Source organism: Neorhizobium tunisiense (genome assembly GCF_039631515.1).
GTDB lineage: Bacteria > Pseudomonadota > Alphaproteobacteria > Rhizobiales > Rhizobiaceae > Neorhizobium.
Window position 1 is genome coordinate 1 of sequence record NZ_JBDIUU010000006.1, and the last position, 56,328, is coordinate 56,328.

The window sequence follows — 56,328 nt, forward strand, 5'->3', positions numbered from 1 at the left end:
CCCGAGGATCCATGGTGCTGGCGGTGCGGATGCGGGATCCTCGGGTCAAGCCCGAGGATGATGACCTACAGGGCGCAGCAACGTCAGCCTACAGGGCGGGCCAGCGCCAATCCGGTCCAGCCCGGCGGAAAACCTCACCGGGCCGTTGCTTCGCAAATCAGATCATCTCCAGCGCCAACGCAATGCCCTGCCCGCCGCCGATGCAGAGTGTCACGACGCCGCGCTTCAGGCCGTCGCGCTGCATCGAATGGAGAAGCCGCGTTGTCAGGATCGCGCCGGTCGCGCCGATTGGATGGCCGTGTGCCACGGCCCCACCCTCGACATTGGCGATGTCTTCCGGCAGGTCGAGCCCCTTGAGGACAGCGAGCGGCACCGCCGCATAGGCCTCGTTGATCTCGATCCGCTCGATATCGCTGATCGTCCAGCCGGCCCGTTCCAGCGCCTGGTTGACGGCTGGAATTGGCCCGAGCGCGAACATGCCGGGTTCGACGGCCGCGACGCCATAGGACACCAGCCGTGCCATCGCCTGGAGACCCTTGGTTTCGGCAAAGGCCCGGTCGGCGACAATCATTGCCGCAGCGCCGCTGTTGAGGCCGGGCGCATTGCCGGCGGTGATCGTGCCGTCGTCGCGGAAGGCGGGCTTCAGCCTGGCAAGCGCATCGATCGTCGTATCCGGCCTCGGCGTCTCGTCGGCGGCAAAATTCTTTACGCCACCCCTAACCGGAATATCGATGCCGACGATCTCGGCCGCGAACCTGCCTTCCGCCTGCGCGGCGCTGAAGCGCTGCTGCGAACGTGCCGCCCAGCGATCCTGGTCCGCACGGCTGATCTCTCGCGAGGCGATCATATCCTCCGTGTGCCAGCCGGAATGCCTGTCGGAAAACGCATCGTGAAGGCCGTCGAGCAGCATGCTGTCGAAGATCTCCGCATGGCCCATGCGGTAACCCCAGCGGCCGCCGCTCATCAGATAGGGCGCGCGGTCCATGTTCTCCATGCCGCCGGCAATCGCGGCTTTGGCGTGGCCGAGCCAGATATCCTTGGCCGCGCTGGCGATCGCCTCGGCGCCCGAGCCGCAGACGCGGTTGACGGTGACGGCCGGCACCGAGACCGGTAGGCCGCCATGGATCGCCGCCTGCCGCGCCGGGTTCATCCTGTTGCCGGCCTGCACGACATTGCCCATGGTGACCGAAGCCACCTCGGCGGCGTCGAGGCCGGAGCGCGCGATCGTCTCGCGGATCACCGCGGCGCCGAGATCGACGGCCGTAATGCCGGCGAGCGAACCGTTATACTTGCCGATCGCGGTGCGGACCGGTTGGACGATGACGACTTCGGACATGGTGGCTCTCCCTAAATTGCGTTTTCGTCGAAGCGGCGCAGGATCACGCTGGCATTGACGCCGCCGAAACCGAAACCGTTGGACAGCGCGTATTCGACCTGGGCATGACGCGCCTGCGGACCGATGAGATCGAGGCCTTCGGCGAGCGGATCGGGATCTTCGAGATTGAGGGTCGGCGGCAATATGCCGTCGCGCAGCGCAAGCGCGGTGATGATCGCTTCCAGGCCGCCCGCCGCACCGAGCAGATGGCCGGTTGCCGATTTGGTGGACGAGATCGCCGGACCGCCTTCGGTGCCGAAAATCGCCTTGATGGCAGCCAGTTCACCCGCGTCTCCGACCGACGTCGATGTGGCATGCGCGTTGAGATAACCGATCGCTTCCGGCGCAAGGCCCGCCATCTGCAGCGCCCGCCGGATTGACCTTTGGGCTCCCGAACCGTCGGAGGGGCCGGCCGTCAGGTGATAGGCGTCGGCGCTGGTGCCGTAACCGACCACTTCGACCAGCGGTGTCGCGCCGCGAGCCAATGCGTGTTCGAGCGTTTCGATGACGACGATGCCGGCGCCCTCGCCCATCACGAAACCGTCGCGTGCCGCGTCGAACGGCCGGGACGCTTTTTCTGGCGTATCGTTGAATGCAGTGGAAAGCCCGCGCGCCGCAGCAAATCCGCCAAGCGCCACGCGGTTGATGCAGGCCTCGGTGCCGCCGCAGAGCGCCACGTCGACTTCGCCGCTTCTAATCATCCGCACACCGTCGCCGATCGCCTGCACGCTTGCAGCGCAAGCCGTCACCGGCGCGCCGATCGGGCCCTTGAAGCCGTAGCGGATGGAGACATGCCCGGCCGCAAGATTAACCAGGAAGGACGGCACGGTGAAGGGCGATAGCCGGCCGGCGCCGCGCGCGTCCACCGTGCGCACCGCCTCGGCGATCGAATGAAATCCGCCGATACCGGAGGCGATAATCGTCGCGGTGCGGTCCTGCCTGTCGTCCGTATCGGCGACCCAGCCGGACTGCTCCAGCGCCTGCCGCGAGGCTTCGAGCGCAAACGCGATGAAACGGTCCATCTTCTTGCGTTCCTTGTGCGGCACCGCAAGATTGATATCGAAACCGAACTCGTCCTCGTCGATGCCGGGCACGACGCCGCCGACCTTGGCGTCGATATCCGGCACCATCTCGTCGGCAAGCCGGCGCAGGCCGGAGCGCCCCTCGATCAGGCGTTTCCAGGTGGCTTCCACGCCGCTGGCAAGCGGCGAGACCATGCCCATGCCGGTAATCACTATTCTGTCGCTCGGTCTTGCCGGCATGTTTCACCTCGATTTAAATTTTGATCATCATTTATCCATTTTAAATGACGATCCAAATATAATAGTCAAGATGTTCGAAGGAGAAGACGATGAGGGTGAGCCGCCAGGAAGCCGAGGAGAACCGTGTCCGCGTGGTGTTGAAAGCGGGCGAACTGTTCCGCGAATACGGCTTTGACGGCATCGGCATCGCCGATCTGATGAAGGCGGCGGGCCTGACGCATGGCGGATTTTACGGCCAGTTCAAATCCAAGGTGGATCTGGCGGCAGAGGCCTCGCGGCAGGCGCTTGCGCTCAACGTAGCCCTCTGGCGGGAGACGATAAGCCGAGCCCACGGCAAGGCGATCAAGGCGATCGCGGGCATGTATCTGTCCCGGCCGAATCTCGTCGTCAGGGCCAGGGGCTGTACCTTCGCCTCGCTCTGCGCCGATGCGTCCCGGCAGGGCGAAGCGGTACAATCCGTGTTCGCCGAGGGTATCGAAAACCACTTGTTGCTGCTGCAGGAGATCGTCGACGGCCATGGCGACGAGGATCGGCGCCGCAAGTCGATCGTCATCCTGTCCCAGATGGTCGGAGGGTTGACGCTCGCCCGGGCAGTCGGCGATGCGCCGCTCGCAGCGGAGATCCTGGCTACCCTGCGCAACGAAGTGGAGACCCGCCACTAACCCTTTATGGCGCAACGGAAATGCACCCATCGGCCGGTTGCGACCGAGAATTTGTTCCCGAACGCCCCGTGACAAAATTTCCTGCCTGTGCGGCCGGCAATTTCGCTGTCAATATGCGCCAAAATCGCTGGCTGCAGGAGAGAGCAATGACGATCGCCACCCTATCCCGACGGACCCTTTTGCAAGCGGGCGGCGCACTGCTCGCCTCGACCGCGCTTCCGACTATAACCCTTGCCCAGGCCGGCAGCCGGCTGATCGTTGCAGCCGATTCCGAACCCAAAAACCTCAATCCCGCGATCGTCGCCTCAAACGGCGTCTTCTTCATCGCGAGCAAGGTGGTCGAGCCGCTCGCCGAAGCCTCCTTCGACGGCAAGGACGGCCTCGCACCGCGCCTCGCCACCTCCTGGGAAGGTTCGGCGGACGGCAAGTCGGTCACCTTCAAGCTGCGCGAAGGCGTGAAATGGCATGACGGCAAGCCGTTCACCTCGGCCGACGTCGCCTATTCGGCGCTCGCTATCTGGAAACCGCTGCAGAACCTCGGCCGCCTGGTCTTCGCCAATCTCGAAGCCGTCGATACGCCGGATGCGACGACAGCTGTCTTCCGCTTCTCGAAGCCGACACCGCTGCAGCTCATCCGCAATGCCCTGCCGGTGGTCAGCAGCGTCGTGCCGAAACATCTCTATGATGGCACCGACATCGCCACCAACCCTGCCAACGTGAAGCTGGTCGGAACCGGTCCGTTCAAGTTCACCGAATACAAGCCGGGCGAATATTATCGCCTGACGAAGAACGCCGACTATTGGGGCAAGGGCGAGCCGAAGCTTGACGAGATCATCTTCCGCGTCCTGCCGGATCGCGCCGGCGCAGGTGCTGCACTGGAAGCGGAAGAGATCCAGCTCGCCGCCTTTTCGGCCGTGCCCCTTACCGATCTCGCGCGCATCTCCAAGGTGCCGGGCATCAAGGTCATCTCCAAGGGCTATGAGGCGCTTACCTACCAGCTTGTGGTCGAGATCAACCACCGCCGCAAGGAGCTCGCCGACGTCAAGGTCCGACAGGCGATCGCGCATGCGATCGACAAGAAGTTCGTCGTCGACACGATCTTCCTCGGTTACGCCGCCGCCTCGACCGGCCCCGTGCCGAAGAACGCGCCGGAATTTTATGACGCCAGCGTGCCGACTTACGCTTTCGACACCGGCAAGGCGAACGCCCTGCTCGACGAGGCCGGTTACAAGAAGGGCGCGGGCGGCACCCGCTTCTCACTGAAACTGCGCCCGGCGCCCTATTTCAACGAGACAAAGCAGTTCGGCGATTACCTGCGCCAGGCGCTCGCAGCCGTCGGCATCGACGCACAACTCATCAACGCCGATTCCGCCGCCCACCAGAAGGCGGTCTACACGGATCACGATTTCGATCTCGCCATCGGCCCGCCGGTCTTCCGTGGCGACCCGGCGATCTCGACGACCATCCTCGTCCGGTCCGGAATCCCGGCCGGTGTGCCCTTCTCCAACCAGGGCGGCTACGAGAACAAGGAGCTCGACGGCATCATCGCCAAGGCTGCGGAAACGGTCGATACGGCGGCCCGCACCGAACTCTACAAGCAGTTCCAGAAAATCGTCGCCGCCGACCTGCCGCTGATCAACGTTGCCGAATGGGGTTTTATCACCGTGGCGCGCGATACGGTGATGAACGTCTCCAACAATCCGCGCTGGGCGGTATCGAACTGGTCGGATACCGCGTTGAAATCGTGATAGTCTCGGCAGACTATCCGATTCAGAGGCGCTTTCCGGCGTGAACCGAGCCATTCGATTGATCCGACGTCGCGCGATCAGCAGCATCCCCGTGCTGCTGATCGTCGTCGTCCTGACCTTTCTTCTGCTCGAATCCGCCTCCGGCGATGCGGTGGACGCCTATCTCCTGTCGATCGGCGGCGGCGATGCGGCGGTCGCCCAGTCGCTGCGGCAGGCTTACGGCCTCGACCAGTCGATGCTCGCCCGGCTATGGCTCTATTTTTCCTCGCTAGCAACATTCGATCTCGGTTGGTCGATCGCCTTCGGCAGGCCCGTCCTCGACCTCATCCTGGAGCGACTTCCGAACACGCTGCTGCTGATGGGCAGCGCCACCGCGCTTTCCTTCGGGCTCGGTTCGGCGCTCGGGATCGTCGCCGGTGCAAAGCCTGAAAGCGTAATGGACAGAGTGCTTTCCACCTGTTCCCTCATACTTTACGCGATCCCGAGCTTCTGGCTCGGCCTGGTGCTCAGCATCGTCTTTGCGGTCCAGCTCCGCTGGCTGCCGACCTCGGGCATCGAGACCATCGCCTCAGGCAAGGCGGGCCTTGCCCGCGCCGCAGATATCGCCAGGCATCTCATCCTGCCGGTCGGTGCGCTGGCGCTGATCTACATGGCGCTGTTCCTGCGGGTGATGCGCTCCGGCATGGCGGAGGCCTGGAGGCTGGATTTCGTGCTCTTCGCCCGCTCCAAGGGACTGTCGCGCAGCCGTATCGTGCTGCGCCATGTGGCACGTAATGCCCTTCTCCCGCTCGTCACCATGCTCGGCCTGCAATCGGCCGCCATGCTGGGCGGCAGCGTCGTCATCGAGAGCATCTTTGCCATTCCCGGTTTCGGACGGCTGGCGCAAGAGGCGGTCAGCGGCCGCGACGCTGCGCTGCTGATGGGCATCATCGTCGTCAGCGCCGTGCTGGTCGTCTGCGTCAATCTCGCCATCGACCTCGTTTATGCCGCACTCGACCCGCGTGTCGGCGCCTCGGAGCCCAACCGATGAGAGGGCGCGCATGAGGCTCCTTCGAGATCTGGTGCGCACGCAGGAAGGTGCGATCGGGCTTGGTGTCCTTGTGACCTTGGTGCTCATCGCGCTTCTTGCGCCGGTCTTGTCGCCCGGCGATCCGCTCCGCATCGCCGGGCGGGCGTTGCTATCGCCCTTCTCTGATCCAGCCTTCCCGCTTGGCACCGACCGGCTCGGCCGCGATGTGCTGGCCGGCGTCCTCCACGGCACCCGGACCTCTCTGGCGGTCGGTCTTGCGGCGGCCTTGGCGGCGATTGCCATCGGCCTCTGCGTCGGCTTGACGGCAGGCTTTGCCGGAGGACTGATAGACGAGGGGCTGATGCGCGTCGTCGATGCCTTCCAGATCGTCCCGAGCTTCCTTCTGGCGCTCGCCTTCGTCAGTGTCATCGGCGCCTCGGTGCCGGTCGTGGTTCTGGCCATCGCGCTCGGCGCCTGGGCCGATCCGGCGCGGCTGACGCGGGCGCAGGTGCTTTCCATCCGCGAGCGGGACTATGTCGCCTCCGCCCGGGTGATCGGCATGCATCCGGCCGAAATCGCCTTCCGGGAAATCCTGCCCAACGCACTGCCGCCAGTTCTGGCGCTCTCCGCCATCATCGTCGCGGCCGCGATCCTCACCGAGGCCGCACTCTCCTTCCTCGGCCTCGGCGATCCGAACGTCGTCACCTGGGGTTCGATGATTGCCGAAGGCCGCAACATCCTGCGCTCCTCACCGTCGCTGTCGATCTTTCCGGGCATTGCACTGGTGGTCACGGTGGTCGGCGTCTACCTCTTCAGCGAAGGCCTGACCAAGGCGCTTGGCGGCCGGAGGCTGGAGCCATGAGCACGCTTTGCGAGATCAGAGGCCTCTCGGTCACCTATCACGGCCAGACGGTACCGGCGTTGAACCAGATAGACCTCGATATCGTCGCCGGCGAACGGCTGGCGATCATCGGTGAAAGCGGATCCGGGAAAAGCACGCTGGCCCGCGCCATGGCGGGCCTTTTACCGGTCGGCGCCAAACTGGCCGGCGAGATGCGATGGTCCTCGGGCCAGCCGCCCCTGCCCGGCCGCGATCTCGGTTTCGTTTTCCAGGATCCGTCCTCCAGCCTCAACCCGGTATTGACGATCGGCGAACAGGTGGCCGAGGGCGCCCGCCGGCATCTCGGGCTCTCTTGGAAATCTGCCTATGGCAGCGCGCTGAAAATGCTGGAACGTGTCCGTATCCCGCAGCCGGACAAGGCGATGATGACCTTTCCGCACCAGCTTTCCGGCGGCCAGCGACAGCGTGTCGCGATTGCCGCTGCACTTGCCGCCAAGCCCGGCATCCTGATTGCCGACGAGGCGACCAGCGCGCTCGACATGGTCGTCCAGGCCGAGATCGTCTCGCTGCTCGACGAACTGGTCCGCGAGGCCGGCATGACACTGATCTTCATCACCCACGATATCGCGCTGGCCTCGGGCTTTGCCGATCGGGTGGCGATCTTCAAGGATGGCAGGCTGGTTGAAATCGGGCCGACGGGACATGTCCTCTCGTCACCCAAAGAGCCCTATACGAAAATGCTGATCGCCAGCCATCGCGATCTGACGACGCCGCCGCTCATCCGGGAGGCCGCACCGTGACCCTGCTGACGATCGAAAACCTCTCGAAGCGTTTCTCCTCCGGCGGCCGCGCCGTTGCGGCGGTCAGCGATGTTTCGCTGACGCTTGAACCCGGCGAGACACTCGGCCTCGTTGGCGCTTCGGGCAGCGGGAAATCCACCCTCGCCCGCATCCTGATGCGGTTGTTGCCGGCCGATACCGGATTGATCCAGTTCGAGGGCGAGGACTGGCTGACACTCTCGGGTGCCGAACTGCGCCGTCGTCGCGCCAGGATGCAGATGGTGTTCCAGGATGTGCTCGGCGCCTTCAATCCACGCGCCACCGTAGCCTCGGTGCTGGACGATCCCCTGCGCATCCACGCCATCGTGCCGAAAGCCGAGCGCCCACGGGAAATCGCAGTGCTTCTCGACCGGGTCGGCCTGCCGGCAAGCTATGCTGAACGCTCCATCCGCGAGGTTTCCGGCGGCCAGCGGCAGCGCATCGCCATTGCCCGCGCCATCGCCACGAAACCATCGCTGATCGTGCTCGACGAGGCGGTGTCGGCGCTGGACGTCTCGATCCGCGGCAAGATCCTCGAACTGCTGGTCGAGCTACAAGAAGAGCGCGGCATCAGCTATCTTTTCGTGTCGCACGATCTCGCCGTCCTGCGCGCTGTTTCGCACCGGATCGCCGTCATGGAAACCGGCCGGCTGGTCGAGACCGGGCCGATGCGGCAGGTGATCGAAAACCCGCAATCGTCTGCGGCCAAGGCCCTGGTCAGTGCCGTACCGCGCCTCGTGACAGAACCAACGGAAGGACCATCCCATGACGTTTGACCGCTGGAACCCGCTGAATGACACGCCGTCCTTCCCCGCCGCGCGGTATGCCACGATCGCCGACCGGATGGCCAGAATCCTGAAGACCCGCAACGACGTGCTGCTGATCCAGGCAGAGGCCGTCGTCGCGCTGGAAGCGGCGGCCCTCAGCCTCGCCCGGCCCGGCCTGAAGGCGATCAACATCGTCAGCAGCATGTATGGCGGCTGGTTCGGCACCTGGCTCAGGCGTGGCGGTGCCGAAGTCCTCGATCTTGCCGCAGAGCCTGCCCGTCCGATCACGCTGGAAGCGGTCGAGGCGGCGCTGAATGCGCATCCGGACATTAAGGTCCTGGCCCTCGTCCATGCGGAATCGGCAAGCGGCATCCGTAACCCGCTGGAGGAGATCGTCGCCTTCGCCCGCTCACGCGGCATCGTCACGGTGGTGGATGCAGTCGCTTCGATCGGCGGTCACGCGCTTAGCATCGACCAACTCGGCATCGATATCGCCGTCATCGGCCCGCAGAAGGCGCTCGCGGGACCAGCCGGGGTTTCGGCGCTGTCAGTCAGCCCGGCCGCCTGGAAACTGATTTCTGAACAAGGGGCGCCAAGGGATTCGATTCTCTCGCTTCTCGACCAGAAAGCCTGGCTCGAAACCGGCCGCGGCGCGTTATCCGGCACCACCGCCCCGCTGGAATTCTTTGCGCTCGAAGCTGCCCTCGATCGCGTCGAGGCGGAGGGCATCGATACGATCGTCGCCCGGCATGTGCGTGCCGCCCGCGCCACCCGTGCCGCGCTCGCCGCCATGGGCGGAGAACTCTGGGTGGACGCCCTGCACGGCTCGAACCTCGTAACGACAGCCAGACTTCCGGCCGGCGCCAATGCGGCCGCCCTGCTTTCCGTGGCGCCGCGCGGCATCGAGCTTTCGGCCGGCGTCGGTCCCGGCGCCGAACGGCTGATCCGGCTCAACCATACCGGCCAGCGGGCCCGTTTCGACATCGTGCTCGGCAACCTGACGGCCTATGGCATGGCACTTCGACGGCGGGGGTTCAAGGCGGACATATCCGCCGCAGTCGACGCCATCGCGCTGCATTACGGCGATTGATCAGAATCCTCTTTCGATCAGCCAGTCGCGGGCGATCACCTCGTCTTCGCTGCCGATGCCATGATTGGCGTCGAGCGTTCTGGCGGTTAGCTCTGCTCCCGCTGAGCGAAGACGCTCTTCCAGCTCCTGGGCCAGCGACCCGTAAAAATCGTCGGTCGCGCTAAGCGACAGGACGTGGGCACCGGAAAGATCGACGGCCGGCCGATCCTCCAGGCAGTTCATCGACCGCAGCAGGACGGCTTTGCGGATCAGGCCCGGATGCAGCTGCATTACCGCGCCGATCATGTTGCCGCCGTTGGACCAGCCGGCAAAGGCCGTCCGCGCCGGATCGACTCCATAGGCCGGACCCAGCTCCTCCACGAAGGCGACGAAGGCGTCTGCTTCGGAAGCAATCTCCTTCTGGTCGAACGTCGTCGGCGTAAAGCGGCGGAAGTATCGCGGATGTCCCTCGTCCGTCGATCGCCCGCGCACCCCGATCAGCATGGCGTTTGGAGCCGCCTTGCGTCCGAAAGGCAGCATCGTCGTTTCATTGCCGCCGGTGCCATGCAGCAGCACCAGCGTGGAACCGTCCCATGTCTCAGGCATATGGATCCGGTGCACGAAAGGCAGGTCGCGATAGATGATGCGCTCCTCGCCGGGCAGGCCGAACTGCGGAAGCATGACCCGCAGGACGTCGTGGTCTTCCTTGAAGTGGGCCGGGATGAACAGTTCGGACCCGAGCGTTTCCAGCGGCTCGTCAGCGGTGAAACCTGGCCCGTCCGTCGCAAGTTCGATCAGCGTCCCGGACGGCTCGCGGACATAGAGCGAGTAGAAATAGTGCCGGTCGTGCATATTCATCTCGCCCGCGTCCTCTGCCAGCAATCCCGCATGCACCGCCTCGACCTTAGGCCGGTCAACGGCGCGAAAGGCGATGTGGTCGATCGTGCCGGTGCCGGGTGCCGCGGTCCAGAAGCCGCCGGCATCACGGACATCGACGATATCCTGCGCATCCGACACCAGCCGCTGGATATTGCCCTCCTTCGGCCCGAGCCGAAGCCCCATGTGGCGCGTCAGGAATGCCGCCGTCTGCTCCGGTTTGTCGGAAAGGATCGTCGCGCCGCGGAGTTTTCGGATCGCATCCGCCTCGCTGATGCCGCCGCCGCTCCACCAGACCCAAGGTGCGGTCTCCTCGACGCCGACCAGCTTGACGATGATCCCGTCAGGATCGGTGAGCCGCAGCACCGGTTCGCCGAACTCCTGGGCCGGGCCGGAAAGCTTGACGTTGAACTGCAGCGCCCGCGTCAACCAGAAACCGATCGCGTCGGGCGCAATCGCAAAACTGATCTCGCTCGGCGCCCCATGCCCGACGCGCCCAAACGAGCCGTCTTCCCAGGCCAAAAAGGTGACGAGCGAACCAGGCGTCGCCGCTCCGTCTCCGTAAAACAGATGAAGCTGGCGGGCGTCCTCGAAGCCCGCCGTCCGCTTGACGAGCCGCAGGCCGAGGAAGCCCGTATAGAAATCGACATTCGCCTGGATCTTGCGGGTGATGGCGGTGATGTGATGCAGGCCGCTGGTCATAAGAAAGACAAACCTCGTTCATATAAGTTACGGCGCGACGATATCAGTCCGGATCTCACCTAGTGGTTGAAATCTAACGCTTGGTACTGGCGTCGAGACCTGCTCTGGGCCTGGCGTACGCCGTACCGGGCCGATCTCGCTGCGAGGATATTTGCTTGCGATGCCCCGTCAGAAGTCGATGACGGTCGTGTCCTTGACCAGCGGTATCGACTTGTCCGGGCGGGCGTAGATGTCGCCCTTGCCTTCCTTAGGATGCCAGTTGAGTCTAGCCGCCTCACGATCCCCCCCATTGTAGAAATAGCCGTAGGTTTCAATCTTCGCATTCTCGGGGTGGATGCTGAGATGGTCGATCAGAAACTTGATCCGCCGATAGATGCGCCATTTCTCCTCCTTCACTTGCGGCAGGGCGTTGAATGCCCAACAGCGTTCGCTCGCGGTGCGCAAAGACCGTAGGCGGTCGAGTTCTTCATCGGTAATCATGTCTGTGGAGACCTTTTCGGCTAACCGCTGGTACTTGAGCTTGCCTAACATACTAATGGCCCGCGGACCCACGCCTTTGTACCGTGCCACGGCGATCTGGCAAGTTCAAAGGCCCCTCGCAATATTTTCATCGTCATTCGATTTGGGAAACCTGAGCCTGCTGAAAATTCAGGCGCCACACAGGCCAAAAATTCACCACAGGGGCCTCGGTTTTCGGCCCAATTCGATTGACTGATCAGCTTCAGTATGCAGGCTATGTCCCGGTCCGAATCTCCATCTCATAATGGCCGTCTTTCCGGATATTTTCCGGCTCTGTAATTCATTTTTGGAATAAAACCGTGAGCAGCGATGCAACAGTTCGCGTCGCGAAGCCGTCGGCTTCGTTGGCGCTGGTGAATGCGGCAGGTTGGGGCAAGGGTTTCTCGATACTGACCCGCATCACCGTCATGGCCTTCCGTCATCCGTGGCAATCGAGCTTCGCGATCGGCGCGACCCTGGTCGCCTCCGCGTTCCAGCTGATGATCCCGCGGCTACTCGGCGAAGCGGTCGACCATACGCAGGTGGCGCTGACCGGCGGCGATGCCGGACAGGCAGCGCAGGATGCGCTCCTGACGACCGCGCTTCTGCTGCTCGGCGCCAGCGTGCTGCGCGGCGTCTTCACGCTGTTCCAGAACTACTACAGCGAGGCAGTCGGCCACCATATGGGCTACCGCCTCAGGCTCGCCTGTTACGAGAAGATCCAGCGGCTCTCCTTCAGCTTCCACGACAGCATGCATTCGGGCGACCTGATCACCGTCGGGCTCCTCGACCTCGAAGGCGTGCGCATGTATTTCTCGACCGCGCTGGTGCGCATGGTTCTCCTGACCGTGCTGATCGGTATCGGTGCCTATCTTCTGCTGTCGACCGACGTGGTGCTCGGCCTGCTGGCCCTGAGCTTCGTGCCGTTCGTCGGCTGGCGGTCGTCGGTGACGCAACTGCGGCTGCGCGCCACCTGGCTCGACCTCCAGGAACGGCTTTCGGTTCTGACCCGCGTGATGGAGGAAAACCTCGGCGGCATCCGCGTCGTGCGCGCCTTTGCCGCGCAGGATCACGAGCTCGACAAGTTCGAGGTGGCGTCGAAGAGCGCCGTATCCCTGGCACATCAGCGCGTCGGCATCCGCGTCGCCAATACCAGCGCCATGACGCTGTCCTTCTTCGCCTCCATGGGCCTGGTTCTCTGGGTCGGCGGCACCAAGGTGATGGCCGGCGAGATGACCGTCGGCACGCTCACCTCCTTCCTCACCTTCATGACCATCCTGCAGATGCCGGTTCGCCAACTCGGCCTGATGGTCAACGCCTTTGCCCGCGCCTCCACCTGCGGCGCGCGCCTGTTCGAACTGCTCGACCTCGATATTGCCATCAAGGACGAGAAGGGCGCCAAGGAGTTGAAAGTCACCGACGGCACGCTGCGGTTCGAAAATGTCGACTTCGCCTATCCCGGAGCCGAGAAACATCAGGTCCTGACCGGCGTTTCCTTCGAGGCCAAGCGCGGCGAGACGATCGGCATCGTCGGCCCACCCGGCAGCGGCAAATCGACCATGGCCCACCTGATACCGCGTTTCTATGATGCGACGGGCGGCAGGATCACAATCGACGGCCAGGATATCCACAGCGCCACGCTGCAATCGCTGCGCCGGTCGGTGGCCGTGGTCCAGCAGGACAGTTTCCTGTTCACGACGACGATCGAAAACAACATCGCCTATGGCGACCCGTGGGCCAAGGAAGGCCGCATCGAGCGCGCCAGCGAAAGCGCGCAGCTCCACAATTACGTGCTCGGCCTGCCGACCGGTTACGGCACGGTCGTCGGCGAACGCGGCGTTTCGCTGTCCGGCGGCCAACGCCAGCGCCTGTCGATCGCCCGCGCACTGATGCTGCGGCCGGCCGTAATGGTGTTCGACGATTCGACCGCGGCGATCGATGCCGGCACCGAACAGCGCATTCGTACTGCCATGCGCAGATATGCAGCCGACCGGGTGACGATCATCGTCGCCCATCGCCTGAGTTCGCTGATGCATGCCGACCGGATCCTGTTCATGGAAGAGGGCCGCATCGTCGAAAGCGGCACGCATGACGAACTGCTGGCGCTCGGCGGCCGCTACAAGGCGCTTTACGATCTGCAGGTACGTCCGGGCGACGACGCGCTCAGCGCCTGAGGGAGGATACATGGCCGAGGAACTGGAAACCGAACGCTCCGACGTTCGTGACGACGGCAGGCGCCCGCCCCGCGCGGTGGTGGGGTCACATCGCATCGAAGAGGAAATCTTCGGCAAGGTCTTCGACAGCGATATCGTCAGGCGCATCTGGGGCTTCGTGCGGCCTTATCGCACCAAGATCTATTGGGCCGTGCTTGCGGTGCTGACCTTCACCGCGATGCAGCTCCTCATCCCGCTGATCATCCGTTACGCGATCGACCATGGCATGCAGGCTGGCAGCGACAGCCAGTCGATCTTGATCTGGTCGATGGTTGCCTTTCTTGTGGCGATCCTCATCAATTTCGCGGCCAGCTATGCGCAGGAAACGCTGGTCGGCGGTGTCGCCGAAGACGTGCTCTTCGATATCCGTAAGGCGATGTTCACGCATCTGCAGCGCGTCTCGCTCTCCTGGATGGACAAGACGGAGGTTGGCCGCCTGATGTCGCGCCTGCAAGGCGACGTCAATTCCATGCAGGAATTCCTCGAAACCTCGGTCCTCTCGGTCGGCGATATCACCCTTTTGTTCGGCATCGTGTTCGTCATGCTGACGCTCGATTTCAAGCTCGGCCTGCTGACGCTCTGCGCCCTGCCCGTCCTCTTCGTCGTCCGCCTATTCTGGCTGCCACGGGCGCGAAAATCGTTCATGGCCGCGCATGAGACCAACTCGATCGCCAACGGGGCGCTTGCCGAAGCCATCCACGGCGTGCGCGCCGTCCAGAGCATGGACCGCCAGAGCGTCAACTTCACACTCTATGACGACAAGGCCCGCGCTAACCTCAATACCCATTTGAATGCGGCAAAATACGCTCAGGTCATGGTGCCGATCGTCGACTCGCTGACCGGCCTTGCGATGGCGCTGGTCGTCGTGGTCGGCGGCGCCCGCGTGCTCAACCAGGCGCTCGACGTCGGCGTCATGGTCGCCTTCCTGTTCTACATTCAGCGCTTCTTCGACCCGATCCGGTCGCTGACGCTGCAATATTCGGTGATGCAGCGCGCCATGGCATCCGGCCAGCGCCTGACCGAAGTGCTGGACGTGCCGGTCGATGTCCAGGATGCACCGAACGCCAAGGTCCTCACGTCGGACATGGATGGCTCGGTCGAATTCAAGGATGTGGTGTTCGGCTACAATCCTAAGCACCCGGTCCTGAAACATGTGAGCTTCAAGGTGAACCCAGGCGAAACGGTCGCGCTGGTCGGCCCGACGGGCTCGGGCAAGTCGAGCTGCATGTCGCTGATCCATCGTTTCTATGACGTGCAGCAGGGCCAAGTCCTGGTCGGCGGTCACGACGTGCGCGACCTGACGCAGGAATCGCTCGGTCGGCAGATCGCCATGGTGCTGCAGGAGCCGTTCCTCTTCACAGGAACGGTGTTCGAGAACATCCGCTACCACAAGAAGGACGCGACACGGGAACAGGTGATCGAGGCTGCCAAGGCAGTCGGCGCCCACGACTTCATCATGCGCATGCCGGACGGTTATGAGAGCATCCTTGGCCAGCGCGGCGGCAATCTCTCGCTCGGCCAGCGCCAGCTTCTGAGTTTTGCCCGCGCGCTCGTGGCGGACGCGAAAATCCTGGTGCTCGACGAGGCGACCGCCAATATCGACAGCTATACCGAAATGCTGATCCAGAAGGCGCTTGTAAAGCTGCTCGAAGGCCGCACCGGGCTCGTCATCGCCCATCGCCTTGCAACCATCCGCGAGGCCGACCGCATCATCGTGTTGCAGAACGGCGAGTTGATCGAGAGCGGCAACCACCGCGAGCTGATGAAGAACAAAAAGCTCTATTCGAAGCTCTACAACCTCAACTACTCGTCCTTCGACGATATCCCGGAGGATGTCATCGAAGAGGCCGTGACCGAGCAGGCGACCTGAAGCCAGTTTCGACGTTCCCCCTCGCCCAGAAACCGAGGGCCGGTAACAGGCCAAAGCAAAAAAGCCCGGATGCGTCTGACGCATCCGGGCTTTCGAGTTTCATCCGGCAATCTTTGAAAAGGCCGGCGTCAGCGGCGCTGGTTGTAGACGTCGACGCAGACGGCACCGAGCAGCACCAGGCCCTTGATCACCTGCTGGTAGTCGATGCCGATGCCGAGGATCGACATGCCGTTGTTCATCACGCCCATCAGGAAGGCGCCGATGACTGCGCCCGTCACCTTGCCGACGCCGCCATAGGCGGATGCGCCACCGATGAAGCAGGCCGCGATGACGTCCAGCTCGAAGCCGGTACCGGCCTTCGGCGTGGCGCTGTTCAGGCGCGCTGCGACGACGAGCCCGCCGAGAGCCGCAAGCACGCCCATGTTGACGAACGTGAGGAATACCAGCCGCGTCGTCTTGATACCGGAAAGCTCGGCCGCGCGGGCGTTGCCGCCGACCGCGTAGATCTGCCGGCCGATGACGGTGCGGGTGGTCAGGAAGCTATAGGCGGCGATCAGCACCGCCATGATGATCAGCACGTTCGGCATGCCGCGATGCGACGAGATCAGGAAGGCGATGTAACCGACGCCGGCGAGGATCAGCAGGTTCTTGGCCACGAAGAAGCCGAACGGCTCCGACTCGACGCCATGGGAAATACGCCGCTTGCGGCTCGCGAAATTCTGCACGATGAGGATGACCGCAAGCAACAGCCCGAGCAGGAACGAGGTGATGTAGAGGCCGCCCGCCGACGAAATCAGCTCGACGACATAACCGGACGAGAGCTTCTGGAAGATCGGCGGGAAAGGCCCGATTGCCTGGCTGCCGAGGATGGCGATCATCAGGCCGCGGAAGACCAGCATACCCGCCAGTGTCACGATGAAGGACGGTATCTTGAAATAGGCGACGAAATAGCCCTGGATCGCACCGATCAGCCCGCCGACGGCAAGGCTGATCACGATGACGAGGGCGAAATTGATACCCCACTGAACCATCAGCAGCCCGGCGAAACCGCCGATGAAGCCCGCGACCGAACCGACCGACAGGTCGATATGGCCGGTGACAATCACCATCAGCATGCCGAGCGCCATGATGACGATATAGGAATTCTGCAGAACGATATTGGTGACGTTGAGCGGCTTCAGGAGAACGCCGTCCGTGGCGATCTGGAAAAACACCACGATAACCACGAGCGAGATCAGCATGCCGAAGTCGCGGAGATTGTCCTTCAGAAAACTGGTCACCTTCGGCGGTGCCGTAACTGCTTCCTGGGGCGTACTCATTATTCTCTCCCTTTGCGCCGCATGATGGCGCGCATGATATTTTCTTGCGTGGCCCCTTCGCCGGACACTTCGCCGACAAACGCACCTTCGTGCATGACCATGATACGGTCGCAAATGCCGATCAGTTCGGGCATTTCCGACGAGATGACGATCACCGCCTTGCCGGCATCGGCAAGCTCGTTGATGATCGTATAGATTTCATATTTCGCGCCAACATCGATGCCGCGCGTCGGCTCATCGAGGATCAGCACCTCCGGACCAGTGAAAAGCCACTTGGACAGGACGACCTTCTGCTGGTTGCCGCCGGAGAGCTTGCCGGTTTCCTGATAGACGTTGTGGCTGCGGATGCGCATCCGGCCGCGGAATTCCTGCGCGATCTTCATCTCGGCAATGTCATCGATGACGCCGCGCGAGGACACGCCGCCCAGATGAGCGAGCGAGACGTTCTTGCGGATATCTTCCGGCAGGATGAGGCCGAGCTGCTTACGGTCTTCCGTCACATACGCAAGGCCGGCCTTGATCGCCTTGTGGACGTCGGAAAGGTCGAGTTCCTTGCCATGCAGCCTGGCGGTACCGGTGACGTGGCGCCCCCAGGACCGGCCGAACAGGCTCATGGCGAATTCGGTGCGCCCGGCGCCCATCAATCCGGAAATGCCGACGATCTCGCCGGCCCGCACCTTCAGCGAGACGTTCTTCACGACCTGCCGGTCCGAGTGCATCGGATGATAGGCCGACCAGTTCTCGACTTCGAAAATGACGTCCCCGATTTTGGGGTCGCGCTTCGGATAACGGCTTTCAAGGTCGCGGTCGACCATGCGCCGCACGATCTCGTCTTCGTCGACGGGACCCGCATGGCAATCCATGGTGCCGACCGTGCGGCCGTCGCGAAGCACCGTTATGCGGTCGGCAACTTCGGTGATCTCGTTGAGCTTGTGGGAGATCATGATCGAGGTAATGCCGTTGCGGCGGAATTCCTTGAGCAGTTCCAAAAGCGCCGCACTGTCAGTCTCGTTGAGCGACGCCGTCGGCTCGTCGAGGATCAGCAGCCGCACGTCCTTGGACAGCGCCTTGGCGATCTCGACCAGCTGCTGCTTGCCGACGCCGATATTGGTGATCAGCGTATCCGGCTGTTCGGTAAGCCCCACCTTCGCAAGCAATGCCTGGGTGCGCTTGTGCCGTTCGCTTCGGTCGATCACCCCGCGGCTCGCCGGGGGATTGGTCAGGAAGATGTTTTCCGCGATCGACATCAGCGGAATGAGCGCCAGTTCCTGATGGATGATGATGATGCCGAGCTTTTCGGAATCGTTGATGTCGCGGAAATGCCGCTCCTCACCACCGAAAAAGATGGAACCCTCGTAGGAACCGTGCGGATAGACGCCGGAAAGCACTTTCATGAGGGTCGATTTGCCAGCGCCGTTCTCGCCGACGAGGGCATGGATCTCCCCCTCCTGAACGGCGAAGCTGACATCGGAAAGCGCCTTCACGGCGCCAAAGCTCTTCGAAATCGCCCGCATCTCGAGGATGGGTGGCTTTTCGGCGAGCGGAACGGGATCGAGCATGATCACTCCGAAAAAAGGGTCCGCGCGGCAGAATACCACCGCGCGGATTAAAAGGCTTACTTAAGCTGCGATTCTTTGTAGTAACCGCCATCCACCAGAACCTGCTTCCAGTTGGTCTTGTCAACCACGACCGGCTTCAGGAGGTAGGACGGAACGACCTTCTTGCCGTTGTCATAGGTCTTGGTGTCGTTGACGGTCGGCTCCTTGCCGCTCATCGCAGCATCGACCATGTCGACGGTGACCTTGGCAAGATCGCGCGTGTCCTTGAAGATCGTCGAATACTGTTCGCCGGCAATGATCGACTTGACTGACGGAACTTCAGCATCCTGGCCGGTAACGATCGGCATCGCCTGACCGCCCGAACCGTAACCGACGCCCTTCAGCGACGACAGAATGCCGATCGAGATGCCGTCATAGGGAGACAGAACGCCGTCGAGCTTCTTGCCGGAATAGGTCGAGGAGAGGATTGCATCCATGCGGGCCTGGGCGGTTGCCGGGTCCCAGCGCAGCGTTGCGACCTTGTCCATGCCGACCTGGCCGGAGCCGACCTTCAGCACGCCCTTGTCGATCAGCGGCTGAAGCACGCTCATTGCGCCGTTATAGAAGAAGAAGGCGTTGTTGTCGTCCGGCGAGCCGCCGAAGAGTTCGATGTTGAACGGGCCCTTCTCGGTGTCGGCCTTGAGGCCCTTCACCAGCGAAGTGGCCTGCTGGACGCCGACCTGGAAGTTGTCGAAGGTGGCGTAGTAGCTGACATTCGGGGTATCGCGGATCAGGCGGTCATAGGCGATGACCTTGATCTTCTGGTCGGCGGCCTGCTGCAGTACGTCGGAAAGCGTCGTGCCGTCGATCGAGGCGATGACGAGAACCTTAGCGCCCTTGGTGATCATGTTTTCGATCTGGGCAAGCTGGTTCGGGATATCGTCTTCAGCGTACTGAAGGTCGGTCTTGTAACCGCGCTCTTTCAGAACCTTGACCATGTTGTCGCCGTCCGCAATCCAGCGGGCGGAAGACTTGGTCGGCATGGCGACGCCGACGAGGCCCTTTTCCTGAGCGCTGGCCGGAGCCGCGACGACCAGACCGGCCAACATGGCCGCTGTCGCGAGATATTTGAACATTCGCATGGATTACTCCTCCTTTGGAGCGACTCCCTTCGAGCCGCCAATCTTGTCTAAGGGCGGCCTCCGCCGCCCTGGGGATCGAAACAGTCAGTGATTGTCGCGCGGGATGCCGTTGGTCTGGGCAATCCGCTGGTATTTGACCGCCGGCTCCAGAACTGCGCCGGTTTCGAGCTGGCCGACATAGTTGCGCTGGATTTCCTGCCAGGGCGTCTGATGCTTCGGGTACTGGTAGCCCCCCGCCGCTTCGAGTGCATTGCGACGCTCCGCCATTTCCTCGTCGGAGATCAGGATGTCCGCCGTGCCGCGACCGACGTCGATGCGCACGCGGTCCCCGGTCCGCAGGATGGCAAGACCGCCGCCAGCGGCAGCTTCAGGTGAGGCATTGAGGATCGACGGGCTACCGGACGTTCCCGACTGGCGACCGTCGCCGATGCAGGCGAGCGACGAGATGCCCTGCTTCAGCAGGTAATCGGGCGCGCGCATGTTGACGACCTCGGCAGCGCCCGGATAGCCGATAGGGCCGGCGCCGCGCATGAACAGGACCGTATGCGCGTCGATTTCGAGCGACGGGTCGTCGATCCGGTGATGATAGTCCTCCGGTCCGTCGAACACGACCGCCCTGCCCTCGAAGGCTTCCGGATCGTTCGGGTTGGAGAGATAACGCTGGCGGAATTCCGGCGAGATGACGCTGGTCTTCATGATCGCCGACGAGAACAGGTTGCCGCGCAGCACCCGGAAGCCCGCATGGGCCTTCAAAGGCTCGTCATAGCGGCGGATGACCTTCTCGTCCTCGATGATGGCGCCACGGCAGTTCTCGCCGATCGTCTTGCCGTTGACGGTCATAGCGTCCTCATGGATGAGGCCCTGGGTCATCAGCTGGTTGACGACGGCAGGCACGCCGCCTGCATGATAATAGTCCTCGCCGAGATATTCGCCGGCCGGCTGCAGGTTGACGAGCAGCGGCACTTCCTCGCCGTAGGCCTGCCAGTCGTCGACCGTGAGCTCGACGCCGATATGACGGGCAAGCGCGTTCAGATGGATCGGCGCATTGGTCGAGCCGCCGATCGCCGAATTGACGCGGATGGCGTTGATGAAGGCTTCCTTGGTCAGGATGTCGGACGGCTTCAGGTCTTCCTTGACCATCTCGACGATGCGAAGGCCGGTCAGATAGGAGACCTCCTGCCGGTCGCGATAGGGCGCCGGGATCGCCGCCGAGCCGGGAAGCTGCATGCCGAGCGCTTCGGCGAGCGAGTTCATCGTCGTCGCCGTGCCCATCGTGTTGCAATAACCGGTGGACGGCGCCGAGGAGGCGACGAGCTTGACGAAGCCGGCATAGTCGATCTCGCCCTTGGCCAGCAGCTCGCGAGCCTTCCAGACGATGGTGCCGGAGCCGGTGCGCTCGCCGCGGAACCAGCCGTTCAGCATCGGACCGACCGACAGCGCGATCGCCGGGATGTTGACGGTGGCCGCCGCCATCAGACAGGCCGGCGTGGTCTTGTCGCAGCCGATCGTCAGCACGACGCCATCGAGCGGATAGCCGTAGAGGACTTCCACGAGGCCGAGATAGGCAAGGTTGCGGTCAAGGCCGGCGGTCGGCCGCTTGCCCGTCTCCTGGATAGGGTGGACCGGGAATTCGATGGCGATGCCGCCCGCCTCGCGGATACCCTCGCGCAGACGATGCGCCAGTTCCAGATGGTGACGGTTGCACGGCGAAAGATCCGAACCCGTCTGGGCGATGCCGATGATCGGCCGGTCGGACTGCAGTTCGGCCTGGCTGAGACCGAAATTCATGTAGCGCTCGAGATAGAGCGCCGTCATGTCGACATTCGACGGGTTGTCGAACCACGCGCGAGAACGGAGCTTGCGGACCTCCTGACGACGCTGGTCGGTTTCGGCGATCTCGTTCGAGGTTACGTTTTCGGAATTGGTCATCATCAGTCCTCAAATACATCTGTTTGAATGCGCCGGCCCAGCATAAAGGCATCGGCGACATGCACCAGCGGCGAGAAATCGGTGTCACTGCGGCTTTCGGCCACAAGCGCCACGAAATCACGATAGAGATTACGGTATTCCCTGTCTTCCTCGACGATCGCGCTTCTGCCATCGACGAAAAGGCGGCTGCCGCCATGGGTCAGAACGATCGGACCCTCGTCGGTCTCGACGCGGATATCCCAGGTCTGCGGCCCGGTCTGGCGCCAGTCGAATTCGGCCGAGACCGGAATGCCGCCATCCGTCTCGAAAGAGAGGCTTGCCGCGATCGGCGCCGCCCGGTTGGCCGGGAAGGTCAATTCGGAACGGATGAGGTGAAAGATTTCCGGCAGGATGCGGGTCACGATCGACAGCGCGTTGATGCCGGGGTCGAAGACGCCGAGGCCGCCCGGCTCCCAGATCCAGGCCTGGCCCGGATGCCAGTGGCGGACGTCTTCCTTCCATTCCACCGTAACGCTGCGGATCCTGCGCTCTGCGAGCAGCGCCCGCGCCGGCTCGACGGCAGCGGCAGCCCGCGAATGCCAGGTCGAGAACAGCGAAAGGCCCTTCGCCTTGGCGAGCTTTTCCAGCGCATAGACTTCCGAAAGCGTCGCACCAGGCGGCTTTTCGAGCATCACATGCTTGCCGGCATCGAGCGCGGCCTTCGCCTGCTCGAAACGCCCCACGGGCGGGGTACAGAGAGAGACTGCATCGAACTCGACGTCCGAGGCGAGCAGATCGCCGATCTCATGGAAACAGGCGATGTCGTCGAGCTTGGCGTGGCGGCTGGCGACGGCCACGAGCTCGATGCCGTCGGTCGCTTCGATCGCACCGAGATGCTGGTCCCTTGCGATCTTTCCAAGCCCGACGATGGCGACGCGGATAGGAGTCATGGCCGCCTCAGAGCTTCTTGATCGTCACGGGGGTATCCGCCGCGACGGCCAGCCGGTTGACGAGCGGCAGTTTGAACGGGGCGGCGGAAATCTCGAAAACGTCGCCCGTCTCCGTCTTGATGCCCTCGGAGAAGGAGAGCGTCGCGGTGCCGAAGAAATGCACGTGCAGATCACCCGGCTGGCGGAAGATATCGTATTTGAAATTGTGATGTTCGAGGTTGGCGATCGTATGCGACATGTTCGCCTCGCCGGACAGGAAAGGCTTTTCGAAGATCACCTCGTCGCCGCGCAGTACGCGGGACGTACCCTCCACATGGTCCGGCAGGTCACCGACCAGAAGTTCCGCGCCGAGTGCCGCCTGGCGCAGCTTGGAATGAGCGAGCCAGAGATAGTTGCCCTTCTCCGTCACGTGGTCCGAAAATTCGTTGGCGAGACAGAAGCCCAGCCGGAAGGGCGTGCCGTCCGGGCCGATCAGATAAATGCCCGCCAGTTCCGGCTCCTCGCCGCCATCGAGCGCGAAGGCCGGCGAGACCAGATCGCTGCCGGTGGCGCGAAGCTGCGAACCATTGCCCTTGTAGAACCATTCCGGCTGTACGCCGGCCTCGCCGGGTTTCGGCTTGCCGCCCTCGACACCCATCAGGAACATGCGCATCGAATCAGTCGGCTTTTCCGTCGCCTGCGCCGCCTTGTGCATCTTGTCGCGACCGTCGGCCGAGCCGAGATGCGTCAAACCGGTGCCGGCGACGATGAAATGTGCCGGGTCCGGATGGGTGATGGGCAGGCCAAGGCGCCCCTCGCCCGCGGCCTTTTCAAGATCGACGGCATCGCCGAGACCGGCCGCTTCGATCCGCTGGGCCAATGTCTGGCCGGCGGCAATCGCCTGGCGGGCGAGCTCATAGGTGGACGAAACGCCCTTAACCGCACGGGCAGCACCTTCGCCATCCCACGCGACAACAATAGACGCACCAGCGCCATCCAAGACCTGAAGAACCCGCAACATCGATTTCATCACCCAAATGCTTCCAATACCAACATGACGTCTCCTGCCGCCATGCCACTCCTCCCATCAGAACCATCAGGCCCGATGTAGTCATTAATACGACTATTGGATTGGTATCGGGCTTGTCAAGGAGGAGAAAAACCACTTCCGGCAATCCCGATCTTTTTAATAAAGCCATTTATCCCAAGGATTCAATCGATTGTTACCCTCGAAAGTGGCAGGATACGGCCTTTCTCGCAATTTCTTCAAAAATAGCGCTTGAAAAAGTAATATTATATGCCAATCCTTGAGCCGTCAGTTCGCTTTCTCATCTCTGGGAGGATTTAGGATGAAAAGAGCTCTCGCGGCAGCTGTAGCCGCTCTTACCCTATCGTTGGCATCCGGCGTTTCCGCCGCGTCCCTGACCGTCGGCTTCTCGCAGATCGGATCCGAATCCGGCTGGCGTGCGGCCGAAACCACGGTCACCAAGCAGGAAGCCGAAAAACGCGGCGTTACCCTGAAGTTTGCCGATGCTCAGCAGAAGCAGGAAAACCAGATCAAGGCGATCCGCGGCTTCATCGCCCAGGGCGTCGATGCGATCTTCATCGCTCCGGTCGTCGCGACCGGCTGGGATGCAGTCCTGAAGGAAGCCAAGGAAGAAAAGATCCCGGTCATTCTGCTCGACCGCGAAATCGAATCGCCGAAGGACCTCTACCTGACGGCCGTCACGTCCGACCAGGTGTTCGAAGGCAAGGTCGCCGGCGACTGGCTGGTCAAGGAAATCGGTTCCAAGACCTGCAAGGTCGTCGAACTTCAGGGCACCACCGGTTCTTCGCCGGCCATCAACCGCAAGAAGGGTTTCGAACAGGCGATCGCCGGCCATTCCAACATCAAGATCGCCCGCTCGCAGACCGGTGACTTCACCCGCACCAAGGGCAAGGAAGTCATGGAAAGCTTCATCAAGGCTGAAGGCGGCGGCAAGGACATCTGCGCAGTCTATGCCCATAACGACGACATGGCGGTCGGCGCCATCCAGGCGATCAAGGAAGCCGGCCTGAAGCCCGGCACCGACATCAAGATCGTCTCGATCGACGCCGTGCCGGATATCTTCCAGGCGATGGCCAAGGGCGAAGCCAATGCGACAGTCGAGCTGACACCGAACATGGCCGGCCCCGCCTTCGAAGCCCTCAATGCCTATCTCAAGGACAAGAAGGCTCCGCCGAAGTGGATCCAGACCGAATCGAAGCTCTATACCGCCAAGGATGACCCGATGAAGGTCTACGAAGCCAAGAAGGGCCTCGGTTACTGACCTCCCGCCGCCCGGCTCCACCTCCTACCCCTTGGTAGAGCCGGGCGACTGCAGCAACCGGAGCGGTGCACCGTCGCCGCTCCGGTTCTTCGATAGACGCGGGACTTTAGGCATGTCGGATACAAACTCACTTCTGGAAGCCCGGGGCATCGGCAAGGCCTTCCTCGGCATCACTGCGCTCGACAGCGTGGATTTCACGCTCGAACGCGGGGAGATTCATGCGCTGCTCGGCGAAAACGGCGCCGGCAAATCGACGCTGATTAAGATCCTCACCGGCGTTTACAGCCGCGACCACGGCACCATGCACCTCGACGGCGCGGAGGTGACACCATCCAGCGTCGCCGAAGCGCAGGACCTCGGCATCGGCACCGTCTACCAGGAGGTCAATCTCCTCGAAAACCTGACGGTCGCGGAGAACCTTTTCCTGGGCCGCCAGCCGCGCCGTTTCGGCCTGATCGACCGTCGCGAAATGCGCCGCCGCTCGAAGGCGCTTCTCGAACGCTACGGCCTCGACATCGACGTCGACGCCCTGCTCTCGTCCTATTCCGTTGCCGTCCGGCAGCTTGTCGCCATCGCCCGCGCCGTCGATCTGTCCGGCAAGGTTCTGGTGCTCGACGAACCGACTGCCAGCCTCGACGCCCACGAGGTGGAGATGCTGTTTACCGTCCTGCGCCGGCTGCGCGAGGAAGGTCTCGGCATCATCATCATCACCCATTTCCTCAACCAGGTTTATGCGGTCGCCGACCGCGTCACGGTCTTGCGCAACGGCCGGCTCGTCGGCACCCGCAAGCTCGCCGAACTGTCGCGGCTTGAGCTGATCTCGATGATGCTCGGCCGCGAGCTGCAGCACATTACCCGCGAACATCAGGCGCAGGAAGAAACCATCGCCTCGACGGCGGAAGCGCCTATCCGCTTCTCGGGTTACGGCAAGCGCGGCAGCGTCGCACCTTTCGACCTGGATATTCGCCCCGGCGAAGTGGTCGGCGTCGCGGGCCTGCTCGGCTCCGGCCGCACCGAGACCGCCTTCCTGCTCTTCGGCATCGACCGCGCCGACAGCGGCACTGCGACCGTCGACAATCAGCAGATCACCCTCTCATCCCCGGAAGCGGCGATTGCCAGCGGCTTCGGTTTCTGTCCGGAAGAGCGCAAGACGGACGGCATCATCGGCGACTTTTCCGTTGCGGATAATATCGCGCTTGCGATGCAGGCCCGTCAGGGCTGGGCAAAACCGATCTCCTCGCGGGAAAAGGCAGCCCTTGCCGAGAGCTTCATCAAATCGCTGGATATCCGACCGGCCGATCCCAACAGGCAGATGAAATTCCTCTCCGGCGGCAACCAGCAGAAGGCGATCCTCGCCCGCTGGCTGGCGACCGGTCCTCGTCTGCTGATCCTCGACGAACCGACTCGCGGCATCGATATCGGCGCGCATGCGGAAATTCTGAAAATGATCGAAAAACTCTGCGCCGACGGCATGTCGCTGGTCGTCATCTCCTCTGAACTGGAGGAACTGACCGCTATCGCCCACCGCGTCATCGTGCTATCCGACCGCAAGCATATCGCCGAACTCAAGGGCGATCGGGTGACTGCCGACAACATCATGCAGGCGATCGCAGCGCCGGCCCGCACGGAGGCCGCATGATGGACCGCTTCACCCGCCGGCTGAAACGTCTGGCACCCCAGATCGTCGCGCTTGCAGTCATCCTCGCCCTGATTACGGCAGTCGCGCCCGGATTCCTCAACGTCTCGTTCCAGAACGGCCGGCTCTACGGCAGCCTGATCGATATCCTGGTGCGCGCCGCACCCGTCGCGCTGCTGACCATCGGCATGACACTGGTCATCGCCACCCGCGGCATCGATCTCTCGATCGGCGCCGTGATCGCCATCTGCGGGGCGGTGGCCGCGACGCTGATTGCACACGATTATCCGCTGCCGGTCGTGATCCTGATCTCGCTCGGCGTCGGCCTCGTCTGCGGCCTATGGAACGGCGTCCTGGTCGCCCTCCTCGATATCCAGCCGATCATCGCCACCCTGATCCTGATGGTGGCGGGCCGCGGCATCGCGCAGCTCATCACCGAAGGCGTCATCCTCACCTTCAACAACGACAGCTTCGCGGCGCTCGGCTCCGGTTCGCTGTGCGGCATCCCGATCCCGATCCTCATCTGGGTCTGCGCGGCCCTGATCATCGGCCTGCTGGTGCGCCGCTCCGCGCTCGGTTTCCTGATCGAGGCGACCGGCATCAACCGCCGCGCAGCGACGCTTGCCGGCGTGCGTGCCCGTTTCCTCTTGTTTTTCGTCTATGCGATCTCCGGCATCTGCGCCGCCATCGCCGGCCTGATCGTCACCGCCGATATCCGCGGCGCCGATGCCAACAATGCCGGTCTCTGGCTGGAACTCGACGCCATCCTCGCGGTGGTGATCGGCGGCACGTCGCTGAACGGCGGACGGTTCTCCATCACCGCATCTCTGATCGGCGCCCTGATCATCCAGTCGATCAACACGGGCATCCTCGTCTCCGGCTTCCCGCCGGAATTCAACCTGATCATCAAGGCCGGCATCATCATCGTCGTCCTGACCCTGCAGTCGCCGGCCATCATGGCGCTGTTCGGCTTCCTCAAGGCCCCGCGGCGCAAGGCCGAGACGGTATCCCGCGACACATCCCATAAGGCGGAAGGAACGGTTCGATGATCCACACCCGCAACCTGCCCTTCGTCACCACGCTCGGCATCTTCGTCATCGCCTATGCCCTCTGCGTGCTGCAGTTTCCGAACATGATGTCGACGCGCGTCATCGGCAATCTTTTGACCGACAACGCCTTTCTGGGCATTGCTGCGGTCGGCATGACCTTCGTCATCCTGTCGGGCGGCATCGATCTCTCGATCGGTTCGGTGATTGCCTTCACCAGCGTTTTCGTGGCCGTCATGGTCGGCTCCCTCGGCGTCCATCCGCTGATCGCCTTTGCGGCCGTCCTGGTCATCTCGACCCTTTTCGGCAGCCTGATGGGAGCGATGATCCGCTATCTCGGCATACCGCCCTTCGTCGTCACGCTCGCCGGCATGTTTTTGGCCCGTGGTGCCGCCTATCTGATCTCGACGGAATCGGTGCCGATCTCGCACGAGATGATCGACGCGATCCAAGGCTTCTACTTCCGCTTCCCGGGCGGCGGTCGTCTGACGGCGCTCGCCATACTGATGCTGCTGGTGTTCATCGTCGGCGCCTTCGTCGCGGCGCGCACCCGCTTCGGCGCCAATGTCTATGCGATCGGCGGCAGCCAGCAGTCAGCCGAGCTGATGGGGGTTCCGGTCGGCTCCACGACGGTCGGCATCTATGCGCTGTCCGGCTTTCTCTCGGGCCTCGCCGGCATCGCCTACACGCTCTACACCTCGTCCGGTTATTCGCTGGCGACAGTCGGCGTCGAGCTCGATGCGATCGCGGCCGTCGTCATCGGCGGCACGCTGCTCACCGGCGGTGTCGGGCTGGTCGCGGGGACCTTTATCGGGATACTGATCCAAGGGTTGATCCAGACTTACATTGTCTTCGACGGCACATTGTCGTCCTGGTGGACGAAAATCGTCATCGGCATCCTGCTCTTCGTGTTCATTGTATTGCAGCGCGGAATCATCTGGTATTCAAACAGGCGACTGGCCGAGGGACGGCTGAAGGAGATCTGAGTGGGACTTCTGGAAACCACGATCAGTGGGCGAAAGCGCCGCAGCAACCACGCGCACGTGGTGGCGGAGCTCGGCCGGGGGATCGTTTCCGGCAAGATCCCCGAAGGCTCCCTGCTGCCCGGCGACACCGAGCTTTCCGCTCGTTTCGGCGTGTCCCGCACGGTGTTGCGCGAATCCATGAAGACGCTCGCCGCCAAAAGGCTGGTCGAAGCGAAGGCCAAGGTCGGCACGCGCGTGCTCGACAAGGCCAGCTGGAACTTCTTCGATTCTGACGTGCTCGGCTGGCGTTTCGAATCCGGGCTGGACTTCGAATTCATCGAGCATCTGGCGGAAATGCGCATGGCGTTGGAACCGGCAGCGGCGGCAGCAGCAGCGCTGCGCGCCTCCAGCGACGACATCGTCGCGCTCTACGCGATCGCCGCGAAATTCGACGACCTTTCCCATACGCCGGAAACCATCGCCAAGGTGGACCTCGAATTCCACCTCGCCATCGCCCGCATGTCGGGCAATCCGTTCATGCGCTCGGCGAGCGCGCTGATTGAGGCGGCTCTCGCCATCTCCTTCCAGCTCTCCTCGCCGGCTGCCTCGCCGGAAAAGATCGACGAGGTCGCCACCAACCACCTGAGAATCGCCCATGCGGTCGCCTCGCGCGATCCCGACAGGGCTATCACCGCCATGCGCCACGTCATCGAGGTCGGCAAAATCCGCATCGCCAACTCGTTCGAAGTGACCCTGCCGGCCTGAGACCGGTTATCTCGCTTTAAGCGAGATCATCAGGTTAGCGAGCAGGGCGGTGCGCGGCGCAACGCTGCTGACGAAGATATGTTCGTTGAACGTATGCGCGCCGGCACCGTCCGCACCGAGCCCGTCGAGCGTCGGCACGCCGAGCGCTGCCGTGAAATTGCCATCAGAGCCGCCGCCCGTCGCCACTCCTTCGAGCTTGATCCCAAGGCCGCTCGCGATCTCTGCCGCCACGTCGAACAGGCGCCTGCCTTCATCCGACTGAGCGAACGGCGGACGGTTCATCCGACCGTCGATTTCGAAGGTGATATCCGGATCGACCGGCTTCATCGCCTCGATCTTGGCCGTGATCTCCGTTGCGATCGCATCGTCGGGAACACGCACGTCCACCTGCAGACGGCATTCCGCCGGCACGGTGTTGCGGCCCGTCCCGCCCTCGATCGTCCCGACCGTAACGGTAACGCCGCGTTCGGTGTCGTTGAGCGCTTCGAGTTCCAGAACCAGCCGGGCAGCCGCGCGAATGGCACTACGGCCATCCTGCGGCCTCGTACCGGCGTGCGAGGCATGCCCCCGCACGGTGACATCGTACATGGCGACCCCTTTGCGGGCGACGACGATCTTGCCGCCGTCGCGGGCGGGTTCCACCACCAGCGCATAACCTGCATTCTTCGCCGCCTCTTCCATGAAGGCGCGCGACGACAGGCTTCCCATCTCTTCGTCGGGCACGAAAACCAGGTCGATCGGCATCCTGCTGCCGTGCCTGACTGCGAGTTTCATCGCCTCGAGCGCCATCAGCGCGCCGGACTTCATGTCGTAGATACCGGGGCCATAAAGTTTGTCCCCCTCCTGCCGCAGCGGCAGTTGGTTGTCGATCACGCCGACCGCATGCACGGTGTCGAGATGCGCCAGGATCAAGACGGTCTTTTCATTGCTGCCGGCCGGTCGCGGCGAACGGATCGCCAGGATATCACCGAAACCGAGCGTGCCCGTGAGCCGCTCCGTCACCAGACCAGCCGCCTTGCCGATCGCTTCGACCCGATCTGCCAAGAGATTGACAGCGGCGGCATCAGGCGTCGGCGTCTCGATCTCGACCCACTGCTTCAACTCGTCGATGAGAGCCTTGTCGTCGATGTCTTTGGCGGAAATGGCAAGCGTCATGGCAATAACCTGGGCGTTCTTCGGCGGGGATGATGCCGCAGAAGTGCGGCCCGGCCACTATAGTCGGCCAAGCCAGGATCGCCAGACCCACTGCCAAGATGACCGGCAAAAATCTCAGGCGCCCCAGATGGGGCACCTCCATCGCGCACCTGAGCCGGAGCGGCGCTGCCGCGCGCGACTATGTGAGGAGCAGGGCCGGAAGATTTTCCGTCAAACTGTCAGCGCCGCGAAATGCTGGAGCATGCGCGCCGCATCCGGCTCCCGACCGGTGAACAGCTGAAATGCGCCGACCGCCTGGAAGACGGCCATGCCGCCGCCGTTCAGCACCCGGCAGCCGCGCTGCCTGGCAACGCTCAGCAGTTCGGTTTCGAGCGGGAAATAGACGATCTCCGCCACCCAGTGATGCGGCTGGAGAAGTTCCGGCGGCAGTGGCAGGCCTGGATATTTTGCCATCCCGGTCGGCGTTGCATGGATGATGCCCGAGACGTCCTGCATCGCCGAAACGATATCGGAGGAGGCTCGTATCGACGCGTCCGGAAAGATTGCCGACATCGTTCGGGCAAGCTGCTCGGCCCTGTCAGGCTCGCGATCGAACACCGTCAGTGCCTTGAGACCGAGGGACAGGATCGCGTAGGCCGTCGCAACGCCTGCGCCACCGGCGCCGATCTGAACTGCCGCGCCCAGATCGGCGCCCGGCAGACCGCGCCGGAAACTTTCGGCGAAACCCCACCAGTCGGTATTGTGGCCAAACCGCTTTCCGTCCTTCAGCACCACCGTGTTGACGGCGCCGAGCGCTCTCGCCTCGTCGGAGAGTTCGTCGAGATAGGGAATGACCAGTTGCTTGCAGGGGTGTGTGATGTTGAGGCCGATCAGCCCGCGCGCTTCCGCATCGTCCAGGAGGTCGGGCAGGCTGCCGGGCGTCAGGCCGAGCAGATTGAGATCGATCAGCTCGTATTCGTAGCGAAAGCCTTGAGCTGCGCCTTCCTTCATATGCATGGCGGGCGTCAGCGAGGCCTGGATGCCGGCGCCGATCAGCCCGGCCTTCAAGGGTTTCAGCAATGTCTCGGCCATGGGTATCGCGCCTCGTTTCGATGGAAGGGCCGGCCCGCCCGTAAGACGGGCCGACGCGGATGTTACTTCTTGCGGACGGCGTCCAGTTCCTTGAAGAGCAGCGAAACGGTATCGGCACCCACATCGGCGCTGAACTTGTCGATCAGCGGCTTGACGGCATCGCGGATCTTCTGGGTTTCAGCGGCGTTGAGTTCGGTGACCTGCATGCCGGTCTTCTTGATCTCGTCGAGCGCCTTGGCGTCCGCTTCGCGCGAAACCTTGCGCTGGAAGTCGCGGGCTTCGGTCGCAGCCGACTGGAGAATGCCCTTCTCCTCGTCGTTGAGGCCGTCCCAGAACTTCTTGCTGACCAGCACGATCTGCGGATTGTACTGGTGACGGGTGACCGTCAGGTACTTCTGCACTTCGTAGAACTTGGCATTGAGGATGTTCGCGAACGGGTTTTCCTGGCCATCGACCGTTCCGGTTTCAAGCGCGGTGTAGAGTTCCGTATAAGGGAGCGGCACTGCATTGGCGCCGAGGCTGTTGAACAGCTCGATCGGGATCGGCGACTGCAGCGTGCGGATCTTCAGGCCCTTGATATCTTCGAGCTTGGTGACAGCGCGGCGGTTGTTGGTGAGGTTGCGGAAGCCGAGTTCCCAATAGGCGAGGCCGACGAGGCCGGTCGCCGGCAGCTTGTCGGAAAGGCTCTTGCCGAAGGCGCCGTCCATCACCTTGTCGGCTTCCTCGCCGCTGTTGAACAGGAACGGCAGATCGACCGCCCCGAACGCCTTGACGTTGCTGGAGAGGATGCCGGCATTCAGCACCAGCATCTCGACCACGCCGCCCTGCAGGGCAGAGACGGTCTGCACGTCGCCGCCGAGCACGCCGCCCGGGAACAGCTTGATCTCGATCTTGCCGCCGCTCTTCGCCTTGACGATCTCGGCGAACTTTTCCATGCCGGTGACCTGAGGATGGCCCTTGTTGTTGGCGGCCGCGAATTTCAGCGTATGCGCGCGGACCTCGGCGGATGCCGTGCCGGCAAACAGCATCACCGGCAAGGCGATCCCGAGCGCCAGTTTCATCATCGTGTTGAACATGCTTTCCTCCCATTGGTGGCCGGGATCCCCCACGGCCGGTTGATATGCACTAGGTTGGCGGACGCTTCCCGGCCTCAGCGCCCGAACCAGGCGACCGGCACGGTCACCAGCTGCGGGAAGAGGACGAGAAGGAAGAGAACGATCAGTTCGGCGATCATGAAGGGCATCACGCCCTTCATCAGGTCTTCCATCGACAGCTTGGAGACGCCGCAGATGACGTTGAGAACCGTGCCGACCGGCGGCGTGATCAGGCCGATCGAATTGTTGATGATAAAAAGCACGCCGAAATAGACCGGATCGATGCCCGCCTGCTTGATGATCGGCATCAGCACCGGCGTCATCACCAGGATGGTCGGCGTCATGTCCATCGCCGTGCCGACCACGACAATCAGCGCCATGATCGCGAGCAGCAGCAGCGTCTGGTTGTCCATCAGCGGCTCCAGCAGCGCGACGAGATCGCCGGGCACGTCGGCAACGGTGATCAGCCAGGCGGAAACCGCGGCACAAGCGACCAGGAACATCACGACCGCGGTAATCTTCGCTGCCGCCACGAAGACGTTGAAGAGTTCGGAGGGCGCCAGTTCGCGATAGACGACCATCGACACGAACAGCGAATAGACGGCAGCGACGACACCGGCTTCAGTCGGCGTGAACACGCCGAACTTCAGTCCGACGATGATGATGACAGGCAGCATCAGCGCCCAGATGCTGTCGACGAGCGCCTTGATGCGCACCTCGCGGCTCTGTCTCGGAGGCAGTTCGAACTGCTCCTTGCGGGCGACGATCAGCCAGGTGACGCAGAGTGCCAGCGCGATCAGCAGGCCGGGAACGATGCCGGCGAGGAAGAGCTTGGTGATCGAGACGCCACCGATGACGCCATAGAGGATGAAGCCGATCGACGGCGGGATGATCGGCCCGATGACCGAAGCCGATGCCAGCAGTCCGCCGGTCCGCGCCGGATCATGGCCCGATTTGATCATCATCGGATAAAGCAGTGCGCCGAGCGCGGCGGCATCCGCCACCGCCGAACCCGAAAGGCTCGACAACACGCAGGCGGCGAAGATCGCCACGAAACCGAGACCGCCGCGCACGTGGCCGACCAGGGCCATGGCGAGATTGACGATGCGTTTCGACAGGCCGCCGGTATTCATCACTTCGCCTGCAAGCAGGAAGAAGGGAACGGCCATCAGCGGAAAGCTGTCGGCGCCGTTCAGCACGTTCTGCGCGACGATCTGGGCGTCGAAAATGTCCATATACATCATCAGCGCGACGCCGCTGAGGATGAGCGCAAAGGCGATCGGCACGCCGAGTGCCATGGGACCGAGAAGGGCGCCGAGGAAAATAGTGAGCGTCATCGGTCTCTCCTCAGGCCTTGGTGGCGCCGGCGGCGACCGCGGCTTCCGGATGATGGTCGAGAGCCACTTCCTCCTCGCTGTCGCGCACCAGTTGGACAGTCGCGATATCGATGCGGCCAGTCGCCACCTGGAAGGCGTCCCAGAGGATGATGAGGAAGGTCGGAACCCCGAAGGCGAGGCCGGCGCCGTAGAACCAGCCCATGGAAATGCCGGTTGCCGGCATGGTGGCGGGCAGGTTGATCAGCGTCTGCGTCCAGCTTCCGCTGATCAGCAGCCACGTGGCGACGAGCATCAGCCCCTGCCCCATCAGCACTGCGATCCTGGCACTTGTCGGCGGCAGCCGCTTTAGAAGCGAATCGACTCCAAGGTGCCCATGTTCGCGCATCGCGACGACGCCGCCGAGAAAGGTCAGCCAGATGAAGAAGACGCGCGACAACTCTTCTGAAACGGTGATCCCCTGATTGAAGGCATAACGCAGCACGACATTGCCGAAGACAAGCACCACCATGCCTGCCAGAAGCAGGGCGATGACGATCTTCAGCGCCAAGAAATAGAAATCGATGATCCGTGTCACTTCCAGTCCTCCCAAGGCGCCCGTCATCGAATGTCGTCAGCGGCAACCGATAAGACGGCTACCCACTCGATCCTTTGACAAGATAACCTCCGCCGGGACCGCCTCCTCAGGGATCGACCGGCAATTCGGATAAAATGTACGAACTAGTGCGTATGTCAAGCGCCATCTATTGAAAGCCTCAGGCATGCCCGTTATGACTTTGGAACAAATGCGAAAATTCGATGTGGACAATCGGTTGTCCGCAAGGCGTGTTTCTGTGAGCATGGCGGGATGAAACGGTGAAGGCGGATTCGGGGATGGCGGCGAAACGCGAAAACGGCAGGAAAAACGACCCGCAACGCACCCAGGAAGACATCCTGGATGTGGCGACGGAGGAGTTCACGACCCATGGCCTCGCCGGCGGCCGTGTCGATGCGATCGCGGAAAAGACCCGCACCTCGAAGCGGATGATCTATTATTATTTCGGCAGCAAGGAGGGGCTTTATCTCGCCGTTCTCGAGCGAGCCTACCGCAAGATCCGCACACTGGAAGAGGACCTTCAGCTTTCCAACCTGCCCCCGGAACAGGCGCTGCGGGTGCTGATTTCGACGACGTTCGAGCATGACGAGGCCAATCCGGATTTCGTCCGGCTTGTCAGCATCGAGAACATCCACCACGCCGCACACATGCTGCGGTCCGAGGCGATCCGCGACCTGAACGTCTCGGTCATCGAGACCATTGCCGCGATCCTTGAGCGCGGCGTCGCGGCCGGCGTATTTGTTCGGAAAGCCGATCCGATCGACATTCACATGCTGATCAGTGCTTTCTGCTTCTTCCGCGTTTCCAACCGCTATACGTTCGGCACGATCTTCCGCCGTGACCTTTCGGAACCGGAGACAATGGAACGCCACAAGGGCATGATCGCCGACGCGGTGATCAGCTACCTGAAGACTTAGCGAACCGCCTTGTCGGGACGGTCCCTGTCGGGATGGGCGTTGGCGAACGGTTTCAATTCGGCGCAGCGGTCGGCGATCCCGACAAGTTTCGGGCAGGCGGAGAGATCGACGCTCCATCGCCGCGCATTGTAGACCTGCGGCACGAGGCAGATATCCGCCATGCTCGGCCTGTTGCCGTGACAGAATGTGCCGGTCGAGGGGGAATTAAGCAGTATCTCGAAGGCAGCAAGTCCTTCTCCGATGAACTTCTGCATCCAGGCCAACCGGGCGGCGTCGCCGCCGCCGGTCAGCGACAAGACATGGCCGACAACATGCGTGTTGCAGACCGGATGGATTTCCATGGCGATGACGTAGGAAAGCGCCCTCACCCGCTGCCGCCCGACGGCATCCCCCGGCAGGAAGGCGCCGCCGCGCGTCTCGTCGAGATATTCGATCACCGCCAGCGACTGAGTGAAGCTATGGCCGTCGATTTCCAGAACCGGCACCAGACCCTGCGGGTTGCGGGCGAGATGCTCCTGCGACCTGTGCTCCTTGGCGAGGATGTCGACCGGAACCGTGCGGAATGTTTCGGCAACCATGTTGAGGGCGATCCTCAGCCGGAAGCTCGCCGAGGACCGCCAGTAGTCGTAGAGAATCGTATCGCTCATCACGCCTTCTCGTATTGCGTCACGATCTGCTCGATCGCACCGAAGATCGAGTGCCCCTTGTCGTCCTTCATCTCGATTCTGACGGTATCCCCGAAATGCAGGAACGGCGTCTTCGGAACCCCGAGATTGATCGTCTCGATCGTGCGGATTTCGGCAATGCAGGAATAACCGGCTCCGCCATCGGCAACCGGCTTGCCGGGACCACCGTCGAGCTTGTTGGAGACCGTGCCCGAACCGATGATCGTGCCGGCGATGAGCGGCCGCGTCTTCGCCGCATGGGCGATCAGCTGCGGGAAATCGAAGGTCATGTCGACGCCGGCATTGGCTCGGCCGAAAGGCTTGCCGTTCAGATCAACCTTGAGCGGAAGGGAAAGCTTGCCGCCGTCCCAGGCCGAACCCAGCTCATCGGGCGTGACCGCGACCGGAGAAAAAGCGGAGGACGGTTTCGACTGGAAGAAGCCGAACCCCTTGGCGAGTTCGGAAGGGATCAGCCCACGCAAGGACACGTCGTTGACGAGAAGGACCAGCCGGATCGCCTCGCGTGCCTCATCCACGGACGCCCCCATGGGCACGTCGCCGAGGATCACCGCGACCTCGCCCTCCATATCGGCGCCCCAGGCTTCGTTTTCGAGCAGGATCGGATCGCGAGGCCCGAGGAAACTGTCGGACCCGCCCTGGTAGATCAGCGGATCGGTCCAGAAGCTCTCCGGCATCTCCGCATTGCGCGCCCGGCGCACCAGTTCGACGTGATTGACGTAAGCCGATCCGTCCGCCCATTGATAGGCGCGCGGCAGCGGCGATGCGGCATCATGTTCGTGGAAACGGATGGTCGGCTGCGAACCGGTCTCGATACCCTCAGCGACCCGTTCAAGCCGCGGACCGACATACGCCCAGTCGTCGAGCGCCGCCTGCAGCGCGCGGGCGATATGACCGACCTCCGAGCACTGGGTCAGGTCTTTCGAGACGACGACCAGGCGGCCGTCGCGGGTGGAATCCTTCAGTGTCGCGAGCTTCATGAATGAGTGTTTCCCGTTTTATCGTTGGTATTGCCCACAGAATGTGTGGAGATCGCGCAAGAAGGCAACCGGAATGTCGCGCCGGTTCACTTGATCCCCGGCGTACCGTCGAACTTTCGCTCAAGGCCCGACCAGCAATCCACGTAATCGTCCTGCAGCGTCTCCAGTTCGGCTGCGAATTTGGTGAGCTGCTGCGGGAAACGGGTCTCGAACATGAAGGCCATGGTGTTGTCGAGCCTGACGGGTTTCAGCTCGCCGTTCGACGCCTTTTCGAAGCCGGTAAAGTCCGGCCCGTGCGGCAGCATCATGTTGTGCAGGCTCATGCCGCCGGGCACGAAACCCTCCTCCTTGGCGTCGTAGCGGCCGTAGATCAGGCCCATGAATTCGCTCATGATGTTGCGATGGTACCAGGGCGGCCGGAACGTATGTTCGGCCACCAGCCAGCGCGGCGGGAAAATCACGAAATCAACATTCGCCGTCCCCTCCTCTCCGGACGGTGCGGTCAGCACCGTGAAGATCGATGGGTCCGGGTGGTCGAAGAGGATTGCGCCGACGGGCGAGAAGGTGCGCAGATCGTATTTGTAGGGCGCATAATTGCCGTGCCAGGCAACCACGTCGAGCGGCGAATGGCCGATTTCTGTGACGTGGAACGAGCCGCACCACTTCACCTGCACGCGGCAGGGCGTCTCCTTGTCCTCGTAGGCCGCCACCGGTGTCTTGAAATCCCTTGGATTGGCGAGGCAATTGGCACCAATCGGCCCGCGATCCGGCAGCGTGAACTTGGCGCCGTAATTCTCGCAGATATAACCGCGCCAGACTTCTTCCTCACCCAGCCGGGTCACCTTGAACATGGTCCCGCGCGGGATGATGCAGATCTCCGAAGGCTCCAGATCCATCTTGCCGAGTTCGGTGAAAACGCGGATCGACCCCGTCTCCGGCACGATCATCAGCTCGCCGTCGGCATTGAAGAAATAGTCGTCCACCATGTCGGTGTTGAAGACGTAGACGTGCGCCGCCATGCCGCTCTGGGAGAGCGCATCGCCCGCCGTCGTCATGGTGCGGATGCCTTCCAGGAAATTCAGCTTTTCAGTCGGTGCCGGCAGCGGGCTCCAGCGGAGCTGGCCGAGCGCCAGCGAATGTTCGGCGACGTGAGGCGCGGTCTTCCACAGCGGATAATCGAACCTCCGAAACCGGCCGGTATGCCGCACGCTCGGGCGGATCCGGTAGAGCCAGGAACGCTCGTTGGTGCCGCGCGGCGCGGTGAACGGCGAGCCGGAAAGCTGTTCGGCATAAAGCCCGTAATTGCATTTTTGCGGGCTGTTCTGGCCCTGCGGCAGAGCGCCGGGCAGGCTCTCGGTTTCGAAATCATTGCCGAAACCCGGCATATAGGCGAGCGTCTCGCTATTCGCCCCGGTAAACTGCGCGGCGTTCGGATCAACCTTGTCCAGCATGGCTTGTTTCCTCCCATGATGACGATATGGTTGCAAATGTAACCATCAATTTTGTAACCATCAACGCCCCATCAACGCCCCATCAACGCCCCATCAACGCCATGACGACGGATAGTTTCGAACTCGAACAGTTCCTCCCCTACAGGCTCAACCGCACCGCCGAATTCGTCGGCCTGCGTTTTGCGGCGCATTACAAGGCGAAATACGGCCTGACCCGGCCGGAATGGCGCACGCTTGCGGCGCTCGGCAGTTCCGGACGGATGACCTCGAAGGCAGTCGGCATTCATTCCAGCATGCACAAGACCAAGGTCAGCCGCGCCGTCTTCGCGCTCGAACAACGCCGCTGGCTGAAGCGCAGCCAGGACGATGCGGACCGGCGTCTCGAACACCTCGAGCTCACCCCTGCCGGGCAGCTGGCTTACCGGGAGCTGATCGAACTCGCCCGCCGCTATCAGGCCGAACTGGAGGCGGAATTAGGCGAGAGCGGCATCGAGGCTCTATCGACCGGTCTAGCGGCAATCGAGCAGGTCATCCGCCGTTCGGGCAAGGGGAAACTGCCGGAGCCGGACAATCTTTAGGACTTGGCGGGCTTTTGAATCGGAATCCCACCAAAATCCTTCAACACATTGAGAACGATCGATGTTTTGACATGCTGGACGCTCTCGTGCGGCAACAGCACGTCATTGACGAAGTGGGACAGGCCAGCAAGATCCCGCGTCACCACTTTCAGGTGATAGTCCATCTCGCCGGTCAGCGAGAAACATTCGAGCACTTCCGGCAGGTCCTCGACGAGGCGGGCGAACCGCTTGGCGTTGTCGCGATTATGGGTGGCGAGCGTCACGGCGATCACCACAAGAAGGTCGAGACCGAGTTTTTGGCGATTGAGGTGCGCCCGATAGGTCTCAATGAACCCCTCGCCCTCCAGCCGCGCACGGCGGCGCGAACATTGCGACGGGGAGAGCGCGATGAGTTCCGACAATTCGTTATTGGTCAACCGCCCGTCGATCTGCAGGTGACTCAAGATCTTCAGGTCGTAGCCGTCCAAAGCTTCCATCGTGCATCCGATCGCCCAATTCCGCATGCTTCATGCACAAATCCAGCAGAACCCGGCTAAGATTGCAAGCACAATGCAGGCCTCCTGCATCATCATGGTAAGCGACTGACAGGAGGAATTTGCCATGGGTCCTTTCCCGCACGACGCACCGGTTTCGCAGATTACCGCCGACAATCCGGCCGGCACAGACGGTTTCGAGTTCGTCGAATTCGCCCATCCCGAACCGCAGAAGCTGGAAGAGCTGTTCACCCGCATGGGCTACAAGCCGGTGGCCAAACACAAGACGAAGAACATCACCGTCTGGCGCCAGGGCGACATCAACTACATCCTCAATGCCGAGCCGGGCAGCCATGCCATGCGCTTCGTCGACGAACACGGCCCCTGCGCGCCGGCCATGGCCTGGCGCGTCGTCGATGCCAAGCACGCCTACGATCATGCAGTCTCCAAGGGTGCGACACCCTACGAGGGTAAGGACAAGACGCTCGACGTGCCGGCAATCGTCGGCATCGGCGGTTCGCTTCTCTATTTCGTCGAGACCTATGGCGAAAAGGGTTCGGCCTATGAGACCGAATTCGAATGGCTTGGCGAGCGGAACCCCCGACCCGAAGGCGTCGGTTTCTATTATCTCGACCACCTGACCCACAACGTCTATCGCGGCAACATGGACAAGTGGTGGGACTTCTACCGCGAACTCTTCAACTTCAAGCAGATCCACTTCTTCAACATCGACGGCCGTATCACCGGCCTCACGAGCCGGGCGATCACCTCCCCCTGCGGCAAGATCCGCATTCCGCTGAACGAGTCCAAGGACGAGACCAGCCAGATCGAGGAATTCCTGAAGAAATACAAGGGCGAAGGCATCCAGCACATCGCAGTCGGCACCGACGGCATCTATGAGGCGACCGACAAGCTCGCTGACAATGGGCTGAAATTCATGCCCGGACCACCGGATACCTATTACGAAATGTCCGGCACCCGCGTGCACGGCCATGATGAGCCGATCGAGCGTATGAAGAAACACGGCATCCTGATCGACGGCGAAGGCGTGGTCGATGGCGGCATGACCAAGATCCTGCTGCAGATCTTCTCGAAGACGGTGATCGGCCCGATCTTCTTCGAATTCATCCAGCGCAAGGGCGACGAAGGGTTTGGCGAAGGTAATTTCCGCGCCCTCTTCGAGTCCATCGAGGAAGACCAGATCCGCCGCGGCGTGTTGAAGCCGCAGGAAGCTGCCGAATAACAAGAACAGCTCCGGAGGGTAGAAAACCCGGCGGTCATTCCGCCGGGTTTTCCATGCCGACAGCTTCCATCGCGCTCAGGGCTCGATGGAAAAAACTTCGCCATGCGTAGCAACGTAGAATTCGCCTTCCGGCGTCACCCAGCCGCGGAACATACCGTCCGTATTGTAGGGCGCGGTAATCGAGCCGTCGGCGCCGACAGCCACGAGCCCAGCCCCTATATCGTGCTGCTTCAGATCCTGCTGGATGACCTTGGCAGCCGCCTTCTCAAGGCTCTCGCCGAGATAGGAAACGCGGGCCGCCACTTCATGGCCGACCGCATAACGCATGAAATATTCGCCCTTGCCGGTGCCGGACACGGCACAGGCGCCGTCGCGCGCGTAAGTTCCGGCGCCGATGATCGGGGTATCACCGATACGGCCCTCCGGCTTGTTATTGTAACCGCCGGTCGAGGTGGCTGCCGCCAGATGCCCTTCTGCGTCGAGCGCAACGGCACCGACCGTGCCATGCTTTTCCGACTCGCTCGCCTTCGCCGCCGTTCCGGCCGCGGCATGTGCCTTCATCGCCGCCAGCGCCTTGATACGCCGCTCGGTGGTGAAATAATCCGGCTCGACCATATCGAGCCCGGCCTCGCGGGCGAACTCGTCGGCCGCCTCGCCGCCAAGCAGGATCGCGTCGCCCTTTTCCATGATCTTTCGGGCTGCCTTGATCGGATTGCGGATACGGCGAACCAGCGTCACCGCACCGGCTTCGAGCGTACGGCCGTCCATGATCGAGGCGTCCAGTTCATGCCTGCCGTTGGTATTGAGTGCCGCCCCGTAACCGGCGTTGAAATGTGGCGAATCTTCCATGACGACCACAGCCGCCTGCACCGCGTCGAGCGCCGCACCGCCTGATGTCAGCACCTCCCAGCCGGCCTTCAGCGCCCGGCCCAGATCGACGCGGGCGGCCGCCCATTCCTCGTCGCTCAGGTCGAGTTTTGCCATGACGCCGCAGCCGCCGTGGATCGCCAGCGCAATCTTTCCCATCGATCCTTCTCCCCGTCTGAACTTGCAGGTTTTTCAGAAAAACGGCCGGGCGAGATGCCCGGCCGGTGGCTCACAGGTTGGGATGGCCTATTTCGCCGGGCGGATGTTCATCGCCAGGGTGTCCTCGTCTGAACGGGGAACGATGGTGATACCCTTCTTCATGCCCCAGGCCGAGACGGTCGAGGCGATCGCGAGATAAGGCCGGTCGGTCGAAACCAGCGCATTTGCGTCCATCAGGAACTTTTCGCGCTTCTTGGCGTCCATCTCGACGGCGGCGTCCTCGATCAGCTTGTCCATGGTCTTGTTGACATAGCCGCGAAGGTTGAAGGCACCGAGCTTGGTCGCCGGGTCGTTGCTGTGGGCGAGCGACGACAGCGTGTAGTTCGATTCACCCGTCAGAGTGCCCCAGCCCGACATGGTCATGGAGTAGTCGCCGCGGGTGTTGGCCGGGAAGAAGACGGCGCCCGGCTGGGCGTTGGCCTCCGCCTGGATGCCGATGGCGGTCAGCATCTGGGCGATCGTCGTGCCGACGTCCTTGTCGCCCGGCAGGCGGTCGTTGGTGAAGGAGAAGGTCACCTTGAAGCCGTTCGGATAACCCGCTTCGGCAAGCAGCTTCTTGGCCTTTGCCGGATCGGCCTTTGTGGATTTGACCGCCGGGTTCCACCCGAAGATGTTCGGCGTCACAAGCTGCGACTGAACGCTGCCCATGCCTTCCATGGCGATCTCGGTGATCGTCTCGCGGTCGATCGCCAGATCGAAGGCTTCGCGCACCTTGGGATCCTGGAATGGGTTCTTCGGCAGCGGCGAACCATCCTTGGCGCTCACCTGCGGCGGCTTATCGCGGAAATCGAAGGCGACGTTGAAGAGATAGACGCTGTCCTGGCGCACGACGGTGAGCTTGGCATCCTTCTCGAGCGTCGGGACGTCGGAGGCCGGAATGCGCGAGATCAGGTCGACCTGACCGGCTTTCAACTGTGCGACGCGGGCCGCATCGTTCGGGATCTCCTTGCGGGTGACCTTGTCCCAGGGTTCCTTCTCGCCCCAGTAGCCGTCGAACTTCTGCAGCACGAGCTGTTCCTTCGGCGTCCAGGAGACGAACTTGTAGGGGCCGGTGCCGATCGCCGCCTTGCCGGAATTGAAACCTTCCGAAGCCTTGTCGGCGTTCGCGGAAAAGTCCTTGGCAGCCGTGTGCGAAACGACGAAGAGGCGGATGAAATCGTTCGGCAGGTTCGGTGCAGCACCATCGGTCTTGATGCGGATCGTCAGCGGATCGACGATCTCGATACCCCTGACACGACGGACGTAGATGGTGGTCGGGTTGGGACCGGTGACGGCCGGGATGCGCTCGATCGAGAACTTCACGTCCTCGGCGGTGAAATCGGAACCGTCGTGGAATTTGACGCCCGGACGGAGCTTGAACTCCCAGGTCGTATTGTCGATGGCCTTCCAGCTCGTCGCAAGGCCCGGCTCGAGCTCAAGATTGTTGCCGGATCTCACGAGCGAGTCATAGATATGCTTGACCGCTTCGGCGTGGGTGCCGGCGGCGGTGAAATGCGGATCGACCGACAGCGGGCCGGCGCGCACGCCGATCGTCAGGTCGGCGGCAAGTGCAGCTCCCGAAACGCTGCCGAGCAATAGGGCGGCGAGAGCCCCCGTGCGGAATGTCTTCAGAATAGTCATTCTTCGTTCTCCTTTATATTTATCATTGGGGGCCAGTTGGGGGATTCCACGACGACTTTCGCCAACAGTTCGGAGAGCATCAGCTTTTCGGCAGGCGTGAGCCCCGACAGCATGACCTTTTCACGCTCCACCATCGGCTGCATGGTTCGGTCGACGATGCGCTTTCCTTCGTCCGTGATGTAGAGGACGAAGCTTCGAAGATCTGCCGCATCGACCTCGCGCCGGATGATGTCCTTGTCGATCAGCTTCTGGATCGCCCGGCTCATCGTATTTTTCGGAAAGCCCGAAGAGCTGCTGATGGCGCTGGCTGTCAGCCCGTCGGAAAGGCCGAGCGAATAGAGCACCACGAATTCCGGCCGGGCGAGCCCGTACTCCTTTTCGATCCAGCGATAGATCGGCTCGTTGAATTGCAACGCCAGGAAGTTGATGCGGAAGGAAAGCCAGCAGGGATTCTGCCACAACTTCACGGACACCAGATCATCGACGCCATGACTGCCGGCCGCGACCTTGCCGCCCTCTCTGAGGAGCGCATCGAAGGATGAGATTTCCAATTGCAATGCCATCGGCTCCCGCAGAAATCCGCGTCGGATTTTGTTCCGTATGGAACTTGACGGTCGGTTATTTGACTGTCAATCTCTTTTTTTAGTTCCGTATGGAACCTTGCACTTGATCGGCACAACGCCTGTCAAGGCACATTTTTTGTGCTTTTGTGCTGAATTCTGATTAGTTTTTGCGCGTCTCGCGCATGGCATGGAGATTTCATGAAGATCGCGGATATGAACTGGATGCAGGTGGAGGAACGGGCGGCCGAGGATGACCGCTGCGTGCTGCCGATCGGCAGCGTCGAGCAGCATGCCTATCTCAGTCTTGCCACCGACATGATCCTAGCCGAGAAGGTTTCGCTCGACGCAGCAGAGCCGCTCGGCATTCCGGTTTTCCCGGTCGTGCCCTACGGCCTCGCCTCGTCGTTTGCGACTTTTCCCGGCACGCTGACGCTGACGCTCGCAACCTATATCGGCGTGATCCGCGACCTGATGGACGGCATCCACCGTTCCGGCTTCCGCCGCGTCCTGATCGTCAACGGCCATGGCGGCAACACGCCGGCGACCGCGGTCATCTCCGAATGGCTGAATGCCCATCCGGACGCCTCGGTGAAATTCCACGACTGGTGGCGGGCACCCAAGACCTGGGCCAAGGTGCAGGACACCGATGCCGCCGCCTCGCACGCCTCCTGGATGGAAAATTTCCCCTGGACACGCACCACCGACCAACGCCAGCCGACGACTTCCAAGCCGAAGGTGGATTTTGCCGCCCTCGCCCGAGTCGATGCGGCCCGCAAGCGCGAACTGCTGGGAGACGGAAACTATCACGGTCTCTACCAGCGCCCCGACGAGGACATGCTGGCGATCTGGGACGTGGCTGTCGCGGAAACCCGCGATCTTCTCGAAAACGACTGGCACTGACGGCCGGGCATCCTTCAAGGCGCCTCACCCTCCGAAACCCGCAGAAGACGGGCCTGGGGACAAGAACAGGGGAATACATGTTAGGTTTCGTCTTGCAGCGCCTGTGGCAGGCGGCCATCGTGGTCATTGCGATGTCGGCGCTCGTCTTCTGCGGTGTCTATGCCGTCGGAAATCCCATCGACGTGCTGATCTCGCCGGATGCGACGCAGGACATCCGTGCCGCGGTGATCGCCCAATACGGCCTCGACCAGCCGCTCTGGCGCCAATATTTCGCCTTTCTCGGCCGGCTGATCGAAGGCGATTTCGGCCGTTCGCTCGTCTACAGCATGCCGGTCAGCGAACTGATCCTCACCCGGCTGCCAGCAACGCTGGAACTGACGCTGGCTGCCGTCCTCTTTGCCAGCCTCGTCGGCGTCCCGATCGGCATGTATGCCGGCTACCGGCCGCACAGCCTGGTTTCCCGTGCCATCATGGCGATCTCGATCCTCGGCTTCTCGGTGCCGACCTTCTGGTTCGGCCTGATGCTGATCATGGTGTTTGCCGTACAATGCGGCTGCATGCCGGCCGGCGGGCGCGGCGAGACAGCGAGCCTGTTCGGCGTCGACTTCAGCTTCCTGACCGGCGACGGGCTTGCCCACCTTGTCCTTCCCGCCCTGAACCTCGCGCTCTTCAAGTTTTCGCTGATGATCCGGCTCGCCCGCGCCGGCACCCGCGAACTGATGCTGAGCGACACGGTGAAATTCGCCCGTGCCGCCGGCCTCTCGGAATTCACGGTGCTGAGCCGGCATGTGCTTCGCCTGATCTCCATTCCGCTCGTCACCGTCTTCGGCCTGGAACTCGGCTCGACACTCGCCTTCGCGGTCGTCACCGAAACCATCTTTTCCTGGCCGGGTCTCGGAAAGCTGATCATCGACAGCATCACCTCGCTCGACCGGCCGGTCATGGTCGCCTACCTGATGCTCGTCGCCTTCCTGTTCATCGTCATCAACCTGATCGTCGATCTGACCTACGCGCTGCTCGATCCGCGCCTGAGAAAGGGCCGTGCCTGATGCGCGACACTCTGCTTGGCCGCTTCCTCGAGGAATTCTTTCGCAACAAGGTGGCGACGGGTGCGGCAATCGTCGTTTTCCTGATCGTACTGACCGCGATCATCGCGCCGCTGGTCACCCCTCAGGACCCCTATGACCTGACCAGCCTCGTCCTGCGCGATGCGCGGCGTGCACCGGGTTATGTCGGCACCGGCGGTTATACCCATTGGCTCGGCACGGATTCGCAAGGCCGCGACCTGCTGTCGGCGATCATCTATGGCCTGCGCATCTCGCTGCAAATGGGTGTTATCGCCGGCGGCATCGCCTTCGTCATCGGCGCGGTGGTCGGCTGCTCGGCTGCCTATATCGGCGGCCGTTTCGAAAGCCTCGCGATGCGCATCGTCGACCTGCAGCTGTCCTTCCCGGCCATCCTGCTCGCCTTCGTCATCGCCGCCCTTCTCGGACAAGGGCGTTACCAGCTGATCATGGCGCTGATCTTCGCCCAATACGCCTATTTCGCCCGCACCGCCCATGGCGCCGCATCCGCCGAACGGCAGAAGGATTATGTCGAGGCGGCGCTCTCCATCCCGCTTTCGCCCTGGCGCGTCGTGCTGAAACATATCCTTCCGAACTCGCTTCCGCCGCTGATCGTGGTCGCCACCGTGCAGGTAGCGAGCGCCATTTCTCTCGAAGCCACCCTCTCCTTCCTCGGCGTCGGCCTGCCGCCGACCGAGCCGTCGCTCGGCATGCTGATCGCCAACGGCTTCCAGTACCTGCTCTCGGGCCGCTACTGGATCTCGATCTATCCGGGCATCGCGCTGATCCTGTTCATCGTCTCGCTCAACCTCGTCGGCGACCAAATCCGCGATCAGCTCAACCCGAGGCTCCGCCGATGACTGAAACGATGACAAGGCCGCTTCTCGAAATCACCAATCTCAAGACCTGGTTCCCGAGCAGCCGTGGCGAGATCAGGGCGGTCGATGGCGTTTCGTTTTCGCTGGCGCCGGGCGAGGTGCTCGGCCTGGTCGGAGAATCCGGTTCCGGCAAGTCGATCACCGGCTTCTCGATCATCGGCCTGATCGACGAGCCCGGCCGCATCGTCGAAGGTTCGATCAAGCTCGAAGGCCGCGAACTGATCGGCCTTTCCGCCCATGACCTGCGCGCCATCCGTGGCAAGACCATTTCGATGGTCTTCCAGGACCCGATGATGACGCTGAACCCAGTCCTGAGCATCGGCACCCAGATCAGACTGGCGCTCGAAGCGCATGAGAATATCAGCGCATCGGATGCACGCGAAAGAGCGATCAAGGCGCTGGCGCAGGTCCGGATCAGCGAACCAGAACGCAAGGTGGATTTTTTCCCGCACCAGTTTTCCGGCGGCATGCGCCAGCGCGTGGCAATCGCCATCGCCCTGCTCCACCGGCCGAAACTGATCATCTGCGACGAACCGACGACGGCGCTCGACGTCTCGATCCAGGCGGAAATCCTCGCCGAGATGAAGGAACTGGTGGCCGAACTCGGCACCGCGCTGATCTGGATCAGCCATGACCTCGCAGTCGTGTCGTCCCTCGCCGACCGCGTCGCGGTGATGAGATCCGGCAATATCGTCGAGATCGGTCCGGCGCTCGGCGTGCTCACCCGCCCGCAGCATGACTACACCAAGGCGCTGCTCGACGCGCTGCCCTCACGCGCCAAGCCCGGGCAGTTGCTGCTGCGCGGCAGCGGCATCGCGGATGCCGCGCCACCACCGCGCAAGTCGGCAACGTTGAACCTGCCGCCGCTCGGCAGCCCCTATCTCGTCATCGACAACGCGATGAAGCGCTTCGAAAAGCCGGCGGGCCTGTTCAGGAACCTGGCGATCAAGTCCGGCATTTCCCAGCCGCTGCCGGTCGTCCAGGCAGTCGACGGCGTCAGCATCACCCTGAAACGCGGCGAAGTGCTCGGCCTCGTCGGCGAGTCCGGCTCCGGAAAATCGACGCTCGGCCGCATGGCGGCCGGCATCACGATTCCAACCTCCGGAACGATCCGTCTCAACGGCAAACCGGTCATGAGTGACGGCCGCAATGCGCGAAAAATCACCACCCGCATCCAGACCATCTTCCAGGACCCGTTCGCGTCGCTCAACGGCCGCATGCGGATCGGCGATATCATCGCTGAAGGGCCGCTCGCCCACAAGCTTGTCGCCCGGGCTGAAGCACCCGTCTACGTCAAGGAATGGCTGGCTGCGGTCGGGCTCGATCCCACCTTTGCCAATCGTTTCCCGCACCAGTTCTCCGGCGGCCAGCGCCAGCGCATCGCGATCGCCCGCGCGCTCGCCATGCAGCCAGATGTGGTCGTCTGCGACGAACCGGTCGCCTCGCTCGACGTATCGATCCAGGCGCAGATCATCAACCTGCTGATCCGCCTGCGCGCCGAACTCGACCTGTCGTTGATCTTCATCAGCCACGACCTGTCCGTCGTCCGGCATCTCTGCGACCGCGTCGCGATCATGTATCGCGGCAAGATCGTCGAGGAAGGTCCGGCGGCAACGATCTACGCCGCTCCGCAGCACGATTACACCAGGCGGCTGCTCGCGGCCGTGCCGGTCCTGCCTGAGGCGGCAGAATAACAAAAGGGAGAATGGGACATGGAACCCTGGGAATGGGACGAGGCCACCTGGCGCGGCAAGGTCAACAAGGTGCGGGCCGGCCGCTCGCTGAAGCCGAAAGCCTGGAAGGATGGCGCGCGCTGCGCGGTCGCCCTATCCTTCGACAGCGACCACGAGACCAACGAGCTTCGCGACGGCGGCGAATCGATCGGCCGCATGTCCCAAGGACAATACGGCAATCGCATGGGCGTGCCGCGCATCCTCGAAACGCTGAAGAATGCCGATGTGCCGGCGACCTTCTTCGTTCCGGCAGTCGCAGCCCTCCTCTATCCGGACGAACAGCGCCGCGTCATCGCCGAAGGCCACGAAATCGGCCTGCACGGCTGGATTCACGAGATGAACACCAAGGTTCCGGCCGCCAAGGAACGCGAACTGCATTTCCGCGCCGCCGATACGCTGGAAAAGATCACCGGCATCCGCCCGGTCGGCATGCGCACGCCCTCCTGGGATTTCTCCTACGAGACGCTGACGATCGAGCGCGAGCTCGGGCTGATCTACGATTCCTCGCTGATGGCCGACGACGACCCGTATGAACTGGTCGAGGACGGCGAACCGACCGGCATGGTCGAACTGCCGGTCGAATGGATCCGTGACGATGCGGTCTATTTCAACATGAACCGCTTTACCGCGCTGCGCCCCTATACGCCGCCGACCTCGGTGCTCGACATCTTCAAGCGCGAATTCGACCGCGCTTATCTCGAAGGCGGGCTGTTCCTTTTGACCATGCACCCGCATGTGTCCGGTTACCGCTCGCGCATCTTCGTACTGGAGGATCTGATCAGGCACATCCAGGGCCACGAGGGCGTCTGGTTTGCCACCCACGCGGATATCGCCCGCTTCGCCAAGGAGAATGGCGGCGAGTGAGGTTGCAACAAAGTACACCCCGCTCAACGGGTTCCGTTCGATCCGATGCCCCCTCAGCGCCGGTCGACGAGGATTTTCATGATCGCCACCCGCTCGGGCAGTTCGACCAGATAATGCGGATCGCGATCCAGATGATGCACCTTGTTCGGATCGCCGCCGGTAAAGGCCGCCATGGACTCGAAGTCGGGCCAGTAGGAGGTCGTCACGAACTCCGTTTCGTCACCGAGGTCCTCCCGAAAAAGCTGAACCGCAAGCGCGGTCTTGACGATCGGCGGAATGCCCGCCTCGAGCAGGTAGGCCTCGTATTCGTCGGCAATCGAGGTGCGTGTACGCCCTCGCCAGATTCTTGCAAGCGTCGCCTTTGTGCTCATGGAATGCTCCTCACATCCGGTTTCCCGAGCAACTAGAGCCAGAGCGGCAATTGCCAATAGGAAGGCGCTAACCCTTTCCCCGTCCGGGGGCGATGAAGGCTGCGATCGCCGTCTCGTCCAGCCTGGCCTCCCGCAGGAAGCGCCGGGCAAACTCGGCAGCAGAAGCTTTCATGGCGTCGTTCGGGCGGATCAGGTGGAAGGCCACATGGTGGTCGATGGTCCTGTCGGACACGGCGACGACCCGCCCGGAGGCAAGCGCCGCGTCCGCAAGCGGCGGCCGGGCGAGCGCAATCCCGAGGCCATGCGCGCAGGCGTCGATCACCAGGTTATAATCCTCGAACCGCCGGTCCTGCCCTCGCGGCACGTAATCGACTTTCTCGATGGCCAGCCAGCGCCGCCAGGCCTCGACATTGGAATCGTGCAGGATCGGCAATTCGAGCAGTGACTTCGCGTCTGTGCGCCCGCCGAGACGTTCGGCCACAGCCGGAGCGGCGATCGGCACGAGCTTCTCCTGCCAGAGCGGCAGGCTGCGCACGCCGGCCCATGGCCCCTTGCCGCAACGGATCGCGAGGTCGATGCCCTCGCTGAAGTCCGCCAGCCGATGTTCCAGGATCAACTCCAGGTGGATATCGCTGGCCTCCAGCTTCGGCATGCGCGAAAACAGCCAGAGCGAGGCGACCGACGGCGTCACCGAAAGCCGGACGACCGCCTTGCTGCGGCGGGGCAGCCACCGCTCGTCCGTATCCCCGAGCAGGGCCAAAGCTTCCTCCGCGCGGGCGAAAAACCGCATGCCTTCCGGTGTGAGCGTCACACCGCGGGCCTCGCGGGAGAACAGCCGCACGCCCATCCAGCGCTCCAGCCGGGATATCTGCCGGGAGACGGCGCCATGGGTGACACCGCCCTCTTCCGCCGCTGCTGAAAACGATCCGAGACGCGCGGCTCGGGCGAAGGTCTCGAGCGTATCAAGTGGCGGCAAAGTCTGCGAGCTGTGAACCATACGCACATATGATCATCGATTACGTTGCTTTTCAAGCATGGATGAGTGGCCTAAATCTCGACTTCCAAGCTTCGAGGGAGAAAGAGATGAGCACGGTTGCCATGAATGCCGGAACAGATGAGAGACACGGATTCGATGTGATCGCCTTCCTGGCGATCCTGGTGACCATCGTTTTCTGGGCCTCGTCCTTCGCCGTGATCCGCGTCGCGCTCGGACCGCTGACGCCGATCGAGCTTGCGGCGGCACGATATGTTCCGGCCGCATTGATCGCGGTATTCTATCTCGTAATTGCCCGGCCGGCTCTTCCAGCCAGAGGCGATGTCCTCCGCCTCGTCGTCGCGGCAGTGCTCTTCATCGCCGCCTATGCCGTTCTCCTCAACATGGGCGAGCGAACGGTGGCGGCTGGTCCGGCGAGCTTCATCATCAACACCATGCCGGTCTTCACCGCACTCATCGCCATTTTCGCGCTCGGCGAGCGGTTCGGCCGCTGGGGCTGGGTCGGAACGGCGATCTCCTTTGCCGGCGTGGCGCTGATCGCGGCCTCCGGCGAGGATGGCTTCGATCTCGATCCGAACGCGATCCTCATCCTCGGCGCCGCTCTCTGCTCGGCGATCGCAAGCGTGCTGCAGAAGCCTATCCTCGGCCGCATGCCGGCTTTGGCCGTCACGGCCTGGCTGATGCTGATCGGCTCCATTCCGCTGCTGCCGGCCATACCGTCCGCCCTGCAGGCGCTCGCCGCCGCCCCGGCCGAGGTGAACTGGGGCCTCGCCTATCTGGTGCTCTTCCCGACCGCGATCGGGTACGTCACCTGGGCGATCGCCTTGAAGCGGCTGTCCGCGGCAAGGGCCTCCAATTTCCTGTACGGCGTTCCTCCGACCGCGACCGTGATCGGTTTCCTCTGGCTCGGCGAAGTGCCCACCCTGATCGGCGCGATCGGCGGCGTCATGGCCATCGTCGGCGTACTCGTCGTCAACGTGATGCGCAGGAGATAGTGCCGCGGCAGTCGCGGGAAAACTGCGTTTTCCGGCCAATTGATGAAACAGTTCTTGCCGTGGATTATTTGCCGGTTCCGTTCACGAACTGGAGGATGAGCTGGTGGACGTTGCCGCCCTCGCTCATCTCCATCCGATCGTAGTCGTTGCTGCGTTTCTGCTGCGCCTTCGAAATCTCGCCGAGCTTGGCCGTCAGTTCCGTCCTGATTTTCGTGCATTTCGGGTCGTTGGCGACACTGAGCCCTACGCTCACCCGCTCGATCTCCTTCACCATGTCGGTGATGATAACGCCGTGGACCAGTTCGTGCTTGCGGACGCCTTCGATGAAGACATCCCATTTCCTCTTAAGCTCGGGGGAAAGCGCCGATGCGGGCTTGGGCAGCATATAGGTGATGATCAGCTTCGGCCGCGCCGAAACCAGCGTGCAGGCACCGTCCGGCTGCGGCCGGTAATCGCGGGTCCAGGTCAGCTTGAAATTGGTGTGCGCGATGGCGCGCACCTCCTTGCCGATCTTGGGGCCACGCTCGCCAATGGAAGCGTAGAGATCGACGCCGGAATCACCCGTGACAGGATAGGTCTGGATTTGCTCGACCGGTTGCCATTGGTTCTGCGCCGATACGTCAATCGGCACCAGGACGAGACAAATCATCCCCCTGAGAATTCCTGCACCTATCCTCACCCGTATCCTCCCGCTTCGATCGCCGCGAAACTAGGGAGACGACCCCGCAGTTTCAATTGGCCAGATGTGTTTCAGTGAACGCTATACATTACAACTTTGGTTCCAGGCCCTTGCCATATTTCCCTCGAAATGGATGATGACAGTTGCGTGACAAAGCGTTCTGATTTGGTGCTGGAGAATTCAATGGGAGAAAAGCGAAAGGTCTACGAGGCGCTGGTGGACGGCGCCATGGAAGGTCTCACCGACGAGGCGTTGTTTAAGTTTGTTACCAAGCGTTGCCCGAAGACGTCGAGCAAGAAGATCGTCAGGGCAGCCCTGCTCGGGTTGAGCGACCCGCACCTGCGTGACCGGAACATTCTGGATACGATCTATGCGCTGGCCATCAAGCACCGCATGGACGAGTTCCGGGATGGCGAGGATGGAGACGACGAAAGGGATACATGGCCCGTGCCTTTTGCCCGGTCGCTCGACAAGGAAACGGTCGGCGCGGATCTGGGCTAGTTGGCCGCCTGCTGTCATCCCTCCTACACAGAAGCTGCCTAGACTGCCCTCATCGAGGGTGAGTTCATGCACGGCCGCGCCAATCTCACAGCCATGAGGCTCATGGATGCCTGCGAGCATCTGCTTTGCAAAGCCGAGACTTTCGAGGATCTGACCGCCCGGCGGATCGCCGTCGACGATCCTGACATCGTCATTGCCCGCATGGTCGAGGTGATTGCGCCGATGTTCCGCCGCTGAACCGGTTTCGAACGGCATTTGAAATCCGTCACGAGCAGGAAACAACCCGCTTCTAACTGTCCTGGACCCGGAAGGTGGGAAGGACGGTCGGGAAGCATCGGCGGCGGCTTGCCGCTGCCGGCATGAAATCACGTGGTTGGCCGGCCCAGCATCATCGGGTCGTCACACGCCGTTATGAGGCCGTGCCGCAGGAACAAGCACGCGGTCGACGATCCGCGAGTCGAGATCGTAGACCGAGATCGGCGTGTCCTTGCCGATCCGGGTCCCGTCCAGGAGACGGATCAGATCGTCGGCGCCGCCGACGGGCTGGCCGTCGATCGCCAGGATGAAATCGCCTTCCTTCAAACCCGCTTTGTCAGCCGGGCTGCCCGGATCGATGCGGCGGATGCGCACCGTCGTCTCCTGGGTCATCCCTGCCTTCACCGCGACGCGGCGCGGCAGCGCGGTCGTATCGACGACGATGCCGATGAAGGCGCGCCGCACATGGCCGAAGCGCAGGATTTCCGAGACCACGAAATTGGCGGTGTTGGAGGCTACCGCAAAGGCGATGCCCTGCGCGCCGCGGATGACCGCAGTGTTGACGCCGACCACCTCGCCGGATGCCGACACCAGCGGCCCACCGGAATTACCCGGATTGAGCGCGGCGTCGGTCTGCACGACGTCGTCGATCAGCCGGCCGGTGGACGAGCGCATCGAGCGGCCGAGCGCAGACACGACACCTGACGTCACCGACCAATCGAAGCCGAGCGGATTCCCGATCGCGATGGCGATATGACCGCGCCGCAATTTCTGGGAATCGCCGAGCCGTGCCCAGGCCTGCACGTCCATGTCGGCCCGCACCAGTGCGATATCGGTATCGGCGTCACGCCCGAGAACGGCGCCCTGCCCGACCGCGCCGTTGGCGCTGCGGATGCGGACGGCCTTGGCTTCGGCCACGACGTGGTGATTGGTAATGATCAGGCCGTCGGGCGAAATCGCAAAGCCCGATCCATGCCCTCCTTGGCCGGCAGCGCCGCCGAGCCGCTCGATGCGGCTGACGGCGGGACCGACGCGGTCCACCGCGCCGGCAACCGTCTCCGAATAAGCGTCGAGCAGGACGCTATCCTCGGGGACGGGAGGATTGATATCGATAAATCCCATGACAAGAACTCCGGAAACACCTTCTGAGAGAACAGAAGGTTTTATTGGGAGCTGATGTGGTGGGTTCGAAAGCCGGAAACAAGAACCCGGCTTTAGCCGGCTCAGCTCTCCGAAAAGATCGGGTCCTGGGTGAACATGCCGCCCTGGTAGACAGCGGCTGGCGACGTCGGTTCCGGACGCCCCTTGGCATCGAGCTCGGCGCGGAAGCGTTCGGCATTGTCCTTCGGCTTCCAGCCGAGATAGGACGCGTGGGAATTATCCCACCACTTGCTGTCATTGTCGGAAATGCCCCAGATGATCGGGCATCCGAGCATGGGTGCGCGGAAGACGCAGTCGATCAGGGACGCGAAGTCGTCATAGGACATCCAGCCGGACAGCATGCGGTGGTTGATCGGCTTTTCGAAGCAGCTGCCGATCCTGACGAGCGCCGTCTCCTGACCGAATTTTTCGAAATACATGCGGGCCAGAGCCTCGCCAAAACACTTCGAGACGCCGTAGAGACCGTCCGGCTTCATCGGAGCCTTGACGTCGATATGCTCGTCCTGCCGGTAGAAGCCCACGACGTGGTTGGAGCTGGCAAACAGGATGCGCGGCTGGCCGTGGGCCCGCGCCGCTTCGTAGATGTTGTAGAGGCCGAGCAGGTTGGCATTGAGGATTTTTGAAAACTTGTCCTCGACCGAGACGCCGCCGAGATGCAGGATACCGTCACAGCCCTCGACCAGCTTCATGACGGCATCGGCATCACCGAGGTCGCAAACGACCATTTCCTCATTCGGACCCGGGGTGCCGAGATCGACGATATCGGAGAGGCGAAGCGTTTCGGCGAAACCGGCAAGGCGCGAGCGCATGGCGCGTCCGAGGCCGCCGCCGGCACCGGTGATCAAAAGTCTTTTCAAGAAATCATCCTCCGAAAGCGGCGCATTGGCCGCGGCAATCCCTGTGATGGCCGGTCTATCAGCCAACTTGTTCGTGACAAGCGTCGACAGTTATCATACATGTTGGGAAAGCTCGGTCAACAAGCCGGGGTCGGTTCGGCACGACCGCCCAACTTGACATACGGGTTGACGCCATAGTGTGATATGCCGCCGAGCAGGGAGGAATGAAATGAGCGTTGAAACCAAACTCGATACCGGCAGGGGATCGAGGACGCTTGTTTCCCGCCTCGGAGAAACGCTGCGTCAGGCGATTGCGGCAGGCCAGTTTCCGCCGGGCTCACGCCTGCCAAGCGAAGCGCAGTTGACCGAGGCACACGGCGTCAGCCGCACCGTCGTGCGCGAGGCGATCGCATCGCTGCGCGCCGACCGATTGGTGGAAGCACGTCAAGGCGCCGGCGTCTTCGTGCTGGAGCCCTCGCGTAACGCACAGCCCATGCTTTCTCTCTCGAATATCGATCTCGCCCGCGTATCCTCGATGATCGAACTTCTGGAACTCAGAACCGCCGTCGAAGTCGAGGCTGCGGGGCTTGCCGCACTTCGCCGCTCGCCCGCACAGGAAGAAGTCATTCTTGATCGCCATTATGCGGTCCGCGCCTGTCTCGATGCGGCAAAACCAACCAGCGAGGCGGATTTCGCATTGCATCTCGCCATCGCCGAAGCCACCAACAATCCCCGTTTCCGCGAATTCCTGACCATGATCGGCCGCAGCCTGATCCCCCGCGCAGCCCTGCGCCCGGACGATTCGGAGGCTGACCAGGCCGCCTATATCAAGCTGCTCGACGAGGAGCACAACGCCATCGTCGTGGCGATTTCCGACGGTGACGAGGAAGGTGCACGAGACGCCATGCGCCGGCACCTGCGGGGCGCGCAGCTGCGCTATCGCACCCTTCTCCGGGAGTTGCGTGAATCTGTAAGATGACTTGTTGA

At 62.6% G+C, this 56,328-nt stretch carries 53 protein-coding genes; 26 read left to right on the forward strand and 27 right to left on the reverse strand.

Annotated features, from left to right (window positions below; all coding sequences use genetic code 11):
• Window positions 1-157: 157 nt before the first annotated feature.
• Both ABCW43_RS19540 and fabF read right to left on the reverse strand, forming a co-directional pair.
• A complete protein-coding gene (locus tag ABCW43_RS19540) occupies window positions 158-1,336 on the reverse strand; it encodes a thiolase family protein (protein ID WP_345927488.1) in 1,179 nt (392 codons plus the stop codon).
• An 11-nt stretch (window positions 1,337-1,347) separates the two neighbouring features.
• Window positions 1,348-2,637 carry a beta-ketoacyl-ACP synthase II gene (gene fabF, locus ABCW43_RS19545; RefSeq protein ID WP_345927490.1) on the reverse strand — a complete coding sequence of 430 codons (1,290 nt, stop codon included), beginning with the start codon at window positions 2,635-2,637 and terminating at the stop codon, window positions 1,348-1,350.
• Between the two features lie 89 nt (window positions 2,638-2,726).
• On the opposite strand from fabF, the gene ABCW43_RS19550 reads away from it, so the two are divergent.
• From ABCW43_RS19550 to ABCW43_RS19580, 7 genes are all read left to right on the forward strand, one after another.
• Window positions 2,727-3,299 carry a TetR/AcrR family transcriptional regulator gene (locus ABCW43_RS19550; RefSeq protein ID WP_345927492.1) on the forward strand — a complete coding sequence of 191 codons (573 nt, stop codon included), beginning with the start codon at window positions 2,727-2,729 and terminating at the stop codon, window positions 3,297-3,299.
• Between the two features lie 146 nt (window positions 3,300-3,445).
• Window positions 3,446-5,047: an ABC transporter substrate-binding protein gene (locus tag ABCW43_RS19555; RefSeq protein ID WP_345927494.1), complete on the forward strand. Its 1,602-nt coding sequence runs from the start codon at window positions 3,446-3,448 to the stop codon at window positions 5,045-5,047.
• 40 nt (window positions 5,048-5,087) lie between these two features.
• Window positions 5,088-6,077, forward strand: coding sequence for an ABC transporter permease (locus ABCW43_RS19560; protein WP_345927496.1), 990 nt, complete (start codon window positions 5,088-5,090; stop codon window positions 6,075-6,077).
• Between the two features lie 10 nt (window positions 6,078-6,087).
• Window positions 6,088-6,918, forward strand: a complete 831-nt coding sequence (locus ABCW43_RS19565; RefSeq protein ID WP_345927498.1) for an ABC transporter permease — start codon at window positions 6,088-6,090, stop codon at window positions 6,916-6,918.
• Window positions 6,915-7,697 (forward strand): ABC transporter ATP-binding protein, encoded by a 783-nt coding sequence (locus ABCW43_RS19570; RefSeq protein ID WP_345927500.1) that lies wholly within the window; start codon window positions 6,915-6,917, stop codon window positions 7,695-7,697. The genes ABCW43_RS19565 and ABCW43_RS19570 overlap by 4 nt, the downstream gene beginning before the upstream one ends.
• On the forward strand, window positions 7,694-8,491 hold the full coding sequence (locus tag ABCW43_RS19575) for an ABC transporter ATP-binding protein (protein ID WP_345927502.1): 798 nt from the start codon (window positions 7,694-7,696) through the stop codon (window positions 8,489-8,491). Before ABCW43_RS19570 ends, ABCW43_RS19575 begins: the two co-directional genes overlap by 4 nt.
• Entirely contained in the window at window positions 8,481-9,572 is a 1,092-nt protein-coding gene (locus tag ABCW43_RS19580; RefSeq protein ID WP_345927504.1) for a pyridoxal-phosphate-dependent aminotransferase family protein, read from the forward strand. Before ABCW43_RS19575 ends, ABCW43_RS19580 begins: the two co-directional genes overlap by 11 nt.
• Here the strand turns inward: ABCW43_RS19580 and ABCW43_RS19585 are convergent, their stop codons facing one another.
• Window positions 9,573-11,129 (reverse strand): VOC family protein, encoded by a 1,557-nt coding sequence (locus ABCW43_RS19585; protein WP_345927506.1) that lies wholly within the window; start codon window positions 11,127-11,129, stop codon window positions 9,573-9,575.
• Window positions 11,130-11,297: 168 nt separating this feature from the next.
• Entirely contained in the window at window positions 11,298-11,660 is a 363-nt protein-coding gene (locus ABCW43_RS19590; protein ID WP_345927508.1) for a hypothetical protein, read from the reverse strand.
• A 287-nt stretch (window positions 11,661-11,947) separates the two neighbouring features.
• On the opposite strand from ABCW43_RS19590, the gene ABCW43_RS19595 reads away from it, so the two are divergent.
• Together ABCW43_RS19595 and ABCW43_RS19600 are read left to right on the forward strand one after the other, a co-directional pair.
• Complete coding sequence (locus tag ABCW43_RS19595) at window positions 11,948-13,801, forward strand: ABC transporter ATP-binding protein (protein WP_345927510.1); 1,854 nt, start codon at window positions 11,948-11,950, stop codon at window positions 13,799-13,801.
• Between the two features lie 10 nt (window positions 13,802-13,811).
• Window positions 13,812-15,710 (forward strand): ABC transporter ATP-binding protein, encoded by a 1,899-nt coding sequence (locus tag ABCW43_RS19600; RefSeq protein ID WP_345927512.1) that lies wholly within the window; start codon window positions 13,812-13,814, stop codon window positions 15,708-15,710.
• 128 nt (window positions 15,711-15,838) lie between these two features.
• Here the strand turns inward: ABCW43_RS19600 and mmsB are convergent, their stop codons facing one another.
• The 6 genes from mmsB to araD1 form a co-directional block, all read right to left on the reverse strand.
• Entirely contained in the window at window positions 15,839-17,029 is a 1,191-nt protein-coding gene (gene mmsB, locus ABCW43_RS19605) for a multiple monosaccharide ABC transporter permease (protein ID WP_345927515.1), read from the reverse strand.
• Window positions 17,029-18,588, reverse strand: coding sequence for a multiple monosaccharide ABC transporter ATP-binding protein (mmsA, locus tag ABCW43_RS19610; RefSeq protein WP_345927517.1), 1,560 nt, complete (start codon window positions 18,586-18,588; stop codon window positions 17,029-17,031). Before mmsA ends, mmsB begins: the two co-directional genes overlap by 1 nt.
• 56 nt (window positions 18,589-18,644) lie before the next feature.
• Window positions 18,645-19,676, reverse strand: a complete 1,032-nt coding sequence (gene chvE, locus ABCW43_RS19615) for a multiple monosaccharide ABC transporter substrate-binding protein (RefSeq protein WP_345927593.1) — start codon at window positions 19,674-19,676, stop codon at window positions 18,645-18,647.
• Window positions 19,677-19,793: 117 nt separating this feature from the next.
• On the reverse strand, window positions 19,794-21,638 hold the full coding sequence (locus ABCW43_RS19620) for an IlvD/Edd family dehydratase (protein WP_345927595.1): 1,845 nt from the start codon (window positions 21,636-21,638) through the stop codon (window positions 19,794-19,796).
• A 2-nt stretch (window positions 21,639-21,640) separates the two neighbouring features.
• Complete coding sequence (locus ABCW43_RS19625; protein WP_345927519.1) at window positions 21,641-22,567, reverse strand: Gfo/Idh/MocA family protein; 927 nt, start codon at window positions 22,565-22,567, stop codon at window positions 21,641-21,643.
• A 7-nt stretch (window positions 22,568-22,574) separates the two neighbouring features.
• Window positions 22,575-23,567: an AraD1 family protein gene (gene araD1, locus ABCW43_RS19630; protein WP_345927603.1), complete on the reverse strand. Its 993-nt coding sequence runs from the start codon at window positions 23,565-23,567 to the stop codon at window positions 22,575-22,577.
• A gap of 328 nt (window positions 23,568-23,895) precedes the next feature.
• Here araD1 and ytfQ point away from each other — a divergent pair, with 328 nt between their 5' ends.
• The 5 genes from ytfQ (at window position 23,896) to ABCW43_RS19655 (ending at window position 29,267) form a co-directional block, all read left to right on the forward strand.
• Window positions 23,896-24,855 (forward strand): galactofuranose ABC transporter, galactofuranose-binding protein YtfQ, encoded by a 960-nt coding sequence (gene ytfQ, locus ABCW43_RS19635; RefSeq protein WP_345927521.1) that lies wholly within the window; start codon window positions 23,896-23,898, stop codon window positions 24,853-24,855.
• Window positions 24,856-24,967: 112 nt separating this feature from the next.
• Window positions 24,968-26,494 (forward strand): sugar ABC transporter ATP-binding protein, encoded by a 1,527-nt coding sequence (locus ABCW43_RS19640; protein ID WP_345927523.1) that lies wholly within the window; start codon window positions 24,968-24,970, stop codon window positions 26,492-26,494.
• Complete coding sequence (locus ABCW43_RS19645) at window positions 26,491-27,540, forward strand: ABC transporter permease (RefSeq protein WP_345927525.1); 1,050 nt, start codon at window positions 26,491-26,493, stop codon at window positions 27,538-27,540. Before ABCW43_RS19640 ends, ABCW43_RS19645 begins: the two co-directional genes overlap by 4 nt.
• The gene (gene yjfF / locus ABCW43_RS19650; protein ID WP_345927527.1) at window positions 27,537-28,523 is read left to right on the forward strand and encodes a galactofuranose ABC transporter, permease protein YjfF; all 987 of its coding nucleotides are present in this window, start codon (window positions 27,537-27,539) and stop codon (window positions 28,521-28,523) included. Before ABCW43_RS19645 ends, yjfF begins: the two co-directional genes overlap by 4 nt.
• On the forward strand, window positions 28,524-29,267 hold the full coding sequence (locus ABCW43_RS19655) for a FadR/GntR family transcriptional regulator (RefSeq protein ID WP_345927529.1): 744 nt from the start codon (window positions 28,524-28,526) through the stop codon (window positions 29,265-29,267).
• Between the two features lie 6 nt (window positions 29,268-29,273).
• Here the strand turns inward: ABCW43_RS19655 and ABCW43_RS19660 are convergent, their stop codons facing one another.
• The 5 genes from ABCW43_RS19660 to ABCW43_RS19680 form a co-directional block, all read right to left on the reverse strand.
• Window positions 29,274-30,422: a M20 family metallopeptidase gene (locus ABCW43_RS19660; protein WP_345927531.1), complete on the reverse strand. Its 1,149-nt coding sequence runs from the start codon at window positions 30,420-30,422 to the stop codon at window positions 29,274-29,276.
• A 210-nt stretch (window positions 30,423-30,632) separates the two neighbouring features.
• The gene (locus ABCW43_RS19665; RefSeq protein ID WP_345927533.1) at window positions 30,633-31,493 is read right to left on the reverse strand and encodes a shikimate dehydrogenase; all 861 of its coding nucleotides are present in this window, start codon (window positions 31,491-31,493) and stop codon (window positions 30,633-30,635) included.
• Between the two features lie 62 nt (window positions 31,494-31,555).
• Complete coding sequence (locus tag ABCW43_RS19670) at window positions 31,556-32,569, reverse strand: TRAP transporter substrate-binding protein (protein ID WP_345927535.1); 1,014 nt, start codon at window positions 32,567-32,569, stop codon at window positions 31,556-31,558.
• A 74-nt stretch (window positions 32,570-32,643) separates the two neighbouring features.
• A complete protein-coding gene (locus ABCW43_RS19675) occupies window positions 32,644-33,924 on the reverse strand; it encodes a TRAP transporter large permease (RefSeq protein WP_345927537.1) in 1,281 nt (426 codons plus the stop codon).
• A gap of 10 nt (window positions 33,925-33,934) precedes the next feature.
• Window positions 33,935-34,498, reverse strand: a complete 564-nt coding sequence (locus ABCW43_RS19680; protein WP_345927539.1) for a TRAP transporter small permease — start codon at window positions 34,496-34,498, stop codon at window positions 33,935-33,937.
• Window positions 34,499-34,794: 296 nt separating this feature from the next.
• Between ABCW43_RS19680 and ABCW43_RS19685 the strand changes: the two genes are divergently transcribed.
• Window positions 34,795-35,433, forward strand: coding sequence for a TetR/AcrR family transcriptional regulator (locus ABCW43_RS19685; protein ID WP_345927541.1), 639 nt, complete (start codon window positions 34,795-34,797; stop codon window positions 35,431-35,433).
• Here ABCW43_RS19685 and maiA read toward each other — a convergent pair.
• The 3 genes from maiA to hmgA form a co-directional block, all read right to left on the reverse strand.
• Window positions 35,430-36,080: a maleylacetoacetate isomerase gene (maiA, locus tag ABCW43_RS19690; RefSeq protein ID WP_345927543.1), complete on the reverse strand. Its 651-nt coding sequence runs from the start codon at window positions 36,078-36,080 to the stop codon at window positions 35,430-35,432. The two genes, ABCW43_RS19685 and maiA, sit on opposite strands and share 4 nt — an antisense overlap.
• Window positions 36,080-37,096: a fumarylacetoacetate hydrolase family protein gene (locus ABCW43_RS19695; protein ID WP_345927545.1), complete on the reverse strand. Its 1,017-nt coding sequence runs from the start codon at window positions 37,094-37,096 to the stop codon at window positions 36,080-36,082. Before ABCW43_RS19695 ends, maiA begins: the two co-directional genes overlap by 1 nt.
• 86 nt (window positions 37,097-37,182) lie before the next feature.
• Window positions 37,183-38,547 carry a homogentisate 1,2-dioxygenase gene (gene hmgA / locus ABCW43_RS19700; protein WP_445738980.1) on the reverse strand — a complete coding sequence of 455 codons (1,365 nt, stop codon included), beginning with the start codon at window positions 38,545-38,547 and terminating at the stop codon, window positions 37,183-37,185.
• Between the two features lie 101 nt (window positions 38,548-38,648).
• Between hmgA and ABCW43_RS19705 the strand changes: the two genes are divergently transcribed.
• Complete coding sequence (locus tag ABCW43_RS19705; protein ID WP_345927606.1) at window positions 38,649-39,125, forward strand: MarR family winged helix-turn-helix transcriptional regulator; 477 nt, start codon at window positions 38,649-38,651, stop codon at window positions 39,123-39,125.
• Here ABCW43_RS19705 and ABCW43_RS19710 read toward each other — a convergent pair.
• Window positions 39,122-39,601 (reverse strand): Lrp/AsnC family transcriptional regulator, encoded by a 480-nt coding sequence (locus ABCW43_RS19710; RefSeq protein ID WP_345927547.1) that lies wholly within the window; start codon window positions 39,599-39,601, stop codon window positions 39,122-39,124. The two genes, ABCW43_RS19705 and ABCW43_RS19710, sit on opposite strands and share 4 nt — an antisense overlap.
• A 124-nt stretch (window positions 39,602-39,725) precedes the next feature.
• On the opposite strand from ABCW43_RS19710, the gene hppD reads away from it, so the two are divergent.
• Window positions 39,726-40,841 carry a 4-hydroxyphenylpyruvate dioxygenase gene (gene hppD, locus ABCW43_RS19715; RefSeq protein ID WP_345927549.1) on the forward strand — a complete coding sequence of 372 codons (1,116 nt, stop codon included), beginning with the start codon at window positions 39,726-39,728 and terminating at the stop codon, window positions 40,839-40,841.
• 75 nt (window positions 40,842-40,916) lie between these two features.
• On the opposite strand, the gene ABCW43_RS19720 is transcribed toward hppD, so the two are convergent.
• The 3 genes from ABCW43_RS19720 to ABCW43_RS19730 all read right to left on the reverse strand — a co-directional run bounded on the left by ABCW43_RS19720 (window position 40,917) and on the right by ABCW43_RS19730 (window position 44,110).
• Window positions 40,917-41,867 carry an isoaspartyl peptidase/L-asparaginase family protein gene (locus ABCW43_RS19720; RefSeq protein ID WP_345927551.1) on the reverse strand — a complete coding sequence of 317 codons (951 nt, stop codon included), beginning with the start codon at window positions 41,865-41,867 and terminating at the stop codon, window positions 40,917-40,919.
• Between the two features lie 87 nt (window positions 41,868-41,954).
• The gene (locus ABCW43_RS19725; RefSeq protein ID WP_345927553.1) at window positions 41,955-43,547 is read right to left on the reverse strand and encodes an ABC transporter substrate-binding protein; all 1,593 of its coding nucleotides are present in this window, start codon (window positions 43,545-43,547) and stop codon (window positions 41,955-41,957) included.
• A complete protein-coding gene (locus ABCW43_RS19730; RefSeq protein WP_345927555.1) occupies window positions 43,544-44,110 on the reverse strand; it encodes a MarR family winged helix-turn-helix transcriptional regulator in 567 nt (188 codons plus the stop codon). The genes ABCW43_RS19725 and ABCW43_RS19730 overlap by 4 nt, the downstream gene beginning before the upstream one ends.
• A gap of 198 nt (window positions 44,111-44,308) precedes the next feature.
• On the opposite strand from ABCW43_RS19730, the gene ABCW43_RS19735 reads away from it, so the two are divergent.
• The 5 genes from ABCW43_RS19735 to ABCW43_RS19755 all read left to right on the forward strand — a co-directional run bounded on the left by ABCW43_RS19735 (window position 44,309) and on the right by ABCW43_RS19755 (window position 49,549).
• Complete coding sequence (locus ABCW43_RS19735; RefSeq protein ID WP_345927557.1) at window positions 44,309-45,010, forward strand: creatininase family protein; 702 nt, start codon at window positions 44,309-44,311, stop codon at window positions 45,008-45,010.
• A gap of 77 nt (window positions 45,011-45,087) precedes the next feature.
• Window positions 45,088-46,059 (forward strand): ABC transporter permease, encoded by a 972-nt coding sequence (locus tag ABCW43_RS19740; protein ID WP_345927559.1) that lies wholly within the window; start codon window positions 45,088-45,090, stop codon window positions 46,057-46,059.
• Complete coding sequence (locus ABCW43_RS19745) at window positions 46,059-46,934, forward strand: ABC transporter permease (RefSeq protein ID WP_007752209.1); 876 nt, start codon at window positions 46,059-46,061, stop codon at window positions 46,932-46,934. Before ABCW43_RS19740 ends, ABCW43_RS19745 begins: the two co-directional genes overlap by 1 nt.
• Window positions 46,931-48,646, forward strand: coding sequence for a dipeptide ABC transporter ATP-binding protein (locus tag ABCW43_RS19750; protein WP_345927562.1), 1,716 nt, complete (start codon window positions 46,931-46,933; stop codon window positions 48,644-48,646). The genes ABCW43_RS19745 and ABCW43_RS19750 overlap by 4 nt, the downstream gene beginning before the upstream one ends.
• Before the next feature lie 18 nt (window positions 48,647-48,664).
• Window positions 48,665-49,549: a polysaccharide deacetylase family protein gene (locus ABCW43_RS19755; protein ID WP_345927564.1), complete on the forward strand. Its 885-nt coding sequence runs from the start codon at window positions 48,665-48,667 to the stop codon at window positions 49,547-49,549.
• A 53-nt stretch (window positions 49,550-49,602) separates the two neighbouring features.
• On the opposite strand, the gene ABCW43_RS19760 is transcribed toward ABCW43_RS19755, so the two are convergent.
• A complete protein-coding gene (locus ABCW43_RS19760) occupies window positions 49,603-49,920 on the reverse strand; it encodes a hypothetical protein (protein ID WP_345927566.1) in 318 nt (105 codons plus the stop codon).
• A 67-nt stretch (window positions 49,921-49,987) separates the two neighbouring features.
• On the reverse strand, window positions 49,988-50,917 hold the full coding sequence (locus ABCW43_RS19765; protein WP_345927568.1) for a LysR substrate-binding domain-containing protein: 930 nt from the start codon (window positions 50,915-50,917) through the stop codon (window positions 49,988-49,990).
• An 86-nt stretch (window positions 50,918-51,003) separates the two neighbouring features.
• On the opposite strand from ABCW43_RS19765, the gene ABCW43_RS19770 reads away from it, so the two are divergent.
• Window positions 51,004-51,909: a DMT family transporter gene (locus tag ABCW43_RS19770; protein ID WP_345927569.1), complete on the forward strand. Its 906-nt coding sequence runs from the start codon at window positions 51,004-51,006 to the stop codon at window positions 51,907-51,909.
• A gap of 64 nt (window positions 51,910-51,973) precedes the next feature.
• Here the strand turns inward: ABCW43_RS19770 and ABCW43_RS19775 are convergent, their stop codons facing one another.
• Entirely contained in the window at window positions 51,974-52,558 is a 585-nt protein-coding gene (locus ABCW43_RS19775; RefSeq protein WP_345927571.1) for a DUF922 domain-containing Zn-dependent protease, read from the reverse strand.
• A gap of 213 nt (window positions 52,559-52,771) precedes the next feature.
• Here ABCW43_RS19775 and ABCW43_RS19780 point away from each other — a divergent pair, with 213 nt between their 5' ends.
• Window positions 52,772-53,089: a hypothetical protein gene (locus tag ABCW43_RS19780; protein WP_345927573.1), complete on the forward strand. Its 318-nt coding sequence runs from the start codon at window positions 52,772-52,774 to the stop codon at window positions 53,087-53,089.
• Window positions 53,090-53,155: 66 nt separating this feature from the next.
• Window positions 53,156-53,326: a hypothetical protein gene (locus tag ABCW43_RS19785; RefSeq protein ID WP_345927575.1), complete on the forward strand. Its 171-nt coding sequence runs from the start codon at window positions 53,156-53,158 to the stop codon at window positions 53,324-53,326.
• A 162-nt stretch (window positions 53,327-53,488) separates the two neighbouring features.
• Here ABCW43_RS19785 and ABCW43_RS19790 read toward each other — a convergent pair whose 3' ends face one another.
• Window positions 53,489-54,466, reverse strand: a complete 978-nt coding sequence (locus tag ABCW43_RS19790) for a S1C family serine protease (RefSeq protein ID WP_345927577.1) — start codon at window positions 54,464-54,466, stop codon at window positions 53,489-53,491.
• A gap of 101 nt (window positions 54,467-54,567) precedes the next feature.
• Window positions 54,568-55,362 carry an NAD-dependent epimerase/dehydratase family protein gene (locus tag ABCW43_RS19795; protein ID WP_345927579.1) on the reverse strand — a complete coding sequence of 265 codons (795 nt, stop codon included), beginning with the start codon at window positions 55,360-55,362 and terminating at the stop codon, window positions 54,568-54,570.
• Window positions 55,363-55,570: 208 nt separating this feature from the next.
• On the opposite strand from ABCW43_RS19795, the gene ABCW43_RS19800 reads away from it, so the two are divergent.
• Window positions 55,571-56,320 carry a FadR/GntR family transcriptional regulator gene (locus ABCW43_RS19800; protein ID WP_345927581.1) on the forward strand — a complete coding sequence of 250 codons (750 nt, stop codon included), beginning with the start codon at window positions 55,571-55,573 and terminating at the stop codon, window positions 56,318-56,320.
• The last annotated feature ends 8 nt before the right edge of the window (window positions 56,321-56,328 follow it).

Bases quoted from the DNA above. Each gene is read 5' to 3' on its own strand.
- ABCW43_RS19540 (WP_345927488.1), bottom strand. From the start codon at position 1,336: ATGTCCGAAGTCGTCATCGTCCAACCGGTCCGCACCGCGATCGGCAAG.
- fabF (WP_345927490.1), bottom strand. From the start codon at position 2,637: ATGCCGGCAAGACCGAGCGACAGAATAGTGATTACCGGCATGGGCATG.
- ABCW43_RS19550 (WP_345927492.1), top strand. From the start codon at position 2,727: ATGAGGGTGAGCCGCCAGGAAGCCGAGGAGAACCGTGTCCGCGTGGTG.
- ABCW43_RS19555 (WP_345927494.1), top strand. From the start codon at position 3,446: ATGACGATCGCCACCCTATCCCGACGGACCCTTTTGCAAGCGGGCGGC.
- ABCW43_RS19565 (WP_345927498.1), top strand. From the start codon at position 6,088: ATGAGGCTCCTTCGAGATCTGGTGCGCACGCAGGAAGGTGCGATCGGG.
- ABCW43_RS19570 (WP_345927500.1), top strand. From the start codon at position 6,915: ATGAGCACGCTTTGCGAGATCAGAGGCCTCTCGGTCACCTATCACGGC.
- ABCW43_RS19580 (WP_345927504.1), top strand. From the start codon at position 8,481: ATGACGTTTGACCGCTGGAACCCGCTGAATGACACGCCGTCCTTCCCC.
- ABCW43_RS19585 (WP_345927506.1), bottom strand. From the start codon at position 11,129: ATGACCAGCGGCCTGCATCACATCACCGCCATCACCCGCAAGATCCAG.
- ABCW43_RS19590 (WP_345927508.1), bottom strand. From the start codon at position 11,660: ATGTTAGGCAAGCTCAAGTACCAGCGGTTAGCCGAAAAGGTCTCCACA.
- ABCW43_RS19600 (WP_345927512.1), top strand. From the start codon at position 13,812: ATGGCCGAGGAACTGGAAACCGAACGCTCCGACGTTCGTGACGACGGC.
- mmsB (WP_345927515.1), bottom strand. From the start codon at position 17,029: ATGAGTACGCCCCAGGAAGCAGTTACGGCACCGCCGAAGGTGACCAGT.
- mmsA (WP_345927517.1), bottom strand. From the start codon at position 18,588: ATGCTCGATCCCGTTCCGCTCGCCGAAAAGCCACCCATCCTCGAGATG.
- chvE (WP_345927593.1), bottom strand. From the start codon at position 19,676: ATGTTGGCCGGTCTGGTCGTCGCGGCTCCGGCCAGCGCTCAGGAAAAG.
- ABCW43_RS19620 (WP_345927595.1), bottom strand. From the start codon at position 21,638: ATGACCAATTCCGAAAACGTAACCTCGAACGAGATCGCCGAAACCGAC.
- ABCW43_RS19625 (WP_345927519.1), bottom strand. From the start codon at position 22,567: ATGACTCCTATCCGCGTCGCCATCGTCGGGCTTGGAAAGATCGCAAGG.
- araD1 (WP_345927603.1), bottom strand. From the start codon at position 23,567: ATGTTGCGGGTTCTTCAGGTCTTGGATGGCGCTGGTGCGTCTATTGTT.
- ytfQ (WP_345927521.1), top strand. From the start codon at position 23,896: ATGAAAAGAGCTCTCGCGGCAGCTGTAGCCGCTCTTACCCTATCGTTG.
- ABCW43_RS19640 (WP_345927523.1), top strand. From the start codon at position 24,968: ATGTCGGATACAAACTCACTTCTGGAAGCCCGGGGCATCGGCAAGGCC.
- ABCW43_RS19645 (WP_345927525.1), top strand. From the start codon at position 26,491: ATGATGGACCGCTTCACCCGCCGGCTGAAACGTCTGGCACCCCAGATC.
- yjfF (WP_345927527.1), top strand. From the start codon at position 27,537: ATGATCCACACCCGCAACCTGCCCTTCGTCACCACGCTCGGCATCTTC.
- ABCW43_RS19660 (WP_345927531.1), bottom strand. From the start codon at position 30,422: ATGACGCTTGCCATTTCCGCCAAAGACATCGACGACAAGGCTCTCATC.
- ABCW43_RS19665 (WP_345927533.1), bottom strand. From the start codon at position 31,493: ATGGCCGAGACATTGCTGAAACCCTTGAAGGCCGGGCTGATCGGCGCC.
- ABCW43_RS19670 (WP_345927535.1), bottom strand. From the start codon at position 32,569: ATGTTCAACACGATGATGAAACTGGCGCTCGGGATCGCCTTGCCGGTG.
- ABCW43_RS19675 (WP_345927537.1), bottom strand. From the start codon at position 33,924: ATGACGCTCACTATTTTCCTCGGCGCCCTTCTCGGTCCCATGGCACTC.
- ABCW43_RS19685 (WP_345927541.1), top strand. From the start codon at position 34,795: ATGGCGGCGAAACGCGAAAACGGCAGGAAAAACGACCCGCAACGCACC.
- maiA (WP_345927543.1), bottom strand. From the start codon at position 36,080: ATGAGCGATACGATTCTCTACGACTACTGGCGGTCCTCGGCGAGCTTC.
- ABCW43_RS19695 (WP_345927545.1), bottom strand. From the start codon at position 37,096: ATGAAGCTCGCGACACTGAAGGATTCCACCCGCGACGGCCGCCTGGTC.
- hmgA (WP_445738980.1), bottom strand. From the start codon at position 38,547: ATGCTGGACAAGGTTGATCCGAACGCCGCGCAGTTTACCGGGGCGAAT.
- ABCW43_RS19705 (WP_345927606.1), top strand. From the start codon at position 38,649: ATGACGACGGATAGTTTCGAACTCGAACAGTTCCTCCCCTACAGGCTC.
- ABCW43_RS19710 (WP_345927547.1), bottom strand. From the start codon at position 39,601: ATGGAAGCTTTGGACGGCTACGACCTGAAGATCTTGAGTCACCTGCAG.
- hppD (WP_345927549.1), top strand. From the start codon at position 39,726: ATGGGTCCTTTCCCGCACGACGCACCGGTTTCGCAGATTACCGCCGAC.
- ABCW43_RS19720 (WP_345927551.1), bottom strand. From the start codon at position 41,867: ATGGGAAAGATTGCGCTGGCGATCCACGGCGGCTGCGGCGTCATGGCA.
- ABCW43_RS19725 (WP_345927553.1), bottom strand. From the start codon at position 43,547: ATGACTATTCTGAAGACATTCCGCACGGGGGCTCTCGCCGCCCTATTG.
- ABCW43_RS19730 (WP_345927555.1), bottom strand. From the start codon at position 44,110: ATGGCATTGCAATTGGAAATCTCATCCTTCGATGCGCTCCTCAGAGAG.
- ABCW43_RS19735 (WP_345927557.1), top strand. From the start codon at position 44,309: ATGAAGATCGCGGATATGAACTGGATGCAGGTGGAGGAACGGGCGGCC.
- ABCW43_RS19740 (WP_345927559.1), top strand. From the start codon at position 45,088: ATGTTAGGTTTCGTCTTGCAGCGCCTGTGGCAGGCGGCCATCGTGGTC.
- ABCW43_RS19745 (WP_007752209.1), top strand. From the start codon at position 46,059: ATGCGCGACACTCTGCTTGGCCGCTTCCTCGAGGAATTCTTTCGCAAC.
- ABCW43_RS19750 (WP_345927562.1), top strand. From the start codon at position 46,931: ATGACTGAAACGATGACAAGGCCGCTTCTCGAAATCACCAATCTCAAG.
- ABCW43_RS19755 (WP_345927564.1), top strand. From the start codon at position 48,665: ATGGAACCCTGGGAATGGGACGAGGCCACCTGGCGCGGCAAGGTCAAC.
- ABCW43_RS19760 (WP_345927566.1), bottom strand. From the start codon at position 49,920: ATGAGCACAAAGGCGACGCTTGCAAGAATCTGGCGAGGGCGTACACGC.
- ABCW43_RS19765 (WP_345927568.1), bottom strand. From the start codon at position 50,917: ATGGTTCACAGCTCGCAGACTTTGCCGCCACTTGATACGCTCGAGACC.
- ABCW43_RS19770 (WP_345927569.1), top strand. From the start codon at position 51,004: ATGAGCACGGTTGCCATGAATGCCGGAACAGATGAGAGACACGGATTC.
- ABCW43_RS19775 (WP_345927571.1), bottom strand. From the start codon at position 52,558: ATGATTTGTCTCGTCCTGGTGCCGATTGACGTATCGGCGCAGAACCAA.
- ABCW43_RS19780 (WP_345927573.1), top strand. From the start codon at position 52,772: ATGGGAGAAAAGCGAAAGGTCTACGAGGCGCTGGTGGACGGCGCCATG.
- ABCW43_RS19785 (WP_345927575.1), top strand. From the start codon at position 53,156: ATGCACGGCCGCGCCAATCTCACAGCCATGAGGCTCATGGATGCCTGC.
- ABCW43_RS19790 (WP_345927577.1), bottom strand. From the start codon at position 54,466: ATGGGATTTATCGATATCAATCCTCCCGTCCCCGAGGATAGCGTCCTG.
- ABCW43_RS19800 (WP_345927581.1), top strand. From the start codon at position 55,571: ATGAGCGTTGAAACCAAACTCGATACCGGCAGGGGATCGAGGACGCTT.